Here is a 57,671-nt window from a genome sequence, read left to right as displayed (position 1 = left end):
CCGCGGTTGTCAGCTCACCGAGGTTCATCACCAGTCCGCCGTCGCCGACCACCGCGACGGTCGGTACGGTCGCGTCCCGCAGTCCGGCCGCGACGCCGGCGCCAACAGCAAAGCCCATCGCGCTGGACGCGACGCCGAGCAGACGGCCGCGTTCGTCAAAGCGCACATACCGGTAGAGCCAGCTGGTAAACGTGCCGGAGTCGACCACCAGCGTGAGATGTCCGCCGGTCAACTCGTCGAGTGCCGCGGCGACCTCGCCGAACACCACACCGTCCGGCGCCGTGACGGGTCGCCAGACGGCCTTGTCGGCCTCGATCTGGTGCAGCCGGGCGATCCACTCGGCCCGGTCATCCGGTACGGCTGACTCTCTGGTCAGGTCGGTCAAAAACGTGGCGGGATCGCCCACGGCGCCGAGCGTGACCGGGTGGTAGGCGTCCAGCCAGGCCGGATCGGTGTGGACGTGGATCAGGGTCTGTCCCCGCGCGGGTAGCCGCCGCCGCAGCGTGGTGGTGCCGTCCAAAGCGGTGCCGACGGCCAGGATGACGTCGGCGGCGGCGAAGGCGCCGGCCTGCGCCGTGGGCGTGGCGTTGTGCAGGTGCCCGGCGTAGTGCGGGTGGCGGTTGGGCAGCAGGTGCTGGCACTTGTTGGCGGTGACCACCGGTACCGCCTGCCGTTCTGCGAACGCACGCACAGCGTGCCGGCCGCGCGGATGGTCAAGTTGCGGGCCGGCGATCAGCAGCGGGCGGCGCGCCCCGGCCATCAGCTCGGCAGCCCGGACCAACTCCGCCGCGCCGACCCGGGGCGGGGCGACCGCCGCTCGGCAGGCCGGCAGGGCAAGCGGGTCGGCGCGGCCGATGACGTCCTCCGGCACGGTCAGCACGACCGGTCCGGGCGTGCCGGACTCGGCGGTGCGCACGGCGCGGGCGACGAACTCGGCGGTGTCCGCCGGGTCGTGCAACGTCCACACCGCCTTGGCGATGCCGCCGAAGAGCCGGCCGCAGTCCACGCCCTGAAACGGGTCGCGGTCGGTATCGCGCCGCGGGACACCGCCCACCACAAGCAGCAACGGGACACCGTCTTCGCGGGCGGCATGCACGGCGATCGCGGCGTTGGCTGCGCCGGGCCCTCGGCTGACCAACGCGACCCCGACCCGGCCGGCAAGCTTGGCGTCGGCCAGCGCCATGAAGCCGGCCGACCCCTCGTGCCGGCAGGTCACCACGTCCACCCGGGGCTCGTCGTGCAGGGCGTCGAGGATCGGCAGGTAGCTCTCCCCGGCGACGCAGAAGACCCGATCGACGTCGTACTCCCGCAGGCTGGCCACGATGGTCGCGCCGGCCGGGACCGGTGCCGGCGCGCCGTCGGCGCCGGTCATACGCCGCCCCCGCCGGGCGCCCGGTACGGTGCCGTGGCCTCCGTCCGCGGGAAGATGATCGCCGACTCATCGAACGTCTGCCCCAACCGCTGGTACTGCAGTAGCACCAGCTCCGGCGCCACATGGTGCCAGTGCTCGGCGCCGCGCTCGTAGCGGATCGGACCGCGCCAGGTGTCGAACGGCATCCGCTCCAGCGCGTCGAGAACGCCGGCCCGGCTGCCCGACGAGGCGGCGACGGCCTGGGCGATGACGGTGACGTCGGTGAAGTGGGTCAGCGCGGTGTCCGGCGGAAACGATCCGTACCGGGTGCTGTACCGGTCAATGAACCAGTGCGCGACGTCGGTGAGTCCCTGCCACGACGGTCGGTAGCGCATCGCCGGCCACATGGTGCCGACGCCCGCCGGCCCCGAGAAGCGCCAGAAGTCCTCCGACCGCAGCGGGAAGCCGAAGGTCACCATCATCGGGGTGCCCGGCAGAATGCCCAGCGCCGCTGCCTGCTCGATGATCAGATAGTTCGTGCGGACGACGCCACCATTGATGAACAGGTCGGGCTCGAACTGCTGGATGCCTTTGAGCTGCTCGGTGAAGTTGTCGGTGTCGTCCTGTGGGAAGTCGAAGCGCAGGAATTCCATGCCGTGCCGCTCCGTGCCGTACCGGACCAGGGTGTCGGCCATCATCTGGCCGAAGACGGTGTCGGAGGCGATCAGACCGACCCGACGCATGCCCTGCGCGGCGGCGAAGTCGAGCATCACCGGCACCCGGTCGGCGATGCTGAAGTACGCGCGAAAGACGTTGCGACGTCGCTCTGCGGTGACGTCACTGTGCCCGTTCTCGATGAAGATCGGCACGTCGTAACGGGTCGCCACGTCGACCACCCACGGGGTGGTCCGCAGGTGCCACTGTCCGAGCACCGCGACCACGTCGTCAACGAGGGCAAGCTTTGTCATCTGCGCCGCCGACGAGCGGGCCATGCCCTCCTGCGCGGCGGTGGCCTGGTCGTCGTAGAGCACGAACTGCACGCCGCGACCGCCGACGAGGTCGTGCTCGCGGACGTACTCCGCGCCCAAACAGGCGCCCCGGACGATCAGTTCGCCGGCGATCGGGTCGCCCGGCGGCGTCAGCGGGGTGAGGATGCCGATGCGGACCGGGTCGTCCCCGGCGCTCCGGTTGACCTTCTCCACCATGGCGGTGGCGCGGGTACGGGGGTTGTCTGCGGTTGCGGTCACGATCGTCCTTCCTCGAACTCCGGGGTCAGCTCGAACTCGGTCAGGTAGCCGGAGAAGCGGTCCGCCAGTTCCGTCGGGCGCAGGCCAAACGGCTCGACCCGATACCGGTGGTGATCCCGCGGCCGACCGGCCCCAGCGATGACGAACCGGGTCATCGCGTCGCGGGCGGCGTGGGTCATCGGCACCCCGGCGTGGTCACACACCCGCTCGGCGACGCCGAGCGGGTGTGTCACGAGGTCCGCGTAGCGCACGTCCAGCGGCGCTCGGGCGGTCCCGCCTCGGCCGCGGCGCAGGCCGGGTAGCACCGCCGCCGCCCGCGCCAGCCACTCCTGGCCGATCTCGGCGGGGTCGACCTGGCGGGACCGGGCCGCCCGGATGGTCGCCGTCAGGCTGCACACGCTCGGTATGGCCACCGCCGGATCGCGATGCAGCCGGACCACCGTGGCGTCCGGGAAGCTCCGGGTCAGTTCATCGAGGTGCCACAGGTGCGACGGGCACTTCAGCAGCACCGCGTACGGCTCTGCCACGTCGGCGTCCGCAGTGGGCCGGGCGAGCAGACACTGTAGGGCGGCGCGGTGATGCGCGTAGGCGGGCGCCATCGGCTGTTCCGCCAGCCAGCCGAGATAGCCGGGCACCCGGTACCGCAGGCCGTAGATGAAGTGCCGGAACGTGTTGGCGGTCAGCCGGTGGCACTCCTCGCCGTGCCGCGCGTCGAGGTGATGGATGGTGCGGAAGCCGGGCGCCGCGCGGTAGTACTCCGCGACGTACCGCTCGCACTCGCGCACCAACTGCGGCTCCGGACGGGGATCCGCCGGGTGCATCAGCTCCCACAGCCTCGGCGTGCGCAGCCTTGGATGCCGGGACAGCAAGTTGTGCAGGAACGTGGTGCCGGTGCGGAGTAAACCCGTGATCACCAACGGCCGCGGCGGAGGGGGAAGAGGCCGGGACGCCACCATCTGGCGTACGCGGTGGTAACTGGTCAAGGCCTGCACGAGCGCCGCGCGGGTCCGGACGCGTCCGTCGTCGGTCAGCCGGGCCTCCGCGTCCAACGCGGCGGTGAGCTGGCGCAGTCCGGCGACGACCTCCGGATCCTCATCGGGCTCGCCACCCACCGGGTCCGAGGCCAGCCGGACCACCTCGTCAGGATCGAGCGACCGCGCATCGTTTCGGTCCGGTGAACGGGTCACGGTCCCTACCTTCCGCAACTAACTCGGGACGGCGACGGGTCGTTACGCCGAAAGCCCAAGGAGTTCTGACGGCGATTTTGGCATCCCATACTTACCGTTTACTGACGTTGCGCTGACGCTTCTCATAACCGCTCCAACGCGAACGGACGCCATTATCATTCGTCATACTGACGGGACACTGACGGCAGCCTGACCGAACTCGCACACGCGTAACCCTTGTTCCGCAGCACTCACCTGTGTAATAACTGGATCGGCCACCGCGTCAGATGGGACGACATTATGAACGGTTCACCCAGCGAATCCGATATCGTCCTGGCAGCGCTCCAGGACTATACGGAGTCAGACAATCCGAGTGCATTCCTAGCGTTGAACTCGGGTAACCGGTACTTCCACGCGGAGGGGATCCCGGGCGTCATCGTCTACCGCGAGGCGGGGCGGTACCTGGTGCAGTTCGCCGGCCCCTTCGCCGCACCGGGCGACCGCGGCAAGCTGCTGAACGCGTTCGTCGCGTTCGCCGCCGAGCGCGATCGCGAGGTGGTCGCCGTACAGATCCAGGCCGCCGACGCCCCCGACTACGTAGCCGGCGGATTCACGGTCAACCAGATGGGCGCCTCGTTCGCCGTCGACCTGACCCGGTTCACGCTGCGCGGGACGGCGTTCATGCAGCTCCGCAACAAGATCTCTCGGGCCCACCGAACCGGCCTCGTGGCCCGGGAGGCACCGCTGGCGGACTGGTACGAGCGGATGCAGGCGCTGGACGCCGCCTGGCTGGGCAGCAAGGGTGCTGGTGCCAAACCACTGGAATTCCTGGTGGGCCAGTACGGCGACCGCCACCAGTCGCTACGCCGGCTGTTCGTGGCGGCCATCGGCGACCGACTCATGGGCTACATCACCTACTCGCCGGTGTACGGCGCCCACCAGGGATGGCTGCACGACCTGACCCGCCGCCAGCCGGAGGCACCGCCCGGCACGATGGAGGCGATCAACCGGGCGGCGATCGACACGTTCATCGCCGAGGGCGTGCACTGGCTGCACTTCGGCTTCACGCCGTTCACCGAGTTGGACAGGCTGCCCCGGTTTGGTGACCACAGCCGCGCCTTCCATCAGTTCATGCGCTACCTGTGGCAGCACGGGGAGGCGGTCTACCCCGCACAGACCCAACTGGCGTACAAGCAGAAGTGGGCCCCCAGCCACATCACGGGTGAGTACATCGGCTTCCAGCACGGGGCGAGTATCCCCGCCCTGGTCGCGATCTTCCGCGCCTGCAACGCCGTGTGAGCCCTGCCCAACAAGATGTTTAGGGAGGTCAACGTGTCCAACACCGAGATCGAGGCCCTCAGCGAACGACTGGCCGAGTGCTTCGGGGCCTGCGCCGCCGCACCGGACGACCGGGCGGCGGGTGCCACGGCCGACCAGGTGCTCGCCGAACTGGAGAAGTTGATGCGCCGCGTCCACGACGCCGGCGCGTCGTCCTAAGGCTTCCGTAGGAGCCCGGTGCGGCTCATCCGACTACCGGGTTCCGCTCCAGTTCGACCACCCGCCACAGGTACCAGCTGGCCACTGTCCGGTACGGCCGCCACCGTTCCCCCAGATCCGCTACCTGCTCCGGGGTGGGGATCGGAGTTATCCCGTAGAGCAGCCCGACGCCCCGCCGCAGACCCTGGTCGGCCAGCGGCAGGACGTCGGGGCGGCCAAGCCGGAAGATCAGGAACATCTCCGCCGACCACCGCCCGATGCCGCGCACCTCCGTCAGCCGGGCGACGATGCTGTCGTCGTCCATCCCGGCCAGCTCTTCGAGCCCGGGTAGGGCTCCGCGGTCGGCACGGCTGGCGAGGTCGTGCAGGGCGAGGACCTTGGCCCGGGACAGCCCGACCGCCCGCAACTCGTCCTCGCTGGCACGAAGGATCCGGGCCGGGGTGGGCCGGCCGTCGGCCCCCGCGCCGAGCGCGCGCAGCCGGCCAAAGATGGTCGCTGCAGCCCGGGTGCTCAACTGCTGGTGGACGATCGCCTCGGCAAGCATGTCGAACACCGAGAAGGTCGGCCGTACCGGCAGGTCGAAGGGCCCCAGCCGGGGCATCTGCGCGGCGAGGACCTGGTCCGCGCGGCGCAGGCACGCGACCGCAGCCGCCGGGTCGAACCCGAGCCGGCCCGGGGGTGTCTCCGCGCCGGCCAGCGGGATCGCGGCGCCGCCGGCCGCCGACGCGGTCGTGGCCGACGCCCTCTTCTTCGACCGCGTCTTGTCCGGCGCGCTCCTCGCGGAGGTGGTCCTGGCCGGCGCAGCGTTGGTGGGCACGGCGTTCTCGATCTCCAGGAGTCGCAGTTTGATGTCCACGCCACCCGCCGCCGTGAAGCCGCCGGGCCGGCCGTTGGCGGCGACGACCCGGTGACACGGGACGATGAGGGGGAACGGGTTGCGCCCCAGCGCGTGCCCCACGGAACGGGCGGAGCCGGGCGCGCCGATGGTGCGGGCCAGCGCCCCGTAGGTCACGGTGCCGCCGGCCGGGATCCGTCGCGCAGCCTCGTAGACCCGGCGGCGGAACGGTGGCAGCCCGTCGAGGTCCAGCGGAACGGCGCCGAGGTCGCTCGGTTGCCCGGACAGCAGGGCCACCAGGTCGTGCACCACCCGGGCGATGTCGGCCGGCGGATTGCCCTCCCGCGTGCGGGGAAACCGGGTCTGCATCCGCTGTCGGGTCTTGGCGCTGTTCGTCTCGGGGAGTTGGGTGCCCACGACGCGATCGCCGCACCACGCGATCGCGCACCGACCGATCGCCGTATCGAACATCGCGAAGCCCATGTCGGCACCCATGTGGCTCCTCACTTCCGTACCGGAAAGCAGAATGCGCTCGCGACATTTCACTCGGCGCAGAACTGGCTGCCTCCAGGGGCGGTCAGCATGCCCAACCGGCGGACCGGAGATCGGCGGTTTCGGTCGCGCCCAGATCGCGGATGCGCTTGACCTCTTTATCAAGATCTACGGTCAGCATAGCAATGTGTACCCGGTTTGGCCTTGCGCTGTTCCGGGACACGCTGCGCAGGTACGAACCCTGTCGCCCATCACTGGCCGCGTCGACCGCTCGGTCGCCCCTCACATGATCCGGGCTGCCCTGGCCCGCAGCAGATCGATCGCCTCCGGCAGGCCCATGAACCTCAGCCGGGCGTCGGCCAGATCGTCGTTCCACTGCGCCGCCAGGTCCCAACGCTCCTGCGGCGTGGTGTCGATCAGCCGGCGTCCCGGGAAGATCTCGTAGTCGCGCAACGCCTCGGCATGCGGCTGCATACCCTCCTGGAACAGCCGCTCCCGGTGCATGACGAACTCCTCGTCCTCCAGCTGATCCCACAGTTGTCGGCCTCGGCGCAGCACCTCGAGCACGTGCCCCCGATCCTCCGGGTGCTTGATCAGGTGATCCCGTACGTACGAGCTGCCGACTGTCAGGTGACGGATCTCGTCGATGGAGGCACCCCGGGCGATCTCCCCCGCGACCGGGTCCAGCACCCCCCACTTGCGTTCGCTGAGTTCGGTGGAGGCTGCCAGGATCCCCTCGATGATGACCGCGAAGGCGATGACCGCGCCGACGAAGTCCCCCTCGTCCCGCACGAGCGTGATCGCGAAGTCCTGCACCGGTCGCAGCACCCGGCGCTGGTATTCCGCGCCGGCACGGCGCACGAAGTCCATCAGCTCGCCTTTGGGCACACCCACGTTGAGCAGGTGATTCCTGAAGATCATATGGTGGCGGGCCTCGTCCAGCAGCTGGGTGCTGAAGAACTCGAGTTCGGGAATGTCGGGGGCGGTCGTTACGTAGTAGGCCAGAACCCGGGTCGCGGCCTCCTCATCCAGCGCGCGGTACGCCAGCTCCAGGCGAAGCGCCTCGTTGAGCGGGCCGGGCTCGCGCATGTAGTCGGGGGTGACCAGCTCGCCGGAGTAGCCGAGAGGCCGACCGCGCAGGGTTCCCTGGGCCACCTCCCGGAACCAGTAGCCGACGTCACACTGCTCCACGGTCAGGGCCAGATTGGCGGCACCGTCCAGCAGGCCGGGCGCGTGGTCGAAGTCCGCTTCGGTGGCAACCACATCGGTCATAGTGATCAGCTCCTCTTGGTCAGCTCTGTTGAATCGGGGGCAGGGGCATGGAGACGTGGGGGTACAGGCGGCCGGCGTACGACAGCAGCGGCTCGCCCCGGTGGTGCCGGCCCTCCACGACATCTGCGAAGATCAAATCGTGGTCACCCACCGGGTGCAGTTCACGGACGCGGCAGGACAGGTGGGACAGACACCCGTCGATCAGCGGCGCCCCGGTGTGCGGATCCGGATGCCAGGTCAGGTTGTGGAACTGGGCGTCGCCGGTGGGCCGCAACGGATCGGCGAAGTGGGTGGCCAGGTCCATCTGGTATCGGCCCAGCACATTGACGCAGAAGGCGCCAGCCTTCTCGGTCAGGGCAGTGAACGTCGACGAGACGCGCAGCGCGACACCGAGCACCAGCGGATCGCGGGAGACGGCGACGATCGCGCTGACCGTCGCGCCGTGCGCGGCGCCGTCCTGGTGGACCGTCAGCACCGTCACCCCCGAGGCCAACCGGCGCAGCGCGGAGCGGGCCGGCGACCCGAGATCGACCACCTCCCCGCCGGCGACGGCACCGCGCTCCCGTACCTGGTCGGTCACCGCGCCGCCCCGACACTGCCGACCGAAACCGGCTCCTCGGGGGCGGGCACCCGGCTGGTCCCGGCCGAGCGGGCCCGCAGCATCGCGACGATCCGGTCGTACGCGGCGTTGGGGACAGGCTCGAAGGGCCGGCCGAACGGCTTAAGGAAGTTACCGAACACCCCGCGGTCGCCGAAAATGTGGAACGGAATCGCCAACAGGGCCCACTCCGGGCCGATCAGCCACAGCCACAGACCGACCAGGGCGGTCTGGGTGATCAGGCTGTGCATCGTGTTGTACAGCACGTAGTAGACCTTCGAGATCCGCCCGTCCGGGCTGCGGCGGAACGCGATGGCCCCGGGGATGTAGCCCACCAGGTCGATGATCGCGAACAAGGCAATGAAGGGGATCCAACGAATCTCGTCGAAGTGGACGAGGATCAGCACGATCGAGATCGCGAAGCCCACCAGGTATTCGGCACGGTGTAGACGGAACGTCAGCGGCGACTCATACGGATTCTTCTGGTCCATGGTGGTCCTCCCTCGCGAGCGGCGGTTACGACAGATTGAGCGGAGCGCCGGCGAAGTAGTCACCGAGCGCCTCGACGGTGCTGGTGCGCGACGGTGGGTGGAACGCCAGGGCCCGCACGGCAGATATCAGGTACGCGACGTCGAAGGTGCGCATGAAGGTCAACCCGCCCAACAGTTCGGCGGCGTCGTTGACCGCGACGGCGAGCAGATCCTGCACCGCGTACCGGGCCACGAGTACGGACGCCACCGCCTCGTCGCCGGTGACCCCGTCGTTCATCGCCCGGGCGGCGCCTTCCACCAGGTCGACCGCAGCCTCCAGGCGCCGGGCCACCCCGACCCGGTCCGAGACGCTGCCCCGGCCGGTCGCCACCAGCTGCGCCACCAGGTGCGAAGCCGCACCGACATAGATGGACGTGGCCAGCAGCTCGAACCAGGTGAAGCCGACGGTCTGCAGGTCGTCGAGCCGGCTCTCGTCCTCGGCGGTGCTCTGGATGACCAGTTCCTGCGGGACGAAGACGTTCTCCAGCCGCACCTCGTGGCTCTGCGCGGCGGCGAGGATCGGGCTGACCCAGAACGGCGTCGTGCTGATGCCCGCCGATCCGGCAGGGATCAACAGCAGGGCCAGGTTGTTACGGCCGTCCGGTCCGGGGAGCGCAACGCTGGCGGTCAGGATGTTCATCGACGCCGACAGGCTGCACGGCTTCTTGCTGCCGTTGACCAGATAGCCGCCGTCGGTCGGCCGCGCCACGACAGACGGCAGCAGGATGTTCTGATCGGTACGTCCCTCCGCCCAGCCGGAGGCGAGTAGCAGTCCGTCGCTGGCGATACCCGAAAGCACCTTCAGCTGCGCGTCAGTCAGCCGCCCGGCAGTCTCGGCGAGCGCGAACAACATGGCGACGGTGAAGTGATGCATGGCCAGGCCCACGCCGAGCGACGGCGACAACGCCGACACCGCCCGCTGTACGCGTACCGCGTCCAGGGGATCCGCGGCTGATCCACCGTGCTGCCGGGGCACCAGCAGCCCCGGGCCGCCGTGCGCACGGAACACCTCGACGACGCGACTGCCTTCAGCCTCGCGCTCGTGCAGCGGCATCCGCTCCAACGCCGCGAGCAACCCGGGATGGAACCGCTCGCACACTTCCCGTGCCACCGTGAGAGAACGCATCTGTAACACTCCCTGATGTCGAAAGGCACCGTCCAGCCACGTGCTTCGAGCCCGTTTTCAATCTGACAAACTGCGCTGACCGAAAACTGACGCCGTCTTGACAAGAGCAAAATCGGGTAGGAATACAGCGAGCGCCCGGGCGTACCCGGGCGCTCGCTGTATTGTGCGGAGAGGGCAGGATTCGAACCTGCGTGGGCCGAAGCCCTTCCGGTGACCCGGACCCCAATAGGCCGCTCTGGGCACCTCTCCCTCAGCGCGGCGGCCGGCTCCGCTGGTGAGATCTCCCGCCGCCTTGCTGAGACAATCATCGCAGAGTGGTCCTGACCCGATACTGACGCCCAACTGACGTCGTTCCCCGGTTCGGTGTGCCTCGCCGGAGGAACGTTTCGGTCAGCGTCCGATCAGGAACCGGTCGATATCGTCGGGTGCATGGATAATGCGCATGATCGGCTGCTCGGTCTCGCCGCCGGCTACGCCACCGCTTATCTGGACAGTCTGCCCACCCGACGCGTCGGCGCGACCGCCAGCCCGAAGCAGCTGGTGCGGCTGCTCGGCGGCACCATGCCCGAGGGCCCGTCCCCGGCCGAGCAGACGATCGCGCTGCTGAACCAGGCGGCCCAGGAGGGCGGCGTGGTCGCCAGCTCCGGGCCCCGGTTCTTCGGCTTCGTCGTCGGCGGCACCCACCCGGTGTCCATCGCAACCGACTGGCTGGTCAGCGCCTGGGATCAGAACAGCGGCGTGTACGACCTCGGCCCGGCCGTGGCCACCGCCGAGCAGGTGACCGCGGAGTGGCTGGTCGACCTACTGGGTCTTCCGCCCGGTACCTCCGTCGGTTTTCCGACCGGCTGCGCCATGGCGCACGTCGCCGCGTTGGCGGCGGCCCGGCACAACGTGCTGGAAGAGGTCGGCTGGGACGTGGAACGCGACGGGCTCCAGAGCGCGCCACTGGTCAACGTGGTCGCCTCGGAGCAGCGCCACCTCACCGTCGACCTGGCGCTGCGCTATCTGGGCTTCGGGATGGCCAACACCCGGCTCGTGCCCACCGACGCTCGTGGCCGGATGCTCGCCGACCGGCTGCCGGAGATCCTGCGCACCTGCGAGGGCCCGACGATTGTCTGCACCCAGATCGGTGATGTGAACACCGGGGCCGTCGACCCGGTTGGCGCGGTCTGCGACATCTCTCATGAGCACGACGCCTGGGTGCACGTGGACGGGGCGTTCGGGCTGTGGGCGGCCGCCAGCCCCAAACTGCGCCACCTGGTCGCCGGGGTGGAGCACGCGGACTCCTGGGCCTCCGACGCACACAAGCTGCTGAACGTGCCGTACGACTGCGGACTGGTCTTCGTGGCGAACCCGGATGCCCATCGCGCCGCGATGCTCAGCGTCCGACCTGGCTACCTTCCGGACCCCGCACCTGGTGAACGTGATCCGATCGATTGGGTGCCGGACTTCTCCCGTCGGGCCCGCAGTCTGCCGGTCTGGGCGACGCTGCGCACGCTCGGCCGTAGCGGGGTCGCCGAGCAGGTGGAGCGGTGCTGCGCACTGGCCCGACGCTTCGCCGACCACCTGCGCGACGTCCCGGGGGTGCGGGTCCTCAACGACGGCCCGCTCAATCAGGTGCTGGTGCGCTTCGGTGACGACGATGAGGTCACCCGAACCGTCATCCGGCGGCTGCAGAACTCCGGCGACTGCTGGTTCGGCGGCACGATGTGGCAGGGCTCTGCCGCGATGCGGATCTCGGTGAGCTCGTGGCAGACCACCGCGGCGGACGTCGACCACACCGCCGTGCGCATCGCGGCCACCGTGACTGAGGTCCTGCACCCGTAGGCGGTGGCGACGCCGCGGTCAGCTCAGGCGAGGAAATTGTCCAGCGTCGCCATGGTGAGCTGCGGCTGGTCGAGCTGGATCAGATGTCCGCACTCCGCCAGCACGGCCACCGTGCAGTCGCTGACCACCGCGGCGAACTCCTTGGCGTACTGGACGTCGACGATGCGGTCCTGACGTCCCCAAACGAGCAGCACGGGGACGGTGATCCGGTGCAGCCGGCGGCGCAGCCCGTGCTCCGGAAACGGCCACACGAACTTGCCGCTGCAACCGTACGCCCAGATTTGGGCAACCATCCTGGCGCGCATCTGCTCTGGATCGGTGGGCAGTTGCAGGACCGTCTTGACCAGGTCGCTGGAGAGGTTGTGAAACAGCAGCGCCGGCAGCTTGTCCGGGGCTACGGCGTTCCAGTTGACGACGGGGGCGTCGTCGAGCCACAACCCGAGTGGGGCCAGCAGTACCACCCGGCCCGGCAGTTCGGGGAAGTGCGCGGCCAGGTCAGCGGCGAGCATCCCGCCGAATGAGGCCCCGACCAGTACCGGGCGCTGCAACCCGAGCTGTCCGATCATCTCCTGGTAGGCCAGCACCAGGTCCGACCAATCCGCTATCTGCCGGATGGCGTGCGGGTCGTCGGGACTGGTTCCGGGGAACTCCGGGACGTACACGGTGTACCGCTTGGTCAGGTGCCACAGCAACGGATCCCAACCGAAACCACCGGCCTGGTGCAGGTAGACCAGGGGCACACCCGCGCCGGCGATCTGCACCTCGACCGTGAGCCGTCCGCCGAGGACGGTGACCGCCTCGCGACGTACCGAAGGCAAGCTGGTGCTCATGCGACGGTCCTCTCATTGTGGTTGTCTGACGTGGTGGCGGGTGCGGCGGTCGTCGTAGCAGGGCTGCCACCCAGGCGCTCGGGCCACCAGTGGTGGGCGTGGTCCGTGTCGCTCCACAACTGACGGAGTCGCGGCGCGACCGCCTCCGCGAACAGCTGAATGTTTTCGCGGACCAGCTCGGTGGGGAGCGAGCCGAAACCGAGCATGGCGTGCAGGTTGCCGATCCGGTGCTCCCGGCAGAACGCGAACAGCTGCTCCGCCACGGTCTCCGGGCTACCGGCGATCACCGCGCCGGCCTCAACGAGCTCTCGGTAGGACGCCCCGCGCATCTGCCGCGACATGCCGACGTCACCGGGGTCGGCGAAGACCGCCCGCAGGCCCTGAATGTCAATCCCGCCGGGGATACCGAGCAGGTGGCCAGGGATCGAACCGAGGCCCTTGCGGAATGCGTACTCGGCGTGCTCGGCGTACCGGCGGTCCGCCTCGGTGTCGGTGTCGGCTACCGCGATGGTCTGTAGGAAGCCCACCCGATACGGGTTGGCCGGGAGGCCGGCGCGCTCGACCAGCTCCCAGAACCGGGGAAAGATGCGCCTGCCGGTCAGTTTGGCGCCGGAAAAGCCAAAGTAGTTGAAGCCGAAGTCCCGGTCGAGCGTCATCTGCATTGTGCGCGGGTTGCCGATGCCGGTGACCCACAGCGGCGGACGCGGCTGCAACGGCCGCGGCCAGATGTTGACCTGGGGATAGCGGCTGTACCGACCGTTCCACGGAAACGGCGCCGGGTCGCTCCAGGCGCGCAGCACCAGGTCGAGGTTCTCCTCGTAGCGTCCCCGTGCCTCGATGGGTGGCACGCCGTTGTTGATCGTCACGTCGTAGCCCAGGCCGATCGGAAAGCCCGCGATCAGTCGGCCACCGCTCATCACGTCGAGCTGTGCGTACTCCTCAGCCACCCGGACCGGCTCGTGGGTCTTACCCAACGTGCGGCCCAGTGGCATGATCCCGACGTTGAGCCCCTCCAACTCGGTGGCGTATGCGAGTGCCCCGGCGACGATGTCGGGATTGGGCGTCACGTCGTAGGCGCTTTGGCCGTGCTCAGTGACCAGGAGCGCGTCGAAACCGGAGCGGGCCCCGACCATCAGCTCGTCCAGAAACGAGCGCATCGACTCGTACATGCGGCGGGGATCGACCAGCGCGTACGGCGTGTCGCAGACCGAGTCGAACCGCTCCTCGAAATCCGCCGGGAGATAGCGGTACGGTGCCTGCTCGAACAGCGTTATCCTCACGTCGCCCTCCGGCAATAGATCAACCGATTCACCCGTCCGCGAGAAGGCAAAGGTGCCTGCCGAATGTGCCCACTCAGGGCGGAAATACCGGACGCGGGCGGTTGGTGTCACCTTCGCATCCGCCGCTGACCCGATGCTGATCCGCCACTGATTGGGGCCTCGCCGCCGTATCACCCGGTCGTCAGTCGGCGGTCAGCGGCAACTGCTTGACTTGCTGATAGACCACAACCGCGACGGGGGCGCCGCGGGCACGTAGCCGGTAAATGGGAGAGCCTTGATGACCCCGGAAACGGTGCTGGAGTTGCGGGAGCTGCCTCGACACGAGCGCCGCGAAGCTCTCGAGGTGATCGTCGCGGAGCAGTTCCGCGCCACGCTTCTTATGGAGGAGGACGAAGAATTTCCAGCGGAAACCAGTTTTTTTGACCTGGGCTGCACGTCGCTCATCATCGCTGATGTGAAGGAACAACTCGAAACGTTGCTTGGTTGCCCCATCAGCGCCACAGTTGTGTTCAACCGGCCAACCCTCAAGCAGTTCGTCAACTACCTAGCCGACGACCTCCTGCGTCTGTCGGCCACATAGCACAGAAGGTAAGGAGGCGGCGCCGTGTCCACCAATTCTGACACGCAGCCGACGGCGGTCCGGGACCATGGTGCCGATCCTGGCGCGAGTCGTGAGCCGATCGCCATCATCGGAGCCGGCATCCGGTTCCCGGGCAGCAACGAGTCACTCGACCAGTTTGCGGCGTTCCTCACCCGCGGCGGCAACGGCATTCGCCCGGTGCCTGAGGATCGGTGGGATGTGGAGGCGTTCCGGTCCGATGACCCCGACGCCAAGGGCAAGATCGGGGCGGCGGGGTTCGGCTTCCTCGACCAGATCGATCAGTTCGACGCGCCGTTCTTTGGGATCTCCCCGTTGGAGGCGCAGTACGTCGACCCCCAGCAGCGGATGCTGCTGGAGGTCACCTGGGAGGCGCTGGAGAGCGCCAACCTCGATCCCGCCGCCCTGCGGCACAGCAGCGGCGGCGTCTACGTCGGCGCCAGCTCCTTCGACTACGCCCTGGAGCTGGACTCGCTGCCCTACGAGGAGGTCGACGGGCACCTGGCCGCCGGCATCAGCTTCTTCCCGTTGGCCGGCCGGCTGTCGTACTTCCTGGGCTGGCGTGGGCCGAGCCTGAGCACCGACACCGCCTGCGCGTCCTCGCTCACCGCCCTGCACCTGGCCGTGGAGGGTCTGCGTGGTGGCGAGTGCCCAATCGCAGTGGCCGCAGCGGTCTGCGCGATCCACCACCCCAAGATCCCGGTGATGTTCACCCACGGCAACATGCTTGCCCCCGACGGGCAGTGCAAGACCTTCGACGACTCCGCAGACGGGTACGTGCGTGCCGAGGGCTGCGGCGCGCTGGTGCTCAAGCGGCTGGCCGACGCGCAGCGCGACGGTGATCCCATCCTTGCGCTCATCCGCGGCACCGCCATCGGTCAGGACGGCGAGAGCGCCGGCCTGACCGTGCCCAACGGCAACGCGCAGGAGGCCGTGATGCGCGCCGCGCTGCGCAACGCCGGGTTGACGCCGGGCGACATCCAATACGTGGAGGCCCACGGCACCGGCACCGCGCTCGGCGACCCGATCGAGATGGGCGCCATCACCGACGTCTTCGCCGCACATCACACCAAGGACGCGCCGCTGGTGGTGTCCTCGGTGAAGACCAATGTCGGGCACATGGAACCGGTCGCCGGCATCGGCGGCGTGGTCAAGAGTGTGCTGCAGATGCGGGAAAGGAGTTTCTTCCCCCATCTCAACATGACCAAGCCCTCCGGGCGCATTCCGTGGGACCGGATCCCGGTGCACATCCCGACCAAGGGCGGTCCCTGGCAGGCCCCGGTCCGGCGGGCGCTGGTAAACAGCTTCGGCTTCGGCGGCGCCATCGCCAGCGCGGTGCTGGAGGAGGCGCCGCCGGTCACTGTCGAGCCTCCGGTGGAGCTGCCCGGCAACCACGTCGTTGTGGTCTCGGCCAAGAGCCGTCAGTCGCTGGCGCAGCTGCTGAGCCGGTACCGGGAGCACCTCGCCGCGCATCCCGACACGCGCCTCGACGAGCTCTGCTACACCGCGACCGTGGGCCGCTCCCACTTCCCGCTGCGGGCCGCTGCTGTTGTGCGCGACCGCGAACAGCTCGACGCGTTCCTCGCGAAGCAGATCGAGCGGACCGGCAAGGCCACCGCCACCGAGAAGATCCGCAAGGTGGCGTTCCTCTTCACCGGGCAGGGCTCGCAGTACCCGGGCATGGGAGAGGCGCTCTACCGGCAGTTCCCGGTCTTCCGCGAGCACCTTGACGCGTGCGACCGGCTGTTCGCCCCCGAACTCGGCCGCTCGGTCGTCGGGCTGATGCTCGGACCGGAGAGCAGCGCCGAGGACCTGCAGCAGACCCGCTACACGCAGGCGGCGCTCTTCAGCCTGGAGTACGCGCTCGCGCAGCTGTGGTTGTCGTGGGGAATCCGGCCCAACGTGCTCATCGGACACAGCATTGGCGAGGTGGCGGCGGCCACGGTCGCCGGCCTGTTCAGGCTGCCGGACGCGGTGCGTCTGGTCGCCGCCCGTGGCCGGCTGATGCAGGCGGTCACCGCGCCGGGCGGCATGGCTGCGGTGAACTGCGCCGCCGAGGAGCTGACCGAAGTGCTGGCCGGCCGCGACGATCTGGCGGTCGCCAGTATCAACTCGCCGAGCCAGACAGTCATCTCCGGCGCCGCGGACGCGCTCGCCGAGGTGACGGCCGCGCTGACCGCACAGAGCCGCAAGGTCACCACCCTCGCCGTCTCGCATGCCTTCCATTCGCCGTTGATGCGGGAGGTGTTCGACGAGTTCCGCGCGGCGCTGACCGACATCGAGTTCCACGAGCCGAGCATGACGGTGGTGTCGAACCTGACCGGCAAGCCGGCCCGCTTCAGCGAGCTGGCCGACCCCGAGTACTGGGTGCGGCATATCGGCGAGCCGGTCAACTTCCTGGCCGGCATGCGCGGTGTCGAACGGCGGGGCAACCACAACTTCGTCGAGATCGGTCCGTCCAACGCCCTGATGGGTCTCGCCCGGCAGTGCCTGACGCCGGAGAACCACCGGTGGTTGGCCAGCCTCGACCGCCGCGACGAGCACGGTGACGTGATCCGCGAGTCGGTGGCCGCGCTCTACCGGGCCGGCGCCACCATCTCGTGGACCGGATTCCACTCCGGCAGGGAACGAGGCAAGATCGACCTGCCGACGTACCCGTTCGACCGCAGGCGGTACTGGTTGCCGATCAAGGGACCGCGGCACGGCCTTGGCGGCGCTTCCGGTGACGGAACCGTTCACCACCCGCTACTCGGCGCCGAGACCGAGGGCGGCGACGGGATGCGCGAGTTCCGGGCCCGGTGGAGTGCCACGTCGCCGGGCTACCTCGCCGATCACGTGGTGATGGGTCACGTGGTGTTTCCCGGCACCGGCTACCTGGAGGTGCTTCTCGCGCTGCAGGATGCGGTCCTCGGCCAGACCGGGCACGAGATTCGCGACGTGCAGATCGCGGAGCCGCTGTTCTTGGGCGACGAACCCGTGCAGGTGCGGATCCGCTTCCGTCCGGCCGCCGAGGACGGCGAGGACCACATCGCCGAGATCACCAGCCACGCCGACGGCGTCGAACGGGTGCATGTGCGGGCCCGCATCGCCCGGCACCCGTCGCACGCGCCAACGGAGACCGGGGCGGCGCTGCAGGAACTGGCAGCCTCCGTCGGCGAGCCCGACGAGGTGCTCGGCGAGGACGCCGTCTATGCCGCGTACGCCGCCGCCGGGTTGGAATACGGGCCCAGGTTCCGCCGCACCCAGAAGGCTGCCCGGCACGGTACCGACCTCGCCGTCGGCGAGGTGCGCGGCGTTCGGGCCGGCGCGGTGGAGCACATGCCGCCATACCTGACTGACAGTGCCACCCACGCGTACGCCGCGATCGGCGACGACGGCAACAGCTACCTGCCGGTGAGCTACGCGGCGTTCAGCATGTTCAAGAAGCCTAGGGCCGACGCACTGCGGGTGCTGATGCGCATCGATCCCGCGCCACCGGCCGGCCTGGACCGCTCGATCGACCTGCTGGCGCTGGAAGCTGACCAGCCGGTGTTCGAGCTGCGCGGCCTCGGTATGAAGCGGGTGGAAAACGCCGCCGGCAGCCGGCGGCGCGGCATCGCCCACCAGCAGCGGTGGCTGAAGCGGTCCCTGCCGCCGACCGCTACGCCGCAGCCGCATACTGTGCTACTGGTCGGTGCGCCGGGACCGGTGGCGTCCGGACTGGGCGAGCAGGCGGTGGAGTCGGCTCGCGTGGTTACCGCAGCCGATGCCGCCGAGGCCGCCGGGATGGTGGCCGCCGGCGGGATCACCGACGTGTGCTGGTTCTGGACGCCGGTCGGGCAAACCGGCACACCGACCGGCGAAGCAACCGTCGCGTCCCTGCGTGCGGAGTGCAAGGCGAACTACACGGCACTGCTCGACCTGATCCGGTCGCTCGGCGACGCCGGCTTCGGCCGGCAGCAGCGATTGTGGCTGGTCACCGAGGGGGCCCAACTGCTGCCCGGGGACGCCGCCGCCGATGACCGGCCGGTCGCGGCCGCGAGCCTGTGGGGAGCCGGGCACACGCTGCTCAACGAACACCCCTCGTACCGGACCACCCTGGTGGATGTGCCCGGCGACAGGACCGGCTACCGGCAGCTACTTGAGGAGATCGCGGCCTCGGTCGGCGGCGAGTTCCAGGTGGCGTACCGCGACGGTCACCGACACGTCCGCCGGTTGCTCCCGCTGCCGCTGAGCACGGGAGCGGGCCCCGAGGACAACGTCGCCGTCACCATTCGCGAGTACGGGCAGTTCGGCAACCTGCAGGTCATCCCGGCGCCGGTTGTCGCCCCGGAGGGCGACCAGGTCGAGGTTCTGGTGCGTGCCGCCGGCCTCAACTTCAAGGACGTGTTGAACGCGCTGGGGATGCTGCGCGCCTACGGCGAGCAGCCCCTCGGCTTCGAGGCAGCCGGCACGGTCGTGGCCGCCGGCCCCGACGCCACCCACCAGGTCGGCGACGAGGTGATCGTCAACTACCTCGGCTGCCTGCAGCGCCGGATCGTGGTGCCGTCGGCGGTCGCGGTGCGTAAGCCGCCCAACCTGGGCATGCTCGAGGCGGCCGGCGTGGCAGCGGTGTACGTGACGGCCCACTATGCTCTGCACACGCTCGCCAACATCAAGGCCGGCGACCGGGTCCTGATCCACGCCGGAGCCGGCGGGGTGGGCCAGGCAGCCGTCCAGCTCGCCAAGGCAGCCGGCGCGGAGGTGTACGCCACCGCCAGCCCGCACAAGTGGCAGGTGTTGACCGCGCAGGGTGTCCGGCATGTGATGAACTCGCGCACATTGGACTTCGCCGACGAGCTGATGCGGGTCACCGACGGCGCCGGCGTGGACATCGTGCTCAACAGCCTGAACAAGGACTACATCCCGGTCAGCATGTCCTGCCTGGCGCCGGGCGGCCGGTTCATCGAGATGGGCAAGGTCGGTGCCTGGACCCCCGAACAGGCTGGCGAGGTGCGTCCCGACCTCCGCTACCACAACTTCGACCTCAGTGAGCTGCCGTGGGACGACGCTGTCCGGGTCACCAGCGAGACGCTGCGGATCATCGCCGATCGGCTCGCCACAGGGGTACTGAGCCCGATTCGCACCACCACCTACACCCTCGATGAGCTGGAAGAGGCGTTCGGGGTGCTCAGCCGGGGTCAGAACATCGGCAAGCTGGTCGTCGACCTCGCGCCGGAGCCGGCCCGGCCGGAGATTCCGATCCGACCCGACCGCACGTACGTGGTCACCGGTGGGCTCGGTGCCCTCGGTCTGGTGACTGCCAACGAGTTGGTCGCCGCCGGGGCCCGGCACATCGCCCTGATCGGGCGCAGCGGCGCCCCCGCGCCGGACGTGGCGGAGTTGGTCGAGCGGCTGCGCGCCACCACCGAGGTGACCGTGCACCGCGGTGACGTGGCCGAGCCGGCCGACCTGACCCGGATCCTGGCCGAGATCGGTCGCCGGCCGCACCCGATCGGCGGGATAGTGCACTCGGCGGGCATGCTGCGTGACGCGCCGGTCGCTGCCCAGACCTGGGAGTCGATCGACGAGGTGTTCCGCCCCAAGGTGTACGGCACCTGGCTGCTGCACCAGGCGGCCCGGGACCTGCCCGAGCTGGCCTTCCTGATCGGGTACTCGTCGGCGGCGCCGATTGTCGGCACGCCGGGGCAGTTCAACTACTCGGCGGCCAACGCATTCCTCGACGACCTGCTGCTGCGCCGATTCGCCGCCGGGCACGGCGGGATGACCGTCAACTGGGGACCGTGGGGTGAGGTCGGCATGTCGGCCCGCCTCTCCGATCAGCTGATCAAACGGTGGTCCGACGAAGGCATCGTGTTGACCACACCGGCGGTCGGCATGCGGGCGCTGCGCGCCCTGCTGCGTACGCCGACCGGGCAGGCCGTCGTCGGCGGGTGCGACTGGGACCGGTTCATCGCCGCCAAGCCGGTCGCCAACGCCCTCTACCAGCGGCTGCGCGACGACACCGGTGACGCTGCCGCCGTCGGGCTCGACGTGGCCGCGCTACTGACCGCTCCGAGCGAGCAGCGCCTGGCGAGCATCGACCAGTACGTGCGGGCGAAGGTGGCCGGCGTACTGCACTTCGACGACGTCGACGCCGTCGATTCCACTGTCGAGTTCGTCCGGCTGGGTCTGGACTCGCTGGTGGGCGTCGAGCTGAAGAACGCCTTGGAGTCCGCGTTCGGCGTGCCACTGCCGGCGTCCGTGGCACTGGAGTACCCCACGGCTGAGGCGCTGGCGGAGTACCTCGACGGCTTGCTCCTTACCGAAACCACCGCCTGAACCCGCGGTGCCGCGTCCCACCTCAGCACGGTGGGAGGCGGCACCCGCCACGACCGAGTTCTGGTCGCGGCTCCCGCGACGACGAAAGGAGGTCCGATGGTCCAGCGTCGCGCGATAGTCAACCGCTGGTTCCAACCCGAGGGGGTGCCCGCCGACGCTGCCGTGCGGTTGTTCCTCCTGCCGTATGCGGGCGGCAACGCCGGAGTGTTTCGCGACTGGCTGCCGCTGTTCCCGGCCGACATCGCGGCGCAGGCCGTACAGCCGCCCGGCCGGCTCGACCGCCGCGACGAGCCGCTGCTGACCGACCTCGGCCCGATGACAGAGGCGCTCGGCGAGGCGATCGCCGCGGAGCTGGACGGGCGGCCCTTCGCGCTGTTCGGGCACTCGATGGGCGGGCTGCTGGCGTACCGGGTGGCGGTGCTGCTCGCCGCCGAGTACGGAGCGACGCCGATGCTGGTCGCCTCGGCCGGATGGACCCCGGAGGGGTTCTCGATGCCGACCCTCGAGCAGGTGCAACTGCCCCAGCCCGAGCTGGTTTCCTGGATCGTGGGTCTCGGCTCGCTGCCACCGGTGATCTACCAGGACCCGGAGCTGCTGGAGCTGACGATACCGCCCACCCGGGCCGACCTCACTGCCTGTGCCCGGTACGTCGACGACGGCGCCCCGGTGCCGTGCCCCGTGATCAGCTACACCGGGCGCGACGACCCGCTGCTGACCGCCGATGCCCCGGAGTCCTGGAACAGCCGGAGCCCCGAGTACCTCGGCAACTCGGCGTTCCCCGGCGGCCACTTCTTCATCTACGCCGCGGCGCTGCCGATCGCCGCCGACCTGACCCGGCACCTGCGCCGGCTCGCGGCGCTCACCTCGGCACCCGGGCACTAACCGGCGGGCCGGGACCCGCCAGAACGGAGCGATCATGTCGAAGAGAAGCCTCAACGTACTCGTTGACCGGTACATCGCCACCTGGAACGAGCCGGAGCCCGACGTCCGCCGCAAGATGATCGACGAGCTGTGGGCGGAGGACGGGACCTACTACAACCGGCTGTTCGTCTGCCAGGGGCGGGACATGGTGGAGGCGGCCATCTCCACCGCCCACCGCGAATACAGCGCCAAGGGGTTCACCTTCAAGTCCCGCAACGACGCGTACGGCCACCACGGTGGGGTGAAGTTCGGCTGGGTCCTCGCCGCCCGGTCCACCGGGGAGGTCGACACGTTCGGCGAGGAGTTCCTGATCCTCGACGGCTCCGGGCGGATCGTCGCGGACTACCAGTTCGGTCTCCGCCCACCGGCGATCTGAGCCGGCCGATCCGAGGGAGCAGCACGATGGCAGACCACTTCGACTACAACGACATCGCTGAGCGCTACGTCGCCTCCTGGAACGAGCCCGACCCCGAGACACGCAAGAAGCTGGTCGAAGAGCTGTGGGCGGAGGACTGTACCTACTACAACCGGCTGTTCGTCGCCTCCGGACGCGAGATGATGCCGTTCGTGGTGGGGCGGGCTCATGACGAGTACTACGGCAAGGGCTTCTGCTTTCGCTACCAGAACGACGCGTACGGCCACCACGGCGGGATGCGCTTCCATTGGGTGATGGTTTCCAGCGCGACCGGGGAGGTGGATACCTTCGGCGAGGATTTCGTCATCCTGGACAAGTCGGGTCGCATCCGGGTGGACTATCAGTTTGCAATGAAGAAGCCGTCGGTGTGACGGGTAGGTCATTCGGAATCGGCGCCGACCCCCATGGTCCCGTGGTCGGCGCCGAGCCCGACGATGTCGTCGAGAACCGACGTGCGGCTGGACCGGGCTGGCTGGGCGGTCAGCGCCAGCGCGGTGAGCCCGTCCTGCGGATAGAACGCCTTGATCGCGAGGTCCGGCACGGTCACGTCGAGCGCTGTGCCGAAGACCGTGACCGTGCAGCAGAAGGTCAGCTCACGTTGGCCGTCACGCAGCCGCAGGGGCAGCAGCGGATTGTCACGTTCGCCGGCGGCGACAAGCCGTTCCGACCCGCCGTAGCTGCACAGCTCGGCGTACAACTCGGCGAGGACGGGATCGGCCAGCGAGGTCAGGCGGCGCTGCAGGCGACCGAGCAGGTTCTGCCGCCACTCGACCAGGTTGACGATCCGAGGGGCGAGCCCGTCCGGGTGCAGTGTCAGACGCAGCACGTTGACCGGCGGCACCAGCAGCTGGTCGGCGACATCCCGGGTGAACAGCCCCCACCCGGTGTTGGCCGCGATCAACCGCCACGCACCGTCGACGGCGATGGCGGGGATCGGCTCGTGGCCGAGCAGCACCTGTCGGGCGGCGGCGTGCAACAGGTCGAGGTCGTCAGCGTCACCCGCGTACGCGGGGGCGAGCCCGGCGGCCAGCAGGATCTGGTTGCGGGCGTGGCCGGGGATACGCAGATGGTCGGCGAGCCGGATGATCAACTCTCGGCTCGGCGCCGCTCGGCCGGACTCGACGTAGGAGAGATGCCTTGGCGACACCGCGGCGTCCGAGGCCAGCCGCAGCTGGCTCATTCGGCGTTGCTGCCGCCACCAGCGCAGCAGCGTGCCCGCATGGCGCCGCTCCCGCACCAGGGCCGGCGCCGGGCCCCGGGACACCATCGAGCGGTTCCGCTGTGCCGTCTCGCTCATTTCCGCTCGCGACCTCTGAGGTTATTGCCCGTCGCCATCTCCGTCGCAGAGTATCAGGACGGCCGGTGATGGCACCTTTTCCAGGAGTAACGATGGCGACTCACGCACGCCCGGTCGACGCCGGTGGCGGCACGACACCGCCGACTCCGCGCACGGATGCCACTGCCGCGGGGTCAGCCGATCACCCAGGCATGGTCCTCGTGCTGATGATCGGCATATTCCTCAGCGTCCTCGATTTCTTTGTCGTCAGCGTCGCCGTACCGTCGATTCAGCGGGATCTTTCCGCCACGTCGGCGACCGTGCAGTTGACCATCGCCGCCTATGCCCTTGGATACGCCGGCCTGCTGATCGTCGGTGGCCGCCTTGGTGACATCTTCGGCCGCCGCCGTATGTTCAGCGCGGGCATCCTGTTGTTCACTGTCGCGTCGGCGGTGTGCGGGGTGGCCCCGAACGCCGGATCCCTGATTGTCGGCCGGTTCGCGCAGGGGCTCGCCGCTGCCATCATGACGCCGCAGGTGCTCAGCATCGTCAGCGCGACACTCACCGGCGCATCGCGCGCCCGGGCGTTCACCGCGTACGGCTTCACGATGGGCGTCGCGGCGCTCTTCGGCCAGCTCATCGGTGGTGTGCTGATCTGGGCCGACCCGATGGGGCTCGGCTGGCGCAGCGTGTTCCTGATCAATGTGCCGATCGGCGTCGCGGCGCTGGTTCTGGTGCCGCGCCGGGTGCCCGAGTCACGCGCCACCGGCCGGCCGGTGCTCGACCTTCCCGGCATGATCCTGATCTCGCTGGCGATGGGCGCGATGGTCCTGCCGTTGATCGAGGGCCGCGAGCGCGGCTGGCCGCTCTGGGCCTGGTTGTGCCTGGCCGCCGCGCTGATGCTCTTCGCCGCCTTCATGGTGCGGGAGCGGGCCGTGGCCGGGCGCCGCGCAGCGCCGTTGGTGCACCCGGGGCTGTTTCACGACCGGGCGTTCTCCGCTGGACTGCTCACCCAGTTGCTCTTCTATTTCGGGCAGGCGTCGTTCTTCCTCGTCTTCGCCGTCTACGTGCAGAACGGCCGAGGATTCAGCGCGCTGCAGGCGGGCCTCCTGTTCATCGCCATCGGCGGCGGCTACATGGCCACGTCGTTGATCGCCCAGCGGGTGGCGATGCGGCTCGGGCGTCAGGTGATCGCCCTCGGCGCCCTGCTGCGTACCACCGCTGCGGTGTTGATGATCGTGGCGCTGGCCGGGCCGGCGGGCGAGGGCAGCATCTGGTGGCTGGTCCCCGCGCTGGTTATTGACGGTGCCGGACAGGGGCTGGCCGTAGCGCCGCTCGCGTCGACGGTGCTGTCGCGCATCGACCCGCAGCATGCCGGCGCGGCCTCCGGCGTGCTCAGTACCGGAATCTGGGCCGGCAACGCCTTCGGTGTCGCGATCATTGGCATCATCTTCTACGGGACGCTGTCGCGCGTCGGCGGCGATCCGTTCCGGGACGCCTTCAGTGCCAGCCTCGTGTTCATCGCGGTGGTCGGGGTCCTGGTGGCAACCTTGGTCCAATTCCTGCCCCGGGCGCCGCAATCAGCGCGCTGACCGCCCGACCTGGCCGACCTGCCCGTGCGGCCGCGCCACGGGCAGGCCGGATCGTCCCGGATGCCCTCGTGGACCTCCGGATCGCAGGCCACAGCCGCGATCGGTCTACCGGCTACCGGTCTTGACGACCAGTTGCAGGCTGCCTTGAACTGCGGACTGCCCCGGCAACGTTTCCCGGTCGTGGGCCTATCCTCGCAACCCCAGAGAATCGTCCAATATCATTTACGCGGCTCAGGAGCATCGGGCCGGATCAGCGTCGGGTCAGCGTGACGTAAAGATCAACTGATCTAATAGTTAACTGGGATGGGAACCCCACCACCACTGGGCTGAGGACCACTGCGCAGTTCGTTGTCGTTCATGATGGGGAGGAAATGAATGACCACCACACGCGCTCCAGCCGTCGAACGACTGAGGCATCTGCCGGCTTCCGAGCGCCGCGCGGAGCTGGAATCCATGGTGACCGAACAGTTCCGGGCGGTACTCCTCATTCCGGACGACGAGCCCGTGCCGTTGCACGAGAGTCTGTTCGCACTCGGCATGTCGTCGGTTCTCATCGGCGAGGTGCAACATCGCCTCTCCGACCTGCTCGGTCAGAATCTGCACAGTTCCGTGTTATTCAACAGTTGCACGGTCGCCCAGGTGATCGACTACCTTACGACCGACGTGCTGCCCGACATGTTCCCGCAATCCGCCTCGCCGCCGACCGCGTTACCACCTGCAATGACCCGAGTGCTCTGGGACAACGTTCTGCACGAGATGGGCGCAGGGGCGGCATGATCTCCTACGAGCACACCATCGCCGCGCGCATCGCGGAGCACGCCCGGCATCGGCCGGACGTGGCCGCGATCCTCTTCGAGGACGTGCGGGTCAGCTACGCGGAGCTGCACGCTGAGAGCAACCGTGTCGGTCACGCTCTGCTGCGTGACGGCCTCGACCGAGGCTCCCGCGTCGCCTATCTCGGCCGCGAGTCACACCACTTCTACACGATTGCCATCGCGTGCGCGAAGATCGGTGCGGTGCTGGTGCCGGTAAATCCTCGACTTACCACAGTGGAAATCGACCATGTGCTGCGCGACTCCACGGCGGAGATCCTCTTCGTCGAGCACGAGTTCGTGTCGGTGATCGAACCACTGCGGGCGGACTTGGCCACGCTGCGACAAATGGTCGACATGGACGCGCCGGGAGCGCGCTACGGCAGATTTCTGCGGTGGTTCGCTGGCGGCCCGACACACGACCTGGATCTACCAGTGGACACCGACGACCCCGTGGCGCAGATGTACACCAGCGGCACCACCGGACTACCCAAGGGCGTCATACTGGCGCACCGCACATTCTTCACGTTCATCGACAACATGCGACGCGCCGGCGTGGACTGGATCGACTGGCGGCCGGAGGACCGCAGTCTCAGCGCCTTTCCTGGCCTGCACGCCGGCGGCTACGCGTGGTTCATGCACAGCCTGAGCGTCGGCGCGACCAGCATCGTGATGCAGTCGTTCGTGGCCGGCGAGGCGGGCGCGTTGATCGAACGTCATGCCGTGACAACTTTGTGGGCCGCCCCCGCCATGCTGCAGATAGTGCTGTCGGAGCCGGACGCCGGCCCGCATCGGTTCCGGTCCCTGCGCAAGATCGTCTACGGTGGTTCGCCGATCTCCCCGGAACTGCAGGAACGCTGCATGCGCGAGTTCGACTGCGACCTGGTGCAGGCGTACGCCGCCGCCGAAACGGGCAGCTTTGTCACCTGCCTACGCGCCGACGAACACACCCCCGGTCACCCCAAGCTCGGCTCGGCGGGGCGGATCTGTCCCGGCAATGATCTGCGCATCCTCGACGAGGCCGGCGTCGAGCTGCCACCCGGGCAGCCAGGCCGGATCTGCGTACGCACCCCGGCCGAGTTCATCGGGTACGCCAACCGGCCGGACGAGACCGCCGCGATGAAGGTAGACGGCTGGCTGCGCATGGGCGACAGCGGCTACCTCGACGACGACGGCTACCTGTATCTGCGGGACCGGATCAACGACACGATCATCGTGGCCGGCCAGAACATCTACCCGGTCGAGGTGGAGAACGTGATCCGGACCCACCCGCACGTCGCCGACGTGGCCGTCTACGGCGTACCGCACCCGCGCTGGGGTGAAGTGGTCCACGCGGCCGTCGTGCTGGCCCCCGGCGCGCAGGTGTCGCCGCGCCAGTTGATGCTGTTCCTCCGCGGCTGGATCGCGGACTACAAGGTGCCGGTGGGATACCGATTCCTCGATAGCCTCCCGCGCAATCCCACCGGCAAGGTGCTGCGCCGGGTACTGCGCGCCGAGGACGGTGGCGCGCGCGCACCTACCACCGGCGCCCCGCGCACCGCCGGCACCGCCTCCTGACCGGCCGGGTGCGCGAATGCTCGGCCTTCGCCCCACCTGACAACTCGCCGGGAGTAGGCGTCGACCAGGACGGCGAGGTTGCGGAACCCTTCCCCGGTGCGCAGGTAGGAGGTCGGTGACCACCGCCGGTTGGCTGCGGTCGTGGTGGTGAACTGCCGCTGGACCAGGTCCGACGCGGTCGCCGTGGACGAGGCCTGGCGGCGGGACTGACCGCGGCGCCGGCGGTGGGCGCCCTCGATACCGGCCAGCCGCATCAGTCGGGCCACCGCCTTGCGATTCCACCGATGTCCGCGTTCATGCGGCTCGGCGTGAGCTGTCGGGGCGCCGTGGGGGCGGGCAGCCACTGCAGAAGGTGCTGTGGCCGACGCCGAAACGCTGGCCGGTTCTTGACTGCTTTTTACCCTTTTCCAGACGTGCCTTCACCTTGCGCTGCCATCGTGAGGCCTGCCGAAGCTGCGCACCTCCCACTCACCGGTCCGGCGGTGCGTCGCCACCTTTGTGGATTCACCGAGTGAGGAAGACGTCTGTTGCTCAACACCAGGAAAAACACCGCTCCGTCGACCGGCGATGAGGGGGCAGACAGTGCTGCCTCATCGACCCCGCCAGCGGTGGGACGAGACCGCTACCTTGACCTCCTGCGGTCCGTCGCCATCCTTCGCGTGGTGGTGCTACACACCGCCGGGGCACCCTGGATGACGCTGGCCTTTCCATCCATGGGCATCATGTTCACGCTCGGTGGAGCGATGATGGCTGCATCCCTCGACCGCCGGAAGGGAGTCACGACCGTCATTCGGGGCAGGATGCGTCGGCTACTACCCCCGCTGTGGATGGTGGCGGCGGTGGCCCTGCCGTTGATGTGGTGGGAGGCACACGGGTCGGATGAGCCGTTCCGCCCAACGTGGCAGTATCTCTTCTGGCTCCTGCCGGTGGGTGACCCACCCGCCGGCGAGTCCGAGCTCGGTGGCGGTTTCACCGGCGTGCTGTGGTACCTGCGCGCGTACCTGTGGTTCGTGCTGCTCTCGCCCCTGCTGCTGCGCATCTTCCGCCTGAGTCCCTGGGCGGTGCTGGCTGTGGCGGTGTGCGGGGTGGTTGCCCTCGACCTGTCAACCGTCGGGGAGCAGGGGATCCTGAGCTCAACGCTGAGCGGCTCGGAAGGGCTGTTGAGCAGCTTCGTCGTCTACCTGGCCTGCTGGCTGCTGGGATTCGCTCACCACGACGGTCTGTTGTCCCGCATCAGCGGCTGGGCCACCATGCTCCTGGCCGGCGGGCTGACAGCCGTAGGCCTGTGGTGGACCTACCGGGCCGAGCAAGAGATCGAATTCAGCTCTCTGAGCCTCTATGACGGCCTGGTGTTGAATACGCTGCTGTCACTCGCTTTCGCCTTGGTGTTGCTGCGCTTCCGGCCGGGTGCCGGGCTGATCGACCGGATCGCCCCACTCCGTGTGCTGAGCGAACGGATGAACTCCCGGGCGGTGACCATCTACCTCTGGCACTACCCGTTGCTGCCGCTGGTGTGGTGGCTGAGTGAGGACGGCGTGTTCGCCGGGTGGCCGATGCCGGAGGCGCTGGCCATGATCTGCGTGGAATTCTCGCTGGTCCTGGTCGCGGCGTGTGTGTTCGGCTGGGTCGAGGACCTTGCTGCCCGCAGACGTCCCTCGCTGCTGGGCGGAGGCAGGAAACGGTCCCCGGCGCGTGCGTGAAGGTCCGCAGGCCGACGACACAAAGGGGGGCCACATGACGGCCACTCATCCTCGGGGCCGAGGTTGGGCTTGTGAGCGCCAGATGATCGGTTCAGCGCTCCGGCAGCTCGAAGCCGATCGTGGCGCCCCCACCGTCGCGGTTACCCGCGAACACCATCCCGCCGTGAGCGGTCACCACATCCCGGACGATCGCCAGGCCCAGCCCCGAGCCGCGCATGCCCTGGGCCTCGGGAGCCCGGTAGAACCGGTCGAAGAGCCGCCCTTCGGGTAGGTCTGGTATCCCGGGTCCGCGGTCCCTCACCTCGACCCGGCCCCGGTGGATCACGATCTCCACCGGGGCCCCGGAGGAATCGAACTTGGTGGCGTTCTCGACAAGGTTGGTGAGGGCTCGTTCCAGGGCCTGTGGCCGGCCGGTGACGACGGTATCGTCGGCCTGCGTCGTGATCTCCCGGCTGGATCGGGTACGGAACCGCTGGGCAACCCTTCCCGCGATCTCCGCGAAATCAACGGGCTCGGTCGCCTCCAGTTCTCGGGTGTCCGTCGCAAGCTCCACCAGCTCGTTCACCAGCTTGATCAATTCCCTGGACTCCATCGTGAGGTCGGTCAGCAGTGGACCGCGGGCGGCCAGGGGCAATTCGTCGAACCGGTGCAGCAGGGCGATGTTGGTCCGCATGCTGGTCAGTGGAGTGCGTAGCTCATGGCCTGCCTCCTGCACCAGTCGTTGCTGGGCGTCCCTGGACCGGGCGAGCTGACCCAGCATCCGGTCGAAGGCCGTGCCGAGGCGGCCGACCTCGTCTCGCCCACCCGCCGGCACGGGAAGATCCAGCCTTCCGGTGACCGCTACCTCCTCCGCCACCCTGGTCAGTCGAACAAGGCCGCGGGTCACCCGGGTCGCCACGAACCAGCCACACACCCCGGCCGCCAGCGAGATCGCGACGCCGACCGCCGTGATTCTGGTCCTGAGGCTCGTGAGTAGCGAATCCACCTCGCTGAGCTGTTGTGCCACCTGGATAGCTCCGCGTCCTCCACCGAGCGCGACCGTGATAATTCGTACCCGAGTGTGATCCAGCTGTGCTTCGCTGCTCCGGGTGTGCCCCGGATCCCCGGCCGCGGCCACCGCCCGGTCCGTGTAGGACACCGGAAGCGGCTGGGGGTGACCCTCGTCAACGACCTGCCCTCCGGGTCCGAGGATCTGGCCGATGAGCGTGTCGGATCCAGCGAGGACATCACCGAGATCAACACCGAGATCGTCGTCCAGCTCGACCAGGTCCTCCGGCGTCAGGTCACCGGCGTCAATCGTCAGCTCCGCCACGGCCTCCGTCGCCCGGTCGAAGTCGTCGTCGGTCTCCTGCCAGATCAACCCGGACGCCTGACCATAGCTCAGCGCGCCGACACCGACGGCGACCACCGCCGCGACCGTGGCGAACAACAGGGAGAAGGTCAGCCGCAAGCTGGGTCGGGTCATGTCACGCAGAGTCATGATTCGCGGAGCGTGTACCCGACTCCCCGGACCGTGTGAATGATCTCGGGTGCGCCTGGGCGGGCCAGCTTGCGCCGCAGGTAGCTGATGAAGACGCTCAAGTTCTTCGAACCAGTGCCGAAGTCGTAGCCCCAGATGCGGTCGTGAATCGTGGTGCGGTCCAGCACCACCCCGCAGTTACGAATCAGCAGTTCGAGCAGGTCGAACTCCGTCCGCGACAGGATGATCTCCGCACCACCCCGCCATGCTCGGCGCGCTGCCAGGTCGAGCCGTACCCCGGCTGCTGCCAACTCGTCGCTGGCATGGCTGTCTGGGCCGATGCTCGGGGCCGCCCGGCGCAGCAGGGCGCGCAGCCTGGCCAGGAGTTCCTCCGGCTCGAAGGGCTTGACAAGGTAGTCGTCCGCGCCGGCGTCGAGCCCAGCGACACGGTCGGAGACCTGGGTTCGTGCGGTCAGCACAAGGATCGGGGTCCAGTCGCCCTGTGCCCGCAGGACCCGGCAGACCGTGAGACCGTCCAGGCCGGGCATCATCACATCCAGGACGAGTAGGTCCGGGTTGTCCCGGCGGACCGCAGCAATCGCCTCAAGGCCGTCACCCGTGGCGACGACGTGGTAGCCCTCGAGCAGCAGGGACTGCTCGACGGCGCGGCGGATGGCGGGATCGTCCTCGGCGAGGAGGATAGTGGGCACGGACACCACCGGACTGTGCCACATCTCGTCCGACCGGAGCCACCTCAGCTGACCTCCCCGTACTCCGCGAGGCCCGCTTCTTCGACACCTGGGCCGACCGGCGCCGGAAGGTGCGCCCTGCGGTCACCGACCACGCCACCCGCCGGGTCCGCGTCCTGGACACCGTACGAACACGTCGCCTGGCCGAGCTGCGCCAAGCCGTACCCCGTGAACTCTGCGATGATCGTGCGGGTGGCCCGTGAGCGTGATCGTGGCGTGACGTCGAGCGGGTCGCGCGCCGGTCGACGCTCACCGTGATGACCGAAGTTCGGTACCGGTTGCTGGTCGATGCCGCCCGCGATGCCGGACAGGCGATGGCTGAGCGCACCGCTCGGCGCAGCGGATCTGTTCGGGTAACGGTTGGTGGAACGCATTCGGGAAGAACTCACTTCACGGTGAGGGCGGACACGGTCGGCCCGCCGGCGCTGGGGTGACGTCGGCGGAGTCCTGGGCGCGCCGGGGCGACCAAGGGCCTGTGTCGAAGTCGGTCATAGCCACTCATTGATCGCGGCGATGTGCACAGTGGCTCCGTAACGCGCGGCGAGTTTGTCGAAACGGGTGGCCACGGCGCGGTGGCGTTTGAGGCGGTTGATACCGCACTCCACGGCCTGGCGTTGCTTGTACCGCCCGGGCTCGAAGGCCGGTGGCCGCCCACCCTAGGCCCCCTCCTTACCCCGGTTGGCGTCCTGGTCGACCTTCGACGGGACCGTCGCGGCGATCCCGCGCCGGTCCAGGTAGCAGCGGTTGGCCTTGATGTGTACGCCTTGTCGGCCACGACCCGGGCGTGTCCGTGCCGACCTCAGCGCAGATTGCGTGGGCGACACCCGCGAACCCCGACCTGCTCGTAGCCGTGCGGCAGGATGGGCGTTCATGGGCGCGACCGAGCCGTACGTGACCGTCATGGAACCGACCTTTGTGGCACGGTTCCTCCTTGATCCCGACGAGACCGAGGAGTGGGTGGCCAACGTGGATACCGTCGTCGACCTTCCTGACGGCTCCAGGTGGGCACTGACGATCCTCACCGTCGACGAGGTCCGCCGCCTGCTCGTGAAGTGGAAGGAGACCGGTGACGTCCGGGACGGCAGCTACTTCTGGGCGGTTGACCAACTGATTGTGCCTGAGCCGGGCGTGCCGGCCATGACTGCAGCCATCCGAGAACTGGTTCATACTGGAGAGATAGCAAGCATCGGTGTTCGATGCGATGATCCAGGCTGAAGCCGCCCGGGCGTACCCGCAAGAGTGATGGCTCCGACCGTTGCCACGCACGAGGCGCGGCAATGGGGACTGGGGCGGGGCAGGATAGCCCGGTGCCCGTCTGGAACCGTGGCCTTACTCACCGTCCCGGCGGCTTCTGACCCTACTGGCTACGCGTCCGCTCATCGGCCCGCGCGTCGAGACGCCCGGCCCATCACTCAACGTGACGTATCACTGGCGGCATGAAGTGTTAGTGGGCTGCGTCGGCTCGGTTGTTCCTGCTCATGCTGGCGGGATGGATTTGGGGTGCGGGGTTGGCGTGGTGGTGGGCAGGATGGGCGGGTGCATAGTGCAATCTCGGTGACGCCGGCCCAGTTGCCGGATCTGTTGCTGCATGTGGCGGTGGTCCGGCCGGTGTTTGTGTGGGGTGCTCCGGGTATTGGTAAGAGTTCGCTGGTGCGGCAGTTCGCCGTGTCGCTTGGGTTGGACTGCGTGACTCTGGTTGGTACGCAACTCGCGGCGGAGGATCTGATCGGGGTGCCGGAGTTGCGGGATGGCCGTAGCCGGTTCGCGCCACCGGAGTCGATCGCTCGCGATGAGCCGTACTGTCTCTTTCTTGACGAGTTGAACGCGTCGGCGCCGGAGGTACAGAAGGCGTTCTACTCGCTGATTCTGGACCGCCGTATCGGGGCCTACGAGTTGCCGGCGGGGTCGATCGTGATCGGCGCGGGTAACCGTGCCACGGACAACGCGCTGGCCCGGCCGATGGCCTCGGCGTTGGTCAACCGGATGGTTCATACGCACCTACGCGCCAGTGTCGATGACTGGCTGGCGTGGGCGCAGGGCGCCGGGATCCACCGTTGGGTGGTCGACTACCTGTCGGAGCGTCCGGACCAGTTGTGGGTGAGCCCGCCCAAGGTGGAGGAGGTGTTCTCCACCCCACGTAGCTGGCACATGCTCTCCGACGCGCTGCAGTCCTACGGCGATAACATCGACGAGCACACGCTGCGGCTGTTGGCGGCCGGCACGTTGAGCCCCAGCCACGCCTCCGGGTTCTGCGGCTACGTGAAGATCGTGCGGCACCGGCACGGGCTTGAGGCCGTCGTGCGTGGGGATGCGGGCTGGCCTACCGCTGCCGCGGACCGGGACCTGCTGTACTTCCTGGCAGAGGCGTTCCGGGCCAGGTTGGTCAAGGAACTGCCGGCGAGCAAGGAACACGCCTCGCCGACGATGCGGCAGTTCGCGCATCGGACCAAGGCGCTGCTGGTGGAGTTGGCGGAGACGTCGCTGGAGTGCGCCCAGATGGTCATTTCCACCGACGAGGACGGCGCGCCGGTGCTGCCGACATGGTTCCTGGTCGAGGTGAGCCGTGACCTGCCCCGGCTGGTCGCGGCCCGAAGCTGAGGCCGTACACCACGATGGGGAAGAAGAGGCGGGCGCAGGGCGATCCGAACATGACCGCGTTCGAGGCCGCGTGGCGGAAGCTGACCAGCCATCCGATGTTCGCCCCGCTGCTGAGCGTCCAGGTCGGACCCGGGCAGCGTGCCGGTGTGCGGGCGGTGCTGGCCGAGGACGGCCAGCTCGTGGCGGCGAACGCGATCGCCGTGGTCGACTCGCGCGGCCTGATCCGGGCGAGCAAAGCCTGTCGGCTGGACGAGGACCAGTGGTCATGGGTGCTGGCGCACTGCCTGCTGCACCTCGGTTTCGGTCACCTCGCCCCAGATCGTCACGCCATCGACCCGGCGTACGGGGAGGTGGCCTGCATCGCGGTGGCACGGTTCCAGCGGGCCGTCAAACTCGGCACCGAACCGGTGCTGCTGCCAGCCGAGCTTCCCAGTGTCGACGAGTCGGTGCTGCTGCGGCAGTGGCGGCAGGCCGGGGTACCGGCCGAGTACGCGGGCTGTGGCACCGGCGGCCACGGACCAGACCTGATCCCACCACCTCACAGCCCGGACCCGGCCGGCGCCAGTGCACCGGACTGGCCGGCGCAGTTCGCGGTGGGCCTGTCCGCGGCGGCGACGGCGGCGGTGGACGTGGCGGGCGGGGCACGCACCTCACTGACCGACCCGGCCAGCCGCCGGTAACCGTGGCACCTGGCGATGGGCTGGTTCCTGTCGTCCTACCCGCTGCTCGGTGCGTTGGCGTCCCGATTCACCCTGGTCGCCGATGTCGAACTCGCGCGGGGCTGGGACATCACGATCGCCGCCGTCTCCCCGGTCGCGGGGGAGATCTACCTCAATCCACTGCGAGACCTGTCGGACGAGCAGTGGCGGTTCGTGTTGGCGCACGAGATGCTCCACGCCGCACTGCGCCACGGTGACCGAACCGGTGGACGCGATCCGTACCTGTGGAACGTCGCGGCGGACTACGTCATCAACGGCTGGCTGATCGAGATGGGTGTCGGCGAACCGCCCGCCGGCCTGCTCCACGACCCGCAGTTGGCCGGGATGTCCGCCGAAGCTGTCTACGATCATATCGCCAAGGATCTACGCCGCCTCCGCAAACTGGCCACGCTGCGCGGCACCGGCCTCGGCGACGTACTCGGTGAACCCCTGCCATCCGGCGGCACACCCGGCTACGGAGTTGACCTGGACGACTTCTACCGGCGGGCGCTGCTGGCCGGCTACGCCTATCACCAGCGGGAAGGCCGGGGACACCTGCCAGCCGGACTCGTCGCCGAGATCCGGGTCCTGGAACAGCCGCCGTTGCCGTGGGATGTCCGGCTGGCCCGCTGGTTCGACGAGTACGTACCGTCGCCGCAGCGTGCCCGATCTTACGCCCGCCCGTCACGCCGGCAGGCGGGCACACCGAACATCCCGCGACCGGGCTGGCGGTGGCCCGAGGAACCGATACCCCGATGCACATTCGGGGTCGTGCTGGACACCTCCGGATCCATGAACCCCGAACAGCTCGGCAAGGCACTCGGCGCTATCGCCTCGTACGCCACCGCCCGTGACGTACCCGCAGCGCGAGTGGTCTTCTGCGACGCGCACCCCTACGACGCCGGGTACCTGCCGGCCGAACAGATCGCCGGCCGGGTACGGATCCGCGGACGCGGCGGCACCGTGCTGCAGCCCGGCATCCACCTGTTGGAGAACGCGCCCGACTTTCCGGCCACCGCACCGATCCTGCTCATCACCGACGGATACTGCGACACCGTACGCATCCGCCGCCAACACGCCTTCCTCATCCCGGAAGCCGCCCGACTACCTTTCGCCCCCCGCGGCCCCGTCTTCCGACTACGGTAACGACAACCTGCCGATGACACCCAGCGACACCACCCGGATCGATACATAGGCGTACGTCGATGTTAGGTCGGAGGTCCGCGCCGCGCCCGGGCACCGCGTCGAAGACGGAGATACCGCCGGCGTACGGCTCCTGAAGGCCGGTGATGCAGCGCGTGCGCGGTCATCGGCAGGTCGGACGCGGGACCTCCAAGATCTCCATCACGCTGCGGATCCGCTGCTGACGGTGGATGAGGGCGCCATTTCCGGCCTCGGTACCTTGATCCCAACTCATGGGGTGTCAGCGGGGCTGGGTTCGTCCCGCAAGAGGCTTGGCTTCCAACGCGGCACCGAGATGCCTTGAGCAAGAGTGGCCCACGCAACGCAACCTGTTCAACCGCCTACTCAGCGCCCTGCACCACTGCCTGGCCACCGGCGCCACCTACGACGAAGCCAAGGCGTTTCCCGTCGAGCGGGCGGCTACCGGTGCGCGGTCGCCCGCTTGAGAGCCTGGCGCAGCGGAGCAAGCGGAGGCACACCAGACAAGCCCGCGTCATCGAGATAGAGCCGACAGGCGAGCCCGGCCGTTCGCGCCGGAGCGGCAAATGGGTCACAGCCGTCTATCAAGATCGTCGGAGAGCCGACGAATCCCACAGCCTCCGCCTCAGCCTGGTCGGCCACCACACGGGTACTGAACTGCACTTCGGGCAGACCAACCTCGTCTAGGGCTTGACGCAAGATCACTGCGGCCCGCTCTTCGTTGGGGCAATCAACAACTACCAACAGCTGCACATCCACAACCCCATCATCGCCCCTCCCGGCGCCGAGCCGATCAGCCCGACAAGCACCTCTGCTTGACAGCAACGGTCGATCGGATGTCTTGCTACGGTCTGGTCGTGGAGTGGGGCACCTTCTGGGAAATCGTCGAGCACACTCGCGCTGTGGCGGGCAGTGACACCGAACGCGTTGCGCAGGTTCTCCTTCGCCGTCTTCGCGAGCTGTCGCCGGGCGAGATCGAAGAATTCCAGGAACACTGGGAACAGGCGCAGGACGGGCTCTTTCGCTGGCCGATCCAGGACGCCGCGACGCTGCTGCTGGGACCACTCGACGACGACGCTCTCTTCGCGGTGCAGGACTGGATTGTTTCCCACGGCAGGCGCACCACTCAGCACGTGCAGGACGACCCCGACAACCTTGTCGAACTGATGCCGGATCGGCACAACGCCCGCATCGACTGGTTCGGTGGCCTCGCGATGGAGGCACACATCGCCGTAACTGGCCGCCCCTTCGCCGTCGACGGTCCGGACAGCCCCGACGAGCCACTAGGAACCGCAGCCGACCTCACCGACGAGATCTCGACGCGGCAGCGTTTCCCCAGAGTCGCGGCCTACCTCGACGCCAACACTTGGATCAAACGCCCGTGGGAGAGCGCAGCCAGCTAAAAACGCTCCGCCGAGCACGACTTCCTCTGCTTGCTCGCCGTGACCGTCCGCGACCGGTGAACGCGCGGCGGCAGATCCAGATATCGATCACCGCCGGACGGCTACGGTACGACGGCTAATGACTATCCGGCATCCTTGATGAGGTGGCACATCTAGAGCCGTTCCTGAGATTCGTACACGAGCGCCGCGACGGGCTGCACTGCTACGTGGCCCGTGCCGATGAGACGGACATGCCGGGGCCAGTGTGGCCGGGACTGTGGGAGCAGGACTATTCCGACGATGCGGGCCTGAATCCTTGGTGTCGATACGCGATCAACAACGCCGACGGTGAGGCCCTAGCGGTGTGGCGGGCACTGGCCTGGGAGCTGACCGCGGGTCGGAGCCGGTCCGCCATTCCCACCTACTACCGCGATGAGGCAGCTCAGCTGCGAGAAGTAGGCCGTGAGGCGGTGCAACTGGTCCGTTGGGAGTACGAGGTCGACGTCGAGCAACCCGAGTGGCTCACCGCGGACATCGGGTTCGTCCCGGCCCGCGCCTGCGTTCCGCTGTGGCCGGCGGCGGACCCGTGGCAACGAGAACACGCCGGCTTCGCCGGCCTGTTCGCCTTGGCCAGCTTCCGGCACCTCACCGACCTTGCCCTGGCCGTAGCTGGCGACGCCACCTCGGAGATCACGCTGTTCGCCCTTCGCGATCCGGGCCGGACCCGCCTACTGGCCTCGACACTGAATCAGGCGCACCATCCTGACCTGGCCGAGATCCTGCAGCCCGGTGACATTTTCGTCGACCTAGCCGTGGTCCACGATCTTGTACCAGGCGGCGCCAGCTACCTCACCATCAAGACACCTGAAGCCACCGACAAGGTCGACCACCTGGCCGAGCACTTCAGTGAGACGTTTCGCCGCTATACGAACACCGCAGGCCAGGTCCATACCTTCGACGAGTTCCACAGCGCGATCGATGCTCTACTCGCCCCACCCCGCAGCATCGGAACCAGCTGACAACGACCCCTCAACCGCACACTGCCACTCTCACCAGGCGGCACATCAGGATGGCGGTGCCGGCAGCGCCGTTCATACTTCGATCATGGCGACCGGCGGCGAAGCACCTCCTCTACTGGTGGTCGACGGGGCGAACTTCGCCGACTTCGATGGCTTCGCCCACGAGTTCTCGAGACGAGGTGGCTCAACTCGAAGTGTTCAGGGCTGCGCTCGGTTACGACGCGACGGTCCGACGGTTTGAGTACATCCTGCCTACCTGCCACCCGTCGAACCGCGCGGACTCCGGGCCAGGATCAGCGCCGCGCAGCAAGGCAGAGGCCGCACGCTCTCCGACGAGATCGTCGAGCACGGCGTCAACAGATCCCTCGACCGCATCGCCGCCTGGTCGCACCTTCGTCACCGCTACCGACTCGTTCCTGTTGGCACTGATGACCGGGCTGACAGTGCAGCCGCTGTCCGGCCCCAAGGCCACCCCGTCCTGTCGTACCCGCAGTCCATGATCCTGTCGTACCCGCAGCCCATGATCCCGGTCGTGACGTACGGCGACGGCTGACTCTGCCGGCGGCGTGGTGATGGGAAAGTTCGGTGCGCGGCGGACGGGAAGGTCGAAGGGTGGCGAACATGGACGATGTTGGGTGGGCGCGGCGAAGTATGGTGCGGGTGGTAGCCCCCGCCCAGCCTCGCAAGCTGGTCAAGGTGCCATTCGTGGAGCTGGCCGATGGGCGACTGCAGGGCGTGGTGTCCAGCGGGTCGGATACCGCGCGGGTGTACGTTTCGTCGATCACGGCCAGTACCCACGCCTACCACTGCAGCACCAACAACAACCGGCCGTGCGGGGGCCTCCGCGGCGCTCCGTGCAAGCATTTGGAAACCCTGGCCAATGAGGCAGTGCTGCAGTACGGGTTCGATCGGGTGGCCCGATACCTGCGCGTCGAACCCGACGTTGCGGTGAACACGGGCGCGGCGCTGCTCCACAGCCTGGACACGCGGCACGAGCCGAGCTCGGCAGCGGTGGTATTCAGCCGGTTTCTGCGTCACCTCTCCTACCTGGAGGTGCCCGGCAGCACCACGTCGCTACCCGAGCTGCACTGGTTCCCATCAACCAGGACGGCGCGCTGATGCCCGGAACGCAGATCGCCGCCCTCACCGCAGGCCATCCGGCCGGGCTGACCGACGCCCTCCACCTGGTGACAGGCGTCGATGCCGCCCTGACCCGAGGCCTGGCCCGGGTTGGCGACGAGGACGCTGCGGCGCTGGCCGGCCTGGCCGGGGCGGTGGCGACCACCCCGTTGGCGAATCTGGTCGCCGAGGCCGTCGACAAGATCATTGCTGGTTCGGGTGCCCAGGAGTATGTCGCTGCGCTCGCTGGAGCACGATCGGCGGTGCTCGGAGCGGTGCACGATGCCCTGCTCGGGCAGCTCGACGTCGCCTTGGGTCGCAGCCGCACGCCGTGGGTGCCGATACCGGCCGCCGTACCCGGCGAGGTGTCGCCGGCCCTGGCCGCCGCGCGCGCGTGGTTGTCCGAGGTGGCGGTAGCCGGGTGGCGCGGCGTTGACCACGAATTGGTGGCGGGCGCCGGGTCGGTGGTTGAGGCGGCGCTGGCCGTACCTGAACTGCGGCGGCTCGCGGTGCTGCTTGACGGCCTCGCCGCCGAGCTACGCGCCTGCGTGCCGGTCGCCATGATGTCCCAGGTGCCACAGCGCCGCTGGGCTGACCTGTGGTCCCGTGGTGTGCTGCTCGCCCAGGACACCGCCGCCGGCGATGCTGCCCTCAGCGTCACCGAACGGGTCTCGGGGCGGTTGCTGCCGCTGGCGGTGGATGTGCACGAACACGACACCGCGGTGCAGTTCCAGGTGCACGCGCTTCTCGAGCCGGCCGATGGCGGGTCGACCCGACTGGTCCGCACGGCGGTGGGTGCCGCGAAGGTGGACAGCATCGTTGGTCCGGCGCTGTGGCGGCTGCTGCCGGCGCAGCCCGTCCTGCTGGCGGCGCTGGCGCAGCGACGCGGTGTGCTGGTGGCCGACGTGCCGATCCGGGGCGCGGACGTGCACTGGCGGGACGACCGGGCACGGCTCGACGAGCCGGTCGACCCGTTCGCTGCGGCACGGGTCCTGCTGCCGGATGCCCTGGCGGCGGCACCGCATCCGGTAGACCGGCACCCGGCTGGGATCGCCGAGCCCGTCCTGCTCGAGGGGTACGCCGTCAGCGGCCAGGAGGGTGGGCTCACGGTGGAGCTGGACGGCCACCGGCTCGCCGTGACGGTAGACCGGCTGCCCTCCTGTGGTCCGCTCACCCCGGAGCTGGTCGCTGCCTCGTCGGCCTGTCTCGGGCTGCTGCGGTGGGATGCCGGCCGGTGGCTGCTGCAGCCGATGGCGGTGCAGGCCACCGTCAAGCGCAAGATCGTCGCTATGCATACCGGCGACTGGGCGTGCGGGGTCACCGACGCGAAGGTCGCGAAGGCCGAAGCGAAGGCGGGCGACGCCGTGACGGTGCTGCGGGAACGGGCGGGACGGTTGCTGCGCCGATGACCCTCCCCCATCACGACCGTGCCGACGAGAACCGGCGGCAGGTGCTCTACTGGCGGCTACTGGCCAGGCTCTTCGACCCGACCGAACAGCCCACGCTGGAAGCGGCGAGCCTGGCCGTGGTCGAGGACCTGGGGCTACCCGGCGCGCTGCTGGACCCGGCTGTCTCGGTGGACACCGTGATCCAGCGTTACCCGTCGCTCGCCGCGGAGTTGCGTGGCCTGCTCACCGCCGCCGAGCACGCACCAACGGCCGACGACGCTGCCACACCGGAACCCGGCCCAGCCGAGGTGCGGCGGGCCGCGCTGGTGTCGAAAGTGCTGCTCAACGTGTTCGCCGCCGATACCGGGCCGGTCAACGCCAGCCAGCTCGCCCGGTGGCAGTCCGACGCCGGCTGGTTCGAGCAGGCGCTCGGCGCCGAGCCGGGCGAGCTACGCCGGCAGGGCGGAACGGGGTTGGGCGGCACCCTCGCCGCGCTGGAGGGCGACCTGGTCCGCCGGATGCACCTACGCGAGGTGCTCGCCGACACGGTGCTGGCCCGCCAGCTCACCCCGAGCATGTCGCTGATCGAGCAGCTGTTGCGGGACAAGGCGAACCTGTCCGGAGTGGCCCTCGCCAACGCCAAGGCGCTGATCCGTCGGTTTGTCGACGACGTCGCCGAGGTGCTGCGCACACAGGTGGAGCAGACCAGCGCCGGGACCATCGACCGGTCGGTGCCGCCGAAGCGGGTGTTCCGTAACCTCGACCTGGATCGCACCATCTGGCAGAACCTGACCAACTGGAGCCCCGAGGATCAGCGGCTCTACGTCGACCGCCTCTACTACCGGCACACCGCCCGCCGTACGACGCCGGCTCGGCTGATCGTGGTGGTGGACCAGTCCGGCTCGATGGTCGACTCGATGGTCAACTGCACGGTCCTGGCGTCAATCTTCGCCGGGCTACCCAAGGTGGATGTGCATCTGATCGCGTACGACACGCAGGCGCTGGACCTGACCCCGTGGGTGCGCGACCCGTTCGAGGTGCTGCTGCGCACCAAGCTGGGCGGCGGCAACGACGGTCCGGTCGCCATGGCGCTGGCCCGTACCAAGATCGCCGAACCACGGAACACCGTCATGGTGTGGATCTCGGATTTCTACGAGTTCGACCGTTCGCAGCCCCTGCTCGACGGTATCGAGGCCGTACACCGCTCCGGCGTGCGATTCATCCCCGTCGGCTCAGTCAACAGCTCCGGCCAGCAGAGCGTCAATCCCTGGTTCCGGCAACGCTTCAAGGACCTGGGCACCCCCGTGATCTCGGGTCACATCCGCAAACTCGTCTTCGAGCTCAAGAGCTTCCTCACCTAGGAGTCCAACCCCTCATGTCCGAGATGCTGCGTGCCCCCGTCGAGGTCAAGTACGCCGACGAACTCGACTACCTGGCGTCGGTCGACACCGATCCGAAGCCGTTTTCCTGGCGGCTCAGCCCACGCATGGTCCGGCTGTTCGTCCTCGGCTCCGAACGCGCCGACGGCCTGGACCGGGTGATCCCGCAGAAGTGGTTCGGCGACCGCAGCTTCGTCGAGCGCAGCATCGTCACCCTGGCCTCTGACCGGGGTCTGCTGCTCCTCGGTGATCCTGGCACCGGCAAGAGCTGGCTGGCCGAGCTGTTGGCCGCCGCGATCTGCCGCAACTCCACGCTGGTGGTGCAGGGCACCGCCGGCACCACCGAGGACCACATCAAGTACTCGTGGAACGTGTCCATGGTCATCAGCCAGGGGCAATCCCGGAAGTCGATGATCCCGTCACCGATCATGACCGCGATGGAACAGGGCGTTGTCGGCCGCTTCGAGGAGCTGACCCGCTCCACCAGCGACGTGCAGGACGCGCTGATCTCCATCCTGTCGGAGAAGTACGTGTCGATCCCGGAGCTGGACCACGACAACATCGTCTTTGCCAAGCCGGGCTTTTCCATCATCGCGACCGCAAACAGCCGCGATCGCGGGGTCAACGACCTGTCCTCAGCGCTGAAACGACGATTCAATTTCGTCCGGATCCCGGTGGTGACCAACAAACGCAGCGAGGCAGAGATCGTCCGGTTCCGCACCGAGGAACTGCTGCGCCGGCACCGCATCGAGGTGGAGGTGCCGCCCACCCTGCTGGACATCCTGCTGCAGAGCTTCGCCGACCTGCGTACCGCTGCCGCGGGGGCGACCAGTGACGACGAGAAGCTCGAGTCGGCGCTGTCCACGGCGGAGCAGATCGGTGTGTTGGAGGACGCAATCCTGCACAGCCAGTTCTTCGGTGATCGGGCGCTGCGTGCCGAAACCCTGGCCGGGTCGATGATGGGGTCGTTGGCCCGGCGGAGCCCGGAGGACCTGGCGATCCTCAACAAGTACCTGCACGGGGTGGTGGAGCCTCGGGCCAAGCAGGACGGCGGTGGTTGGGAGGGCTTCCTCGACGGTGGCCGCCAGGCGATCGCCGCGTTGTCGTGACCGCGCCCGTTGCAGGTGGTCCCTTCGCTGGTCTGCGCCACCAGCTCACCGCGGCCGCCACTGCCTTCGCCGACTCTCCGGACACCCTCGCCGGCATCCTCGCGGGCATGATTGACGACGTCGACCGGGCCCTCGCCGTGCCGCTGGAGATCTTCCCGGTCTGCCACCACTCGCCGGCCTCCGCGCTGGCCGTGGTGCGCCGGCTGCGCGAGAAGCAGCCCCAAGTGATCTATCTGGAACTCTGTGAGGACCTGCGACCGCTGCTCGGCGAACTGGGTAACTGCCGGCTTCCGGTGGCGGTGCAGGCGTTCGCCTCCGAGCTGGATGGCCACCCGAGCGAGTGGGGTCCGCTCAGCATCGTCGCACCGCTCACCGAGGCCTCTGCCGAATACCAGGCCATCGTGTACGCCCTGGAGACACCGGGGGTCGAGCTGGTGCTGGTGGATCGTTCCACCGACCACGTCTTCCAGTGGCTGCCCCGCACCCCGGAGGCCCAGCCAGACGGCGCCGTCCAGGCGGGCGAGGAGGGCGGCCGGCCCGGCGACGACGCTGCCCTGCACGGCGACGCGGTGGGGGTGGAAGTCGGTGACCTGCGCCCCGGCTTCGCGGAACTGGAGGCGTACCTGCTGCACCATGGCAAGGTGCGGCACTGGTCGGAGTGGTGGGACCAGTACGTCGAGCAGCCCCTCGCCGACGCGGATCATGACACCTACCGGCAGGTGATGGTCCTCATCGGCAGCCTGTTCCGCCGGCTGCGCCCGACTCACTCCGAGCGGCTGGACCGCGACGAGGACCGGGAGCGGTACATGTGGACGCGGATGCGCGAACACCTCGCCACCTCCGGCGTTGACCCTGGTCGCTGCCTCTACCTTTGCGGCGCCTTTCACGCCGCCAGTCGGGTTGAGCAGTTCGGCCTCGCCTCCGATGCCCCCGGCTACGAAATCAGCCCCCGCACCGGCACCCGCTGGCGGTACGGGCTGATCCCATCCAGTCATTCCGCCATCGAGGCGCAGTTCGGCCTGGCCCCCGGCTCGGTCTCCATCGCCGCGGCGACCTGGACGAAGGCATTGAAACGCTCGGGTCTCACCCCGTACCGCCTGGAGGGGCAGCGCGGCACCCGCACTCGCGGCCGGGACGGACGGGATACCGCCGCACCTGCCACCGGTCCCACCGACCGGCTCTCCAGCTTTCTCACCGCACCACCCGAGCTCAACGGCATCGACGAGGCGGAGCTCCGTGGCTGGTGTGTCGACATCGTCCGGCTCGCCCGACGCAACGGCTACCTAGCCAGCACCGCCGACGCGATCGCCGTCTACGAGACCTCTACTCTCCTCGCCGGCCTACGCAACCGGACCCGCCCCACCCCATACGACTTCACCGACGCGGCGGTCACCTGCATCGAGAAGGACGTCGTCCCCGGCCGGCGGGATGTCCGCCGGCTCTGCGAGATCCTGCTCGGCGGCGACCGAGTCGGCCGGGTCGGCTACGAGGCCCTCCCACCGCTGGCCCGCGACGTCCTCGAACGTCTCCGCCCACTCGGCTTGGACCTGCAAAAGCGGACTGTCCAGCGGGCCCTGCTCGACCTACACGCCGACTCCCGGCTGGCGCCCTGTTCCGATCTGCTCTGGATGCTGCGCTACCTGCTCCCGCACGATGCGGTTCGTCCTATCATGGGAGAGCGGCGGCTGGGCCACCGATCCATCCAGGAGAGTTGGGATGTCGCGCTCGGCCGCAACCAACGGGCCCTGATCGAGCTGGGCTACGAGGGCGTCACCGTGGAACAGGTGCTGGAGCAGCGGCTGCGTCGTGCGGTACGGGGGCCGCAGGCGACCGCTGCCGGGGCTCTGGCTGCCATCGAGGACGCTATTCGGCTGCTCGGCAGTCCCCGTCTGATCGGCGAACTCGGTACCCGGGCCGTGGAGTTGCTCGCCACCGAACGCACTGTCGACGACGCCCCGGACGTGCTGCGCCGCATCCGCCGGCTCCTCACCCACCACCGTGCCACTGCGACGGCTCTGCCAGCCTGGTGCGAGGCGTTCGTGGCCGCCGGCTACACGCACTACTGCACGCTGCTGCCGAGCGCGTTCGTCGACGAGCAGGCTGGGGTCCGGCAGGTCGGCGCCATGCTCGGCTTCCTGTTCAGCATGGAGAACCTGGCGTTGTCCCTCGGCTGCGATCGCACGCAGCTCGAACTCGCCGTTGCCCAGGCACACCCGGAGGCACCCGCCAAGGTGGCCCTGCGCTGGGCAGCCCGGCACCAGCTGGGTTTGCTGCCCCTCACCGAGTTGCGCGACTGCTGCGCCGAGTTGCTGGCCAACCCACTGGTGGTGCCGATCTTCCCGCAGTATCTCTCCGGCTTCGTACAGGCCCTCGACCCGGTACCCGGGCTGGCGTCGTTCGTCGTCGAGCTGATGTCGACGGCCTTCGCTCAGCTGCCCGACCCAATCCTGCTGCCCTGGCTGCCCACTCTCATCACCACGCTGCGCGAGCACGGCCAGGAGCTGGTGCCACTGCTGATCCGCGAGGCGGCACACACCTTCCCCGGCACCCTGCCCGCGCTGGACAGCTGGGAGCCGCCCTGGGTCAAAGCCACCCCAGCGCCGGCGCCTCCGAACGTGCCGGCGGGGCCCGTCGTCGGCCTGCTGACCGACCATCCCGATTCCGTTGACGCGATCGCCGGGCTGCTTGGCTGCTCCAACCCGTGGCAACGGCACGACCAACCCGGTCGCATCGAGGTAGTGGCACTGCTCGCCCGGCACCCGGATACCGCCGCAGCCGTGGTGGACCTCCTGTTGGTAGATCGGACAACTGCCGTAGTAGCGCAGAGGTAAGAAGCGCATGCATGCCGTGGACCTAAGGTCATGGCCGTGCTTCTAGCGCGGCCGACAACATGTCCGGAGGGTACGCCGGAGGCTGTCCAGCAGGTGGTGGGCAGGCGACAGACCCCGCGAACACTCGTGCTCGAACCGCGCGGCGATCCCGCACCGGTCCTGCTGGCGGGATCCTGTCGGTGGCCAGTGCCAGAATGCAGTTCGGTTGACTCTTGGGGAGGACAGCGTGGGAGCCTGGGACGTCGGACCGTTCGACAACGACACCGCCGCCGACTGGTGTGGTGACCTCGACGATGCCCACCCGGGCGACCGCACGACACTGATCCGCGCTGCCCTGAACCGCGCCGCCGACGAGGACGACTACCTCGACTCCGACTACGCCTGCAAAGCGATCGCCGCAGCTGCCACTCTTACCGCACAGCTGCCCGGGGGCCAACCGATCGACTCCCCGTACGCGCCGGAGTTTCTGCGCGGCGGCAACCGCCTGAAGGTGCCCGAGGATCTGGCGGCACTTGCGGTACGCGCCATCGACCGGATCATGGCTGACGACTCCGAATGGCGCGACCTCTGGCAAGACGCCACTGACGGAGATACCAATGCCGCCTTCGACGCCGTCCATGGCCTTCGTACGGCCCTATCCGCGGTACGGGAAGGCGCGTGACACATTCAGCGGTCTGGACACCGACGCCCGCGTGCCCTCGCTCCAAGCAGAAGGGTATTCGATCCGCCATCGTCGCCGGATACCCCACTCCCCTGCCGACCCCCGGACGAGCTGACCGTGCGCTGCCTGGAGAACCCGAAAGCACGGTTCGGCTGTTCGACCGGTACTCCCGGATGAGTGCGGCACCAGATTCTCTGTCGAGCTCGAAGCGGTTGGGATGCGGTGGCGCCAGCACGACCGGGGATGTATCTGATGCGCGACGATTTCTCTCTTCGGCGGCCCAACGGACAGGGGATACATGACGGTTTGGCTGCCGGATCTGCGACACCACTCTGACGATTCCGGTGTCGCGGGTGGCACTGCCCGTCCACGCGCACCAGAAGTACGGGAACGCGCCGGGATGGGTTGCGACGCAGCGTGCCACCCCGGCGAGGTCCACGGTGTTTGGTTGTTCGGCTGGCCGCCCACCCCTGCCGTCTCCGGCCGCACCGAGGACGTGCGCGGCCCGTGCCGCTGGGGACTCTGTCGGTCGCCACCGCTATGGTTCCGTCGCTGCCCCGCCAGGAGGTGCGTTCGCACTGGTGGCGTTGCCAGCCGCTCCGGCGGCTGGTGCATGCTGTCACAGGTCGCGCGGTCCGGTAGCAACCGTTTCGTTGAGCAGGAGGTTCGTGAGTGGGCAGCACCCGTAGCTTGGAACTCGTAGCCGGTGGGTCCGGGAAGTTCTGGGAGGTCACCCGCGAAGGCCGGGAGGTGGTCGTCCGGTACGGCCGGATCGGCACGACCGGCCAGACGACCACCAAGAGCCTGACCACTGAGGACGCGGCCGCCGTCTACGTCGACAAGCTGATCGCGGAGAAGCTGCGTAAGGGGTATCTCGAACCGAGCACCGACTCACCGCAACCGTCCGCCGCCACCCCCGTCGCCTCGGCGACGACGGTTGTCGGGGGCCACCAGGAGGGTGAGCCGGTCGCGGCGGAGGGCGCTGCCTCCGCGGTGCCTGCCATCAACGAGGACGCCTTCGTCGTGCCGCCGTCGTGGCGCCGCAACCTCTTCCCCCGTCGAGGGGCTGCCGGTGCGGCGGTGCGCAAGCCCGACCTGGCCTCCCGCGCCAAGGGGGTGGCGCTGCTTGACAAGCTCTCCGGGCACATCGAGCAGGCCCTTCGGCACACCCAGACCGAGCCGGAGGTGGCCGCGGCCGGCCTCCAGCAGCTGGCTGGAAGCCCGTCCCCGCTGGGGGCGGCTGCGGTCGCCGCCGCCGTGGTGGACAGATTCACCTGGCGCGAGCGGGACGAGCCGCGGGGGCTCGCCGACCTGTGGCTGGCCGACTACGGTCTTCCCTTCGCCGTGGCGGCGGCGGTCGAGCTGCTGTCGCTGGGCTGGAACTGCGGCAGCCGCCACCAGTCGGGAGCCACCCCGATTCGCCACCTGCACCCGGACGAGATTCGGTCGTGGTGGGTGCACGAGCCCGGGCTGACGATCGCCGGACGGGTCCGAGCCGCGCTCGCCGTCGCACCGGACGACCGGTATGCCGACGCCCTGGCTGCCCTCGGCCCGTTCCGGGAAGGCACGCTGCACCAGCGGGTGGCGGCGACGTTTCTCGCACCCACCGAGACCGACTGGCACGACGAGACCGTCGCGGCCGTCGCCGCCGCCGGCAACCGAGTTCTGGCGACGATCCTCCTGACCGTGGTGACCTCCCCGACGCACGTCGCCCAGGCCGTTGACCACTCCCAGGACCATTCTGTCCTCCCGTCGGCGGCACTGCTCTACTCGTTCGTGGCCGGTGCCGGCCCGGTCGCGGCACCCACGCTCGCCGCCTGGCTCGACGACGCGTACGCCGATGCCGACATTAAACGCCGGCTGCTCGCGGCGTTGGCCGCGTTGCCGGGCGACGAGGCGTTCCAACTGCTGCTCGACCGGTGCGACCAGAAGTACGTGCCAGCTGCCCTGCTGGACGCCGCCGGACGGTTTCCCGTCCGTGGGCTTCGGCTGCTCGCGGGAAGCGGACGGCGCGGTGTGGGTGACCTGCTGCGGGCGCACGTGCTCGCCAACCCCGAGTTGGCCGAGCGGATGCTACCGACGCTGCCGGACGACACGGCGGGGCGGATTCGCGCCGTCCTGGCGGCGACGGTCGCGGTCACCGAGGCATCCGCGGATGCCCTTCCCAACCTGCTCGTCCGTCCGCCCTGGAGCGTCAAGCGGCCGGTCCGCCGACCGATCGTCGTTGACGGCCTGGTTTGCCGGGACGAGCCGACGATGGTGTGGGGCGCTGGCGAGCGCGAGGCGTGGCGTGACGACAGCGGCCACCACCGGGCCTGGTCCAATCGCAACCGCAGCTGGGAGTCGCTGACGGCACGGGTGCGCGACGGCCAGGCGACCTGGTGGGAGGCGGCTGACTTCTTTGTTCGCGCGCCCGACGAGATCGCCCGCCCGCTGATCAGCGGCTGGCGTCCGCAGGACCTTTGGGGCGGCGGGTCGTGGATGCGCATCGTGGTGGGCCGTTTCGAACTCGACGCCCTACCTGCCGCCCTCGACGCCGCCCGGCGCAGCCCGGTGACGATTGCCGGAACGCTGCTGCCGTACGCGGCCCCGGAGATCGCGGTCTTGATGGTCGACTGGCTTGGCCGGCTCAAGTCGACCCGGGCGACGGTACTGGCCTGGTTGACCCGGCACACCGCGGTGGCCGCCCGGGCACTGGTCCCGCCGGCGCTGGGCCGGCCCGGAGCCGAACGGCGCCAGGCCGAGCGGGCGCTGTGGGCGTTGGCTGGCAACGGGCACGCCGACGACGTCCGCACGGCCGCGAAGGAGTATGGACCAGCGGCGGCTGAGGCGATCGACGAGTTGCTGGCCGTCGACCCGCTCGATGCGCTGCCGGCAAGGATCCCGAAGCTGCCGGACTGGGCAGACCCGGGCCGGCTGCCCCGCATCCAGCTGCGCGACGGATCGGGTGTCCTGCCGCTGCCGGCCGCCGGCCACGTGATCACCATGCTCGCGATGTCGCGCCCCGACGATCTGTACGCTGGTGTCGCGGTCGTCAAGGACATCTGTGAGCCGCGCAGCCTCGCCGACCTCGCCTGGGCGCTGTTCCAGAACTGGCAGGCCGCGGGTACCCCGTCGAAGGAGAGTTGGGTGCTCGACGCGCTCGGGCTCGTCGGCGACGACGAGACCGTGCGCCGGCTCGCGCCGGTGATCCGGGCCTGGCCCGGCCAGGGTGGTCACACGCGGGCGGTCGCCGGCCTCGATGTACTCGCCGCGATCGGCACCGACGTGGCGCTGATGCATCTGCATGGTATCGCGCAGAAGGTGAAGTTCAAGGGCCTCAAGGAGCGGGCCAACGCCAAGATGCGCGAGGTCGCGGCCGGGTTGGGGTTGGCGCCGGATCAGCTCGCCGACCGGCTCGTACCGGACCTGGGGCTCGGAGCGACGGGCAGCCTCACCCTCGACTACGGCCCACGGCAGTTCGTGGTGGGCTTCGACGAGCGTCTCAAACCGTATGTGCGGGATGCTGACGGCAAACGGCGCAAGGATCTGCCGAAGCCCGGCGTCAAGGATGACCCTGCCCTCGCGCCCGCTGCCTACCAGCGGTTCGGCGGGCTGAAGAAGGACGTCCGTACCATCGCCAGCGAGCAGATCCGCCGGCTGGAGCAGGCGATGGTGACGCAGCGGCGATGGACGGGCGCCGAGTTCCGTCAGCTCTTCGTGGGGCACCCACTGGTGTGGCACCTGGTACGGCGGTTGGTGTGGGGGCGGTACGACGAGCGGGGCGAGCTGGTCGGCGCCCTGCGGGTGGCCGAAGACCGGACGTTCGCCGATGTGGACGACGACCCGGTGTCGCTTCCCGATGACGCCGTGGTCGGTGTCGCCCACCCGGTGCAGCTGGCCGATGCCGTGGCCGCCTGGGGCGAGGTGTTCGCCGACTACGAAATTCTGCAACCGTTCCCGCAGCTCGGCCGGGACGTACACACGCTGGCCGAGACGGAGCTGACAGCGCACCGGCTGACCCGGTTCGAGGGGATCACCGTGCACGTGGGCAAGCTCCTCGGCCTGGAGCGCCGTGGGTGGCACCGGACGTCGCCGGAGGACGGCGGCGTCCAGGGCTGTGTCGAGCGCGAACTGCCGGGTGGGGGTGCCGTCGTGATCGGGCTCGACCCGGGCATCGTCGTCGGCCTGGTGGACGAGTTCGTCGACCAGAAGCTGGACGAGATCTGGGTGCGGCGCGCCCAGGACAGGCACTGGGACAACGTACGGGTGGCGTCGTTCGGCGACCTGGACCCGGTTTCCGCTTCCGAAATCATCCGTGACCTTGAGGAGATCACCGAATGAGCGCGGGTAGCGGGCGAACGGCGGGCGCGGTGGGCGCCGACGGCGGCGCGACGCCACGGGTGCAGCGGCCGCCGGCCGAGGTGCGCTACGCCGACGAGTTGGCGCGGCTGCGCGCCGAGGACACCGCGGAGCGGCCGCCCGGCTGGGCGCTGAGCCTGCAGGCGGCCCGGCGGTTCATTCTCGGTGACGAGCGGGCCGGCATCCGTCGCAAGTTCGTCGGTGACCCGTCGCTGATCGACCGCGCCCTGGTCACCCTCGCCACCAGTCGCGGCCTCATGCTCGTCGGCGAGCCGGGCACCGCCAAGTCGCTGCTGTCGGAGCTGCTGGCCGCCGCGGTCAGCGGAGATTCCACATTGACCATTCAGGGCGGCGCAGCGACAACCGAGGATCAGATCAAGTACTCGTGGAATTATGCGCTGCTTGTCGCCGAGGGTCCGTCCCGGCGGTCCCTGGTGCCGGCGCCGCTGTTGCGGGGCATGGCGGAGGGCAGGGTGGTCCGGTTCGAAGAGATCACCCGCTGTCCCCTGGAGGTGCAGGACTGCCTGCTGTCGCCGCTGTCCGACCGGGTGCTCGCGCTGCCGGAGCTGACCGGCGACGACGCGATGGTCTTCGCCCAGGAGGGATTCAACATCATCGCCACGGCGAATACCCGTGACCGCGGTGTCAACGACATGAGCTCTGCGCTCAAGCGGCGGTTCAACTTCGAGACGGTCTTCCCGATCGCCGACTTCGACACCGAACTGACGCTGGTCGTCGCCGAGGCGGGCGAGCTGCTCCGTCGCTCCGGGGTTACCGTCGAGCCACGGCGCGACGTTCTCGAGGTGCTGGTTACCGCCTTCCGCGAGCTGCGCATCGGCCAGACGTCCCGCGGCGACGCGATGGAGCGCCTGTCGGCCGTGATGAGCACCGCTGAGGCGGTGTCGGTCGCCCACGCCGTCGGGCTACGTGGCTGGTTCCTGCGGGGCGAACCGGGCACGGCCGCCGATCTCGTGTCGTGCCTCGCCGGCACGGCCGCCAAGGACAACCCGGACGACCTGGCCCGGCTGCGGCGCTACCTCGAGCAGCAGGCCAGTCGGCACGCCGGCGGGCAGTGGAAGGAGCTGCACACCGCCCGGCACCTGCTGCCCGGCTGATGGGAGCCACCTTCATCGGCGTGCGCCACCACAGCCCGGCCTGTGCCCGGCTCGTCGCCGAGACAATCTCGGCACTACGGCCGGCGTACGTGCTGGTCGAAGGACCAGTCGACATGAACGGCCGGCTCGACGAACTGCTACTCGGGCACGAGCTGCCCGTCGCGGTCTTCACAAGCTACCGCGATGCGGAACGGCAGCATGCCTCCTGGGCGCCGTTCTGCGCGTACTCCCCGGAGTGGGTCGCGCTGACCACGGGCCGCGAGGTGGGTGCCCAGCTGCGCTTCATCGACCTGCCCGCCTGGCATCCCGCATTCGCCGGCCGGCGTAACCGCTACGCGGACGCTGAGCAGCGGTACGCCGAGGTGATGGAGTCGCTGTGCCGCACGTTCGCGGCCGACAACGTCGACGCGTTGTGGGACCACCTGTTCGAGGTCCCCCCGGCCGACGGCCTCGCCGAGCGGCTCGCCGTCTACTTCGACCTGGTCCGCGGCGAGTCGACGGCCGGTCCGGAGGACGCCGCGCGGGAGGCGTACATGGCCCGGTGGGTGCGGGCGGCCGTCGCCGACGCCGGGGACCGGCCGGTCGTGGTCGTCACCGGCGGGTTTCACCGGCCGGCACTTATCCAGCTCAGCGCCACCAGCGACAGCGCCCCGGTCGACCTCGGCTGGCCGCAGACGCCGGGGCTCCCGGCCACAGCGGCCGGCGGCAGTTACCTGGTGCCGTACTCGTTCCGCCGGCTCGACGCCTTCGACGGCTACCAGTCCGGGATGCCGTCGCCCGACTACTACCAACGGCTCTGGGACACCGGCCCGGAGTCCGCCGCGGACCAGTTGATGGCCGCGGTGGTCGGGCGGCTGCGGGAACGGCGGCAGACGGTGTCGACGGCGGACCTGATCGCGGCGCGAGTCTCGGCGGAGGGGCTCGCCCGGGTACGCGGACACCGGCACCTCGCCCGGGTCGACGTTCTCGACGGGTTGGCCGCCACACTGGTCAACGAGGCGCTCGACGTACCCCTGCCCTGGTCGACCCGGGGCACCCTGCGCACGGGCACCCATCCCGCGATAGTCGAGATGGTCGCCGCCCTCAGCGGCGACCGCGTCGGCCGGCTGCATCCGTCGACCCCACTGCCGCCGCTGGTGCACAACGCCGAGGCCGATCTGGAGCGGCACGGGCTCGACCGGCCCGGCGACGTACGCCTGAAGCTGACCGACCCGACCGACCTGAAGCGCAGCCGGATCCTGCACCGGCTGCGAGTCCTGCGGATCCCCGGCTTCACCCGACACGCCGGCCCCACCACCGGCATCGACCCGGTCCTGGACGAGGAGTGGAGCATCTGCGCCGATGACAACCGCCTGCCGGCCCTGATCGAGGGCGGCGGCTACGGCCGGACGCTCGAAGAGGCAGCGGCCTCGGTGCTGGCGGATCGGATCGCCGCCGCCCGAGGTGACATGGAAAAGCTGGCCGCCGCCTTGTTCGACGCGGCCCTGTGCGGCAGCGACCAAGTCTCCGACCGGGTGCTACACGGGGTCACCGGGGCGGTCGCCGCCGCACCCGAGGTGGCACCCGTCGGCCGGGTGCTGGCGGTCGTCCTCGCGTTGTGGCGCCACGACCATCTGCTGGGCACCGCTCGCACCGAAACGCTGGGCGTGGTCGTCAAAGCCGGGGTAGAGCGGGTCCTGTGGCTCGCCGAGGGGGTTTACGGCGGGGCGGCGCCAGCCCAGCCGGCGCGGATCGACGCGCTGGTGGCAGCCCGCGATGCCCTCGTGCACGCCCGGTCCGCCCTCGGGCTCGACCGCGAAGCGGCCCTGGCCGTGGCAGCCCGGATCGCCAGCAACGCGGACGTGCCGCCGGACCTCCGCGGGGCGGCGTTCGGCTTCGCCTGGTCGCTGGGCGCCCAGGTCGAGCCGGTACGCGCCGTGCGCGGCGCGTTCGCCCCGGGATCGGTCGGTGACTGGCTCGCCGGGATGTTCGCGCTGGCCCGGGAGGAGGTCCTCGCGGCCGACGGCGTCCTCAACCTGCTCGACGAGCTGCTCAGCGGGATGGGTGAGCAGGAGTTCCTCGTCGCCCTGCCGGCGCTGCGTCAGGCGTTCGCGTATTTCCCGCCCCGGGAACGCGAGACGATCGCCCGGCACGCGCTCGCCCGGCGCGGCGTCGCCGGGTCGGGCCGGGCGCTGCTGCGGCTGCCCATCGCACCCGACGTGGTCGCGGCCGGCCGCGCCCTCGACGAGCGGGTCGACGCGCTGCTCGCCCGGGAAGGACTGATGGGCACGTGACCGATCCCGAGTTGGAACGGTGGCGGCTCGTGCTCGGCGAGCCCGGCGACGCCGCCCTCGGCTGCCGATCGCTCGCGGCCGAGACCACGGCCCGCGACGCCGCACTGGAATGGCTGTACGGACGCGACGAGGAACTCGGTCGCCGGGGCGTACGCCGCGCCGGCAGCCGATCCGGCGGCGACGGTCCCCCGATGCTAACCACAGTGGACTGGCTCGACGATATCGCCCGACTCTTCCCCCGCGAAACCATCGAGCGACTGCAGCGCGACGCGGTGGAGCGGTACGAAATCCACGACATAGTGACCGACCCCGCCGTCCTGGAACGTGTGGAGCCCAACCAAAGCCTGCTCAGAGCGGTGCTGCGCACGAAGCACCTGATGAACCCGCAGGTCCTGCGGCTGGCCCGGCGCATCGTCGAAGCGGTCATCCGCCAACTCATGGACAAGCTGGCGACCGAGGTGCGGGTGGCCTTCACCGGCGCACGGGCCCGGCGGCCGAGCCGGTTCCGGCAGGCACGCAACTTCGACGTCCGGCGCACCATCAACGCCAACCTCGGCCACTACCAGCCCGCAGACCAGCGGCTGTTCATCGAGACGCCATACTTCTTCTCGCGCACCCGCCAGCACATCGACCAGTGGCAGGTGATCCTGCTCATCGACCAGTCCGGGTCGATGGCCGACTCGGTCATCCACTCCGCGGTCACCGCCGCCTGCCTGTGGGGACTGCCCGGCGTCCGCACCCACCTGGTCGCGTTCGACACCGACATTGTCGACCTGACCAGCGATGTCGACGACCCGGTCGAGCTGCTGATGAAGGTCCAGCTCGGTGGTGGCACCAACATCGGCCGCGCGGTCGACTACGCCGCGCAGCTCATCGAGCAGCCCCGGCGGGCCATCGTCGCGCTGATCACGGACTTCTACGAGGGCGGGTCGGAGGAGCGGCTCGTGCGTGTCGTAAGCGGCCTGGTCGAGCAGGGCACCAAGGTGCTCGGGCTGGCGGCGCTCGACGAACAGGCCAACCCGGTGTACGACCGCGCGGCCGCGCAACGCCTCGCCGACGTCGGCGCGTCCGTCGGCGCGATGACACCGGGCGAACTCGCCACGTTCGTCGCCGAGCAGGTGGGCCGATGAGCACACCCCCCGCCACCACCCGCGGCGACCTGCTGGCCCTGACGCCCGATTCGCTGGCCGCCCTAGCCAACCGAGGGCTCGTCAAGCGGGCCACCAAGGAGCTCGACCAGGCCGGGCCGGCCGTCACCGTGGACGGCGACGGCACCGTGCGTGGCACCTTCCCCGACGGCACCGCCGCCAGCCTGCCAACCGGCGGCCTCGACGTTGGCGCCTGCTCCTGCGACGCCACCACGGTCTGCCGCCACCTCATCGGACTCGTCCTCGCCTACCAGCGGCAACAAACCGCTGCCAGCTCGCTCGCCGACCCGGGCTCGCCGCCGTGTTCCCCGACCGACGTTCCGTCCGCAGCACCGCCGAGCACCGGCACCGGCCAGGCCGCCTGGTCACCGGGCTCGTTCACCGACGAGCAGCTCACCGGCCGCATCGGCGCCCGACTGATGGCCGCCGCCCGGCGGGTGGCGCGTGCCGGATACCTGGCCCGGGTACGCCGCCCCGCACCCACCGACCCCGTCCCCACCGTCGAACTGGGCTCGGTCACCGTACGCTTCCTCGTCCCCCACGACCTCGGCTTCGTACACACCGACGCCGTCGCCGGCACCCGCGACGACGTGGTCGCACTCGCCGTGTGGGCGTTCCGGGTCGCGGACGAGCGCGCGCCCAGCCTGGCCGAGGCGCGGGTCGAGGTCGGCGGCCCGGCCAACGACAACGGCAGCGGCTCAGGGCTCGAGGCGACGCTCCTGCTCGCCGACCGGGTGCTGCGCGACGGCGCCGTGCACGTCGGAAGCGGTATGGCGGCGGCTGTCGCCGAGCAGCAACAGGCTCTGGACGCCGTCGGGCTGCGCTGGCCGCTGCTCGCCCTCGGCGACCTGGCCGACCAGCTGACGGCGTACCGGGAACGCAGTGCCCGGTACCGGCCGGACACGCTGGCCGGACTGGTCCTGGAGCTGCATGCCCGTCACCGAGCGGTCTGCGACGGCGGCGGCAGTTTGCGGGCCCTGGTGCTCGGCACAGACGAGGCAGCCGAGACCCCCCTTCGTCGGGTACGGCTCGACTCCCTCGGCTGCCGGGTGTCGGCGATTGGCGAGCAACGTACGGTGGAAATCTTCTATGCGCACGCCGAGACGGCCACGGTGCTGGTGCTACGGCGTAGCTGGGACGGAGAGGCCGACGGCGCCGCCCTGGCCCGCCGACGCATCACTGGCGCCGCCGTCGGCGCCCTGGCATCGGGCAACGTGGTGACCGAATCCGCCGTACGCAGCGCGAGCCGCGCTGTTCGGCTGGCCACCAGCCGAGTCGCCCAGACCACAGTCAACCCGTCGCAGGGGCATTGGGACGCGCTACCCGAGGCGCTCGTCGTGCGGGACATCGACGCGCTCGGCGTCGAGCTCGACGCACTGCCACCGCGGATGGTCCGGCCCCGCATCGAGGCCGAGATGGTACGCGTGGTGGCGATCGCCGACGTCCTGACCGTCAACTACTCGCCCGGTCAGCAGCGCCTCGACGCCGTCATCGTCGACGTGCACGGCACCCGTGCCACGGTCACCGCCACCCACACGGTTGCCGCGCCCGGCCGACTCGACGCGATCGCGGCGGCCCTCACCGGCAAGAATGGCCGGGTCCGATTCGTCAGCGGGATCGTGCACCGCTCCGCCGGCGAAGTGGTGATCGATCCCCTGGCGGTCGCCGTGGACGGAACGATGGTCGTACCGGACCATGCGCCCTCGGTGGCGAGTCACCTCGGGTTCGACGGCGGCGACGAGCCCAGCCAGCTGGTCGCCGTGCTGCAGGAAAGCCGGACGCTACTCACCACCGTTGCTCACCAGGGGTTGCTGCACCTGCCGGCCACCTACCCCGACCGCCTGCTCGGCGCAGCCCGGGAACTGACGAAGGTTGGGCTGCTGCGGGTGGCGAGCGCCGTCGACGGCTTCGCCAAGACGCTTGGCGCAGACCCCGGCGATGACGCGGTGCAGGCGTGGGTGGACGCCTACTTACGAGTAGAGGTGGCCCTCGACCTGTGTTGATCCGGATCCCGGGCGT

Annotated in this window: 44 protein-coding genes, 1 tRNA gene and 3 pseudogenes (1 of these 48 only partly in view); 29 read left to right on the top strand and 19 right to left on the bottom strand. The window is 69.3% G+C overall.

Annotated elements, in window-relative coordinates; genetic code table 11:
• The 3 genes in view from SALPAC3_RS0124355 to SALPAC3_RS0124345 are tightly spaced (each overlapping or abutting the next) and all read right to left on the bottom strand, a layout consistent with a single transcriptional unit that may run on beyond the window.
• Positions 1 to 1,372 carry the 5' portion of a thiamine pyrophosphate-binding protein gene (locus SALPAC3_RS0124355; RefSeq protein WP_018223781.1) on the bottom strand. It extends 323 nt beyond the left edge of the window, so 1,372 of the gene's 1,695 nt are visible here — the first part of the coding sequence; it begins with the start codon at positions 1,370 to 1,372; its stop codon lies beyond the left edge, outside the window.
• Positions 1,369 to 2,598 carry an ABC transporter substrate-binding protein gene (locus tag SALPAC3_RS0124350; RefSeq protein ID WP_018223780.1) on the bottom strand — a complete coding sequence of 410 codons (1,230 nt, stop codon included), beginning with the start codon at positions 2,596 to 2,598 and terminating at the stop codon, positions 1,369 to 1,371. The genes SALPAC3_RS0124355 and SALPAC3_RS0124350 overlap by 4 nt, the downstream gene beginning before the upstream one ends.
• Entirely contained in the window at positions 2,595 to 3,785 is a 1,191-nt protein-coding gene (locus SALPAC3_RS0124345) for a sulfotransferase family protein (protein ID WP_018223779.1), read from the bottom strand. Before SALPAC3_RS0124345 ends, SALPAC3_RS0124350 begins: the two co-directional genes overlap by 4 nt.
• Positions 3,786 to 4,064: 279 nt before the next feature.
• On the opposite strand from SALPAC3_RS0124345, the gene SALPAC3_RS0124340 reads away from it, so the two are divergent.
• Both SALPAC3_RS0124340 and SALPAC3_RS0124335 read left to right on the top strand, forming a co-directional pair.
• The gene (locus tag SALPAC3_RS0124340) at positions 4,065 to 5,063 is read left to right on the top strand and encodes a bifunctional lysylphosphatidylglycerol flippase/synthetase MprF (protein ID WP_080635235.1); all 999 of its coding nucleotides are present in this window, start codon (positions 4,065 to 4,067) and stop codon (positions 5,061 to 5,063) included.
• Between the two features lie 15 nt (positions 5,064 to 5,078).
• Positions 5,079 to 5,261, top strand: a complete 183-nt coding sequence (locus tag SALPAC3_RS0124335) for a hypothetical protein (protein WP_026185866.1) — start codon at positions 5,079 to 5,081, stop codon at positions 5,259 to 5,261.
• 25 nt (positions 5,262 to 5,286) lie between these two features.
• On the opposite strand, the gene SALPAC3_RS0124330 is transcribed toward SALPAC3_RS0124335, so the two are convergent.
• The 6 genes from SALPAC3_RS0124330 to SALPAC3_RS28160 form a co-directional block, all read right to left on the bottom strand.
• Complete coding sequence (locus tag SALPAC3_RS0124330) at positions 5,287 to 6,591, bottom strand: methylated-DNA--[protein]-cysteine S-methyltransferase (protein ID WP_018223776.1); 1,305 nt, start codon at positions 6,589 to 6,591, stop codon at positions 5,287 to 5,289.
• 279 nt (positions 6,592 to 6,870) lie between these two features.
• Positions 6,871 to 7,860, bottom strand: coding sequence for a ferritin family protein (locus tag SALPAC3_RS0124325; protein WP_018223775.1), 990 nt, complete (start codon positions 7,858 to 7,860; stop codon positions 6,871 to 6,873).
• A 19-nt stretch (positions 7,861 to 7,879) separates the two neighbouring features.
• A complete protein-coding gene (locus SALPAC3_RS0124320) occupies positions 7,880 to 8,440 on the bottom strand; it encodes a flavin reductase family protein (RefSeq protein ID WP_018223774.1) in 561 nt (186 codons plus the stop codon).
• Positions 8,437 to 8,949, bottom strand: coding sequence for a hypothetical protein (locus SALPAC3_RS0124315; RefSeq protein ID WP_018223773.1), 513 nt, complete (start codon positions 8,947 to 8,949; stop codon positions 8,437 to 8,439). Before SALPAC3_RS0124315 ends, SALPAC3_RS0124320 begins: the two co-directional genes overlap by 4 nt.
• Positions 8,950 to 8,974: 25 nt before the next feature.
• Complete coding sequence (locus SALPAC3_RS0124310; protein WP_026185865.1) at positions 8,975 to 10,114, bottom strand: acyl-CoA dehydrogenase family protein; 1,140 nt, start codon at positions 10,112 to 10,114, stop codon at positions 8,975 to 8,977.
• 166 nt (positions 10,115 to 10,280) lie between these two features.
• A tRNA-OTHER gene (locus tag SALPAC3_RS28160) sits at positions 10,281 to 10,363 on the bottom strand.
• Between the two features lie 180 nt (positions 10,364 to 10,543).
• Between SALPAC3_RS28160 and SALPAC3_RS0124305 the strand changes: the two genes are divergently transcribed.
• On the top strand, positions 10,544 to 11,941 hold the full coding sequence (locus SALPAC3_RS0124305; RefSeq protein ID WP_018223771.1) for a pyridoxal phosphate-dependent decarboxylase family protein: 1,398 nt from the start codon (positions 10,544 to 10,546) through the stop codon (positions 11,939 to 11,941).
• Between the two features lie 23 nt (positions 11,942 to 11,964).
• On the opposite strand, the gene SALPAC3_RS0124300 is transcribed toward SALPAC3_RS0124305, so the two are convergent.
• Together SALPAC3_RS0124300 and SALPAC3_RS0124295 are read right to left on the bottom strand one after the other, a co-directional pair.
• Entirely contained in the window at positions 11,965 to 12,771 is an 807-nt protein-coding gene (locus SALPAC3_RS0124300; protein ID WP_018223770.1) for an alpha/beta fold hydrolase, read from the bottom strand.
• Complete coding sequence (locus SALPAC3_RS0124295; protein ID WP_018223769.1) at positions 12,768 to 14,051, bottom strand: LLM class flavin-dependent oxidoreductase; 1,284 nt, start codon at positions 14,049 to 14,051, stop codon at positions 12,768 to 12,770. The genes SALPAC3_RS0124300 and SALPAC3_RS0124295 overlap by 4 nt, the downstream gene beginning before the upstream one ends.
• A gap of 277 nt (positions 14,052 to 14,328) precedes the next feature.
• Here SALPAC3_RS0124295 and SALPAC3_RS0124290 point away from each other — a divergent pair, with 277 nt between their 5' ends.
• The 5 genes from SALPAC3_RS0124290 (at position 14,329) to SALPAC3_RS0124270 (ending at position 22,656) form a co-directional block, all read left to right on the top strand.
• On the top strand, positions 14,329 to 14,631 hold the full coding sequence (locus SALPAC3_RS0124290) for an acyl carrier protein (protein ID WP_018223768.1): 303 nt from the start codon (positions 14,329 to 14,331) through the stop codon (positions 14,629 to 14,631).
• 24 nt (positions 14,632 to 14,655) lie between these two features.
• Positions 14,656 to 20,949 (top strand): type I polyketide synthase, encoded by a 6,294-nt coding sequence (locus SALPAC3_RS0124285; RefSeq protein WP_018223767.1) that lies wholly within the window; start codon positions 14,656 to 14,658, stop codon positions 20,947 to 20,949.
• Positions 20,950 to 21,045: 96 nt separating this feature from the next.
• Positions 21,046 to 21,831, top strand: a complete 786-nt coding sequence (locus SALPAC3_RS0124280) for a thioesterase II family protein (protein ID WP_018223766.1) — start codon at positions 21,046 to 21,048, stop codon at positions 21,829 to 21,831.
• A 34-nt stretch (positions 21,832 to 21,865) separates the two neighbouring features.
• The gene (locus SALPAC3_RS0124275; RefSeq protein WP_018223765.1) at positions 21,866 to 22,246 is read left to right on the top strand and encodes a hypothetical protein; all 381 of its coding nucleotides are present in this window, start codon (positions 21,866 to 21,868) and stop codon (positions 22,244 to 22,246) included.
• 26 nt (positions 22,247 to 22,272) lie between these two features.
• Positions 22,273 to 22,656, top strand: a complete 384-nt coding sequence (locus tag SALPAC3_RS0124270) for a hypothetical protein (RefSeq protein WP_018223764.1) — start codon at positions 22,273 to 22,275, stop codon at positions 22,654 to 22,656.
• Positions 22,657 to 22,664: 8 nt separating this feature from the next.
• Here the strand turns inward: SALPAC3_RS0124270 and SALPAC3_RS0124265 are convergent, their stop codons facing one another.
• Entirely contained in the window at positions 22,665 to 23,582 is a 918-nt protein-coding gene (locus tag SALPAC3_RS0124265; protein ID WP_018223763.1) for a helix-turn-helix domain-containing protein, read from the bottom strand.
• A gap of 191 nt (positions 23,583 to 23,773) precedes the next feature.
• Between SALPAC3_RS0124265 and SALPAC3_RS0124260 the strand changes: the two genes are divergently transcribed.
• The 3 genes from SALPAC3_RS0124260 (at position 23,774) to SALPAC3_RS0124250 (ending at position 27,522) form a co-directional block, all read left to right on the top strand.
• Positions 23,774 to 25,153 (top strand): MFS transporter, encoded by a 1,380-nt coding sequence (locus SALPAC3_RS0124260; RefSeq protein ID WP_018223762.1) that lies wholly within the window; start codon positions 23,774 to 23,776, stop codon positions 25,151 to 25,153.
• A gap of 375 nt (positions 25,154 to 25,528) precedes the next feature.
• Complete coding sequence (locus SALPAC3_RS0124255; RefSeq protein ID WP_018223761.1) at positions 25,529 to 25,930, top strand: acyl carrier protein; 402 nt, start codon at positions 25,529 to 25,531, stop codon at positions 25,928 to 25,930.
• On the top strand, positions 25,927 to 27,522 hold the full coding sequence (locus SALPAC3_RS0124250) for a long-chain-fatty-acid--CoA ligase (RefSeq protein ID WP_018223760.1): 1,596 nt from the start codon (positions 25,927 to 25,929) through the stop codon (positions 27,520 to 27,522). The genes SALPAC3_RS0124255 and SALPAC3_RS0124250 overlap by 4 nt, the downstream gene beginning before the upstream one ends.
• A gap of 224 nt (positions 27,523 to 27,746) precedes the next feature.
• Here SALPAC3_RS0124250 and SALPAC3_RS29475 read toward each other — a convergent pair.
• A pseudogene (locus tag SALPAC3_RS29475) lies at positions 27,747 to 27,866 on the bottom strand (IS3 family transposase); the annotation flags it as partial.
• A gap of 183 nt (positions 27,867 to 28,049) precedes the next feature.
• On the opposite strand from SALPAC3_RS29475, the gene SALPAC3_RS0124245 reads away from it, so the two are divergent.
• Entirely contained in the window at positions 28,050 to 29,222 is a 1,173-nt protein-coding gene (locus tag SALPAC3_RS0124245; RefSeq protein WP_026185864.1) for an acyltransferase family protein, read from the top strand.
• A 91-nt stretch (positions 29,223 to 29,313) separates the two neighbouring features.
• Here the strand turns inward: SALPAC3_RS0124245 and SALPAC3_RS0124240 are convergent, their stop codons facing one another.
• The 4 genes and pseudogenes from SALPAC3_RS0124240 to SALPAC3_RS29535 all read right to left on the bottom strand — a co-directional run.
• Positions 29,314 to 30,687, bottom strand: coding sequence for a HAMP domain-containing sensor histidine kinase (locus SALPAC3_RS0124240; RefSeq protein WP_018223758.1), 1,374 nt, complete (start codon positions 30,685 to 30,687; stop codon positions 29,314 to 29,316).
• Positions 30,688 to 30,698: 11 nt separating this feature from the next.
• The gene (locus SALPAC3_RS0124235) at positions 30,699 to 31,415 is read right to left on the bottom strand and encodes a response regulator transcription factor (protein WP_018223757.1); all 717 of its coding nucleotides are present in this window, start codon (positions 31,413 to 31,415) and stop codon (positions 30,699 to 30,701) included.
• Positions 31,416 to 31,435: 20 nt separating this feature from the next.
• A complete protein-coding gene (locus tag SALPAC3_RS0124230) occupies positions 31,436 to 31,804 on the bottom strand; it encodes a hypothetical protein (protein ID WP_018223756.1) in 369 nt (122 codons plus the stop codon).
• A gap of 114 nt (positions 31,805 to 31,918) precedes the next feature.
• Positions 31,919 to 32,208, bottom strand: a pseudogene (locus SALPAC3_RS29535) (transposase); the annotation flags it as partial.
• 92 nt (positions 32,209 to 32,300) lie between these two features.
• On the opposite strand from SALPAC3_RS29535, the gene SALPAC3_RS0124220 reads away from it, so the two are divergent.
• The 4 genes from SALPAC3_RS0124220 (at position 32,301) to SALPAC3_RS29465 (ending at position 35,872) form a co-directional block, all read left to right on the top strand.
• Positions 32,301 to 32,645: a hypothetical protein gene (locus SALPAC3_RS0124220; RefSeq protein WP_018223754.1), complete on the top strand. Its 345-nt coding sequence runs from the start codon at positions 32,301 to 32,303 to the stop codon at positions 32,643 to 32,645.
• Between the two features lie 339 nt (positions 32,646 to 32,984).
• On the top strand, positions 32,985 to 34,028 hold the full coding sequence (locus SALPAC3_RS0124215) for an AAA family ATPase (protein ID WP_018223753.1): 1,044 nt from the start codon (positions 32,985 to 32,987) through the stop codon (positions 34,026 to 34,028).
• Between the two features lie 50 nt (positions 34,029 to 34,078).
• Entirely contained in the window at positions 34,079 to 34,708 is a 630-nt protein-coding gene (locus SALPAC3_RS29470) for a hypothetical protein (RefSeq protein ID WP_018223752.1), read from the top strand.
• Between the two features lie 15 nt (positions 34,709 to 34,723).
• The gene (locus SALPAC3_RS29465; protein ID WP_018223751.1) at positions 34,724 to 35,872 is read left to right on the top strand and encodes a vWA domain-containing protein; all 1,149 of its coding nucleotides are present in this window, start codon (positions 34,724 to 34,726) and stop codon (positions 35,870 to 35,872) included.
• 73 nt (positions 35,873 to 35,945) lie between these two features.
• Here the strand turns inward: SALPAC3_RS29465 and SALPAC3_RS29300 are convergent.
• A pseudogene (locus tag SALPAC3_RS29300) lies at positions 35,946 to 36,023 on the bottom strand (ABC transporter ATP-binding protein); the annotation flags it as partial.
• A gap of 305 nt (positions 36,024 to 36,328) precedes the next feature.
• Positions 36,329 to 36,646, bottom strand: a complete 318-nt coding sequence (locus tag SALPAC3_RS27670; RefSeq protein WP_028184492.1) for a hypothetical protein — start codon at positions 36,644 to 36,646, stop codon at positions 36,329 to 36,331.
• Positions 36,647 to 36,744: 98 nt separating this feature from the next.
• Between SALPAC3_RS27670 and SALPAC3_RS0124205 the strand changes: the two genes are divergently transcribed.
• From SALPAC3_RS0124205 to SALPAC3_RS0124140, 13 genes are all read left to right on the top strand, one after another.
• Positions 36,745 to 37,290, top strand: coding sequence for a DUF4240 domain-containing protein (locus SALPAC3_RS0124205; RefSeq protein ID WP_232430544.1), 546 nt, complete (start codon positions 36,745 to 36,747; stop codon positions 37,288 to 37,290).
• Positions 37,291 to 37,433: 143 nt separating this feature from the next.
• Positions 37,434 to 38,288 carry a hypothetical protein gene (locus SALPAC3_RS0124200; protein WP_232430543.1) on the top strand — a complete coding sequence of 285 codons (855 nt, stop codon included), beginning with the start codon at positions 37,434 to 37,436 and terminating at the stop codon, positions 38,286 to 38,288.
• Positions 38,289 to 38,939: 651 nt separating this feature from the next.
• The gene (locus SALPAC3_RS0124190) at positions 38,940 to 39,407 is read left to right on the top strand and encodes a hypothetical protein (protein WP_018223747.1); all 468 of its coding nucleotides are present in this window, start codon (positions 38,940 to 38,942) and stop codon (positions 39,405 to 39,407) included.
• Positions 39,407 to 40,816: a hypothetical protein gene (locus SALPAC3_RS0124185; RefSeq protein WP_018223746.1), complete on the top strand. Its 1,410-nt coding sequence runs from the start codon at positions 39,407 to 39,409 to the stop codon at positions 40,814 to 40,816. Before SALPAC3_RS0124190 ends, SALPAC3_RS0124185 begins: the two co-directional genes overlap by 1 nt.
• Positions 40,813 to 42,156, top strand: coding sequence for a VWA domain-containing protein (locus SALPAC3_RS0124180; RefSeq protein ID WP_018223745.1), 1,344 nt, complete (start codon positions 40,813 to 40,815; stop codon positions 42,154 to 42,156). The genes SALPAC3_RS0124185 and SALPAC3_RS0124180 overlap by 4 nt, the downstream gene beginning before the upstream one ends.
• 14 nt (positions 42,157 to 42,170) lie before the next feature.
• The gene (locus SALPAC3_RS0124175) at positions 42,171 to 43,283 is read left to right on the top strand and encodes an ATP-binding protein (RefSeq protein ID WP_018223744.1); all 1,113 of its coding nucleotides are present in this window, start codon (positions 42,171 to 42,173) and stop codon (positions 43,281 to 43,283) included.
• On the top strand, positions 43,280 to 46,114 hold the full coding sequence (locus SALPAC3_RS0124170; protein ID WP_018223743.1) for a DUF5682 family protein: 2,835 nt from the start codon (positions 43,280 to 43,282) through the stop codon (positions 46,112 to 46,114). Before SALPAC3_RS0124175 ends, SALPAC3_RS0124170 begins: the two co-directional genes overlap by 4 nt.
• Positions 46,115 to 46,340: 226 nt before the next feature.
• The gene (locus tag SALPAC3_RS0124165) at positions 46,341 to 46,775 is read left to right on the top strand and encodes a DUF4259 domain-containing protein (protein WP_018223742.1); all 435 of its coding nucleotides are present in this window, start codon (positions 46,341 to 46,343) and stop codon (positions 46,773 to 46,775) included.
• Between the two features lie 672 nt (positions 46,776 to 47,447).
• Positions 47,448 to 51,098 (top strand): DUF4132 domain-containing protein, encoded by a 3,651-nt coding sequence (locus tag SALPAC3_RS0124160; protein ID WP_018223741.1) that lies wholly within the window; start codon positions 47,448 to 47,450, stop codon positions 51,096 to 51,098.
• The gene (locus SALPAC3_RS0124155; RefSeq protein WP_018223740.1) at positions 51,095 to 52,231 is read left to right on the top strand and encodes an ATP-binding protein; all 1,137 of its coding nucleotides are present in this window, start codon (positions 51,095 to 51,097) and stop codon (positions 52,229 to 52,231) included. Before SALPAC3_RS0124160 ends, SALPAC3_RS0124155 begins: the two co-directional genes overlap by 4 nt.
• Positions 52,231 to 54,504 (top strand): DUF5682 family protein, encoded by a 2,274-nt coding sequence (locus SALPAC3_RS0124150; protein WP_018223739.1) that lies wholly within the window; start codon positions 52,231 to 52,233, stop codon positions 54,502 to 54,504. The genes SALPAC3_RS0124155 and SALPAC3_RS0124150 overlap by 1 nt, the downstream gene beginning before the upstream one ends.
• The gene (locus SALPAC3_RS0124145) at positions 54,501 to 55,634 is read left to right on the top strand and encodes a VWA domain-containing protein (protein WP_018223738.1); all 1,134 of its coding nucleotides are present in this window, start codon (positions 54,501 to 54,503) and stop codon (positions 55,632 to 55,634) included. Before SALPAC3_RS0124150 ends, SALPAC3_RS0124145 begins: the two co-directional genes overlap by 4 nt.
• Entirely contained in the window at positions 55,631 to 57,655 is a 2,025-nt protein-coding gene (locus SALPAC3_RS0124140) for a hypothetical protein (RefSeq protein WP_018223737.1), read from the top strand. The genes SALPAC3_RS0124145 and SALPAC3_RS0124140 overlap by 4 nt, the downstream gene beginning before the upstream one ends.
• The last annotated feature ends 16 nt before the right edge of the window (positions 57,656 to 57,671 follow it).

The organism is Salinispora pacifica DSM 45544, assembly GCF_000378845.1.
In the GTDB taxonomy this organism is placed as follows: domain Bacteria; phylum Actinomycetota; class Actinomycetes; order Mycobacteriales; family Micromonosporaceae; genus Micromonospora; species Micromonospora pacifica.
This window is presented reverse-complemented; position numbering and strand designations above follow the sequence as displayed.

Excerpts from the sequence above, each read along its gene's own strand:
- SALPAC3_RS0124150 (WP_018223739.1), top strand. The coding sequence starts at position 52,231 with ATGGGAGCCACCTTCATCGGCGTGCGCCACCACAGCCCGGCCTGTGCC.
- SALPAC3_RS0124340 (WP_080635235.1), top strand. The coding sequence starts at position 4,065 with ATGAACGGTTCACCCAGCGAATCCGATATCGTCCTGGCAGCGCTCCAG.
- SALPAC3_RS29465 (WP_018223751.1), top strand. The coding sequence starts at position 34,724 with ATGGGCTGGTTCCTGTCGTCCTACCCGCTGCTCGGTGCGTTGGCGTCC.
- SALPAC3_RS0124190 (WP_018223747.1), top strand. The coding sequence starts at position 38,940 with ATGGTGCGGGTGGTAGCCCCCGCCCAGCCTCGCAAGCTGGTCAAGGTG.
- SALPAC3_RS0124310 (WP_026185865.1), bottom strand. The coding sequence starts at position 10,114 with ATGCGTTCTCTCACGGTGGCACGGGAAGTGTGCGAGCGGTTCCATCCC.
- SALPAC3_RS0124275 (WP_018223765.1), top strand. The coding sequence starts at position 21,866 with ATGTCGAAGAGAAGCCTCAACGTACTCGTTGACCGGTACATCGCCACC.
- SALPAC3_RS0124260 (WP_018223762.1), top strand. The coding sequence starts at position 23,774 with ATGGTCCTCGTGCTGATGATCGGCATATTCCTCAGCGTCCTCGATTTC.
- SALPAC3_RS0124180 (WP_018223745.1), top strand. The coding sequence starts at position 40,813 with ATGACCCTCCCCCATCACGACCGTGCCGACGAGAACCGGCGGCAGGTG.
- SALPAC3_RS0124290 (WP_018223768.1), top strand. The coding sequence starts at position 14,329 with ATGACCCCGGAAACGGTGCTGGAGTTGCGGGAGCTGCCTCGACACGAG.
- SALPAC3_RS0124280 (WP_018223766.1), top strand. The coding sequence starts at position 21,046 with ATGGTCCAGCGTCGCGCGATAGTCAACCGCTGGTTCCAACCCGAGGGG.
- SALPAC3_RS0124250 (WP_018223760.1), top strand. The coding sequence starts at position 25,927 with ATGATCTCCTACGAGCACACCATCGCCGCGCGCATCGCGGAGCACGCC.
- SALPAC3_RS0124235 (WP_018223757.1), bottom strand. The coding sequence starts at position 31,415 with ATGTGGCACAGTCCGGTGGTGTCCGTGCCCACTATCCTCCTCGCCGAG.
- SALPAC3_RS0124185 (WP_018223746.1), top strand. The coding sequence starts at position 39,407 with ATGCCCGGAACGCAGATCGCCGCCCTCACCGCAGGCCATCCGGCCGGG.
- SALPAC3_RS0124315 (WP_018223773.1), bottom strand. The coding sequence starts at position 8,949 with ATGGACCAGAAGAATCCGTATGAGTCGCCGCTGACGTTCCGTCTACAC.
- SALPAC3_RS0124330 (WP_018223776.1), bottom strand. The coding sequence starts at position 6,591 with ATGGGTGCCGACATGGGCTTCGCGATGTTCGATACGGCGATCGGTCGG.
- SALPAC3_RS0124335 (WP_026185866.1), top strand. The coding sequence starts at position 5,079 with ATGTTTAGGGAGGTCAACGTGTCCAACACCGAGATCGAGGCCCTCAGC.
- SALPAC3_RS0124240 (WP_018223758.1), bottom strand. The coding sequence starts at position 30,687 with ATGACCCGACCCAGCTTGCGGCTGACCTTCTCCCTGTTGTTCGCCACG.
- SALPAC3_RS0124155 (WP_018223740.1), top strand. The coding sequence starts at position 51,095 with ATGAGCGCGGGTAGCGGGCGAACGGCGGGCGCGGTGGGCGCCGACGGC.
- SALPAC3_RS0124270 (WP_018223764.1), top strand. The coding sequence starts at position 22,273 with ATGGCAGACCACTTCGACTACAACGACATCGCTGAGCGCTACGTCGCC.
- SALPAC3_RS29470 (WP_018223752.1), top strand. The coding sequence starts at position 34,079 with ATGACCGCGTTCGAGGCCGCGTGGCGGAAGCTGACCAGCCATCCGATG.
- SALPAC3_RS0124325 (WP_018223775.1), bottom strand. The coding sequence starts at position 7,860 with ATGACCGATGTGGTTGCCACCGAAGCGGACTTCGACCACGCGCCCGGC.
- SALPAC3_RS0124175 (WP_018223744.1), top strand. The coding sequence starts at position 42,171 with ATGTCCGAGATGCTGCGTGCCCCCGTCGAGGTCAAGTACGCCGACGAA.
- SALPAC3_RS0124255 (WP_018223761.1), top strand. The coding sequence starts at position 25,529 with ATGACCACCACACGCGCTCCAGCCGTCGAACGACTGAGGCATCTGCCG.
- SALPAC3_RS0124140 (WP_018223737.1), top strand. The coding sequence starts at position 55,631 with ATGAGCACACCCCCCGCCACCACCCGCGGCGACCTGCTGGCCCTGACG.
- SALPAC3_RS0124230 (WP_018223756.1), bottom strand. The coding sequence starts at position 31,804 with ATGCGTTCCACCAACCGTTACCCGAACAGATCCGCTGCGCCGAGCGGT.
- SALPAC3_RS0124305 (WP_018223771.1), top strand. The coding sequence starts at position 10,544 with ATGGATAATGCGCATGATCGGCTGCTCGGTCTCGCCGCCGGCTACGCC.
- SALPAC3_RS0124220 (WP_018223754.1), top strand. The coding sequence starts at position 32,301 with ATGGGCGCGACCGAGCCGTACGTGACCGTCATGGAACCGACCTTTGTG.
- SALPAC3_RS0124265 (WP_018223763.1), bottom strand. The coding sequence starts at position 23,582 with ATGAGCGAGACGGCACAGCGGAACCGCTCGATGGTGTCCCGGGGCCCG.
- SALPAC3_RS0124300 (WP_018223770.1), bottom strand. The coding sequence starts at position 12,771 with ATGAGCACCAGCTTGCCTTCGGTACGTCGCGAGGCGGTCACCGTCCTC.